Source organism: Streptomyces sp. NTD91, assembly GCF_059510455.1.
Map to the genome: position 1 here is coordinate 56804 of NZ_JCAJZW010000030.1, position 45005 is coordinate 101808.

At 71.0% G+C, this 45005-nt stretch carries 28 protein-coding genes and 2 pseudogenes (1 of these 30 cut by a window edge); 18 read left to right on the plus strand and 12 right to left on the minus strand.

The features are described from left to right. The 4 genes from AC5WRT_RS26780 to AC5WRT_RS26795 all read left to right on the plus strand — a co-directional run. Positions 1-3972 carry the 3' portion of a beta-galactosidase gene (locus tag AC5WRT_RS26780; protein ID WP_496093737.1) on the plus strand. Its footprint begins 201 nt before the window's first position, so the window shows 3972 of its 4173 coding nt (coding positions 202-4173); its start codon lies beyond the left edge, outside the window; its stop codon occupies positions 3970-3972. Between the two features lie 409 nt (positions 3973-4381). Beyond that, positions 4382-5290 carry an NAD-dependent protein deacetylase gene (locus tag AC5WRT_RS26785; RefSeq protein WP_496093736.1) on the plus strand — a complete coding sequence of 303 codons (909 nt, stop codon included), beginning with the start codon at positions 4382-4384 and terminating at the stop codon, positions 5288-5290. A 371-nt stretch (positions 5291-5661) separates the two neighbouring features. After that, positions 5662-6192, plus strand: coding sequence for a DUF488 domain-containing protein (locus AC5WRT_RS26790; RefSeq protein WP_496093735.1), 531 nt, complete (start codon positions 5662-5664; stop codon positions 6190-6192). A 797-nt stretch (positions 6193-6989) separates the two neighbouring features. Further along, on the plus strand, positions 6990-7835 hold the full coding sequence (locus AC5WRT_RS26795) for a DUF1206 domain-containing protein (RefSeq protein WP_496093734.1): 846 nt from the start codon (positions 6990-6992) through the stop codon (positions 7833-7835). A 402-nt stretch (positions 7836-8237) separates the two neighbouring features. Here AC5WRT_RS26795 and AC5WRT_RS26800 read toward each other — a convergent pair whose 3' ends face one another. Further along, a complete protein-coding gene (locus tag AC5WRT_RS26800) occupies positions 8238-9269 on the minus strand; it encodes a medium chain dehydrogenase/reductase family protein (RefSeq protein ID WP_496093733.1) in 1032 nt (343 codons plus the stop codon). Between the two features lie 147 nt (positions 9270-9416). Between AC5WRT_RS26800 and AC5WRT_RS26805 the strand changes: the two genes are divergently transcribed. The 4 genes from AC5WRT_RS26805 to AC5WRT_RS26820 all read left to right on the plus strand — a co-directional run bounded on the left by AC5WRT_RS26805 (position 9417) and on the right by AC5WRT_RS26820 (position 13721). After that, positions 9417-10070: a TetR/AcrR family transcriptional regulator gene (locus AC5WRT_RS26805; protein WP_496093732.1), complete on the plus strand. Its 654-nt coding sequence runs from the start codon at positions 9417-9419 to the stop codon at positions 10068-10070. 1341 nt (positions 10071-11411) lie between these two features. Then, positions 11412-11768 carry a PRC-barrel domain-containing protein gene (locus AC5WRT_RS26810; protein ID WP_496093731.1) on the plus strand — a complete coding sequence of 119 codons (357 nt, stop codon included), beginning with the start codon at positions 11412-11414 and terminating at the stop codon, positions 11766-11768. A 25-nt stretch (positions 11769-11793) separates the two neighbouring features. Further along, complete coding sequence (locus AC5WRT_RS26815; RefSeq protein ID WP_496093730.1) at positions 11794-11961, plus strand: hypothetical protein; 168 nt, start codon at positions 11794-11796, stop codon at positions 11959-11961. A gap of 1484 nt (positions 11962-13445) precedes the next feature. After that, entirely contained in the window at positions 13446-13721 is a 276-nt protein-coding gene (locus tag AC5WRT_RS26820) for a hypothetical protein (protein WP_496093729.1), read from the plus strand. 131 nt (positions 13722-13852) lie between these two features. Here AC5WRT_RS26820 and AC5WRT_RS26825 read toward each other — a convergent pair whose 3' ends face one another. From AC5WRT_RS26825 to AC5WRT_RS26840, 4 genes and pseudogenes are all read right to left on the minus strand, one after another. Next, positions 13853-14332, minus strand: coding sequence for a hypothetical protein (locus AC5WRT_RS26825; RefSeq protein ID WP_496093728.1), 480 nt, complete (start codon positions 14330-14332; stop codon positions 13853-13855). A 402-nt stretch (positions 14333-14734) separates the two neighbouring features. Next, on the minus strand, positions 14735-15079 hold the full coding sequence (locus AC5WRT_RS26830; protein WP_496093727.1) for a MerR family transcriptional regulator: 345 nt from the start codon (positions 15077-15079) through the stop codon (positions 14735-14737). A 524-nt stretch (positions 15080-15603) separates the two neighbouring features. Then, on the minus strand, positions 15604-15819 hold the full coding sequence (locus AC5WRT_RS26835; protein WP_496093794.1) for a hypothetical protein: 216 nt from the start codon (positions 15817-15819) through the stop codon (positions 15604-15606). 31 nt (positions 15820-15850) lie between these two features. Further along, a pseudogene (locus AC5WRT_RS26840) lies at positions 15851-16191 on the minus strand (PHP domain-containing protein); the annotation flags it as partial. 714 nt (positions 16192-16905) lie between these two features. Between AC5WRT_RS26840 and AC5WRT_RS26845 the strand changes: the two are divergent. The 7 genes from AC5WRT_RS26845 (at position 16906) to AC5WRT_RS26875 (ending at position 28984) form a co-directional block, all read left to right on the plus strand. Beyond that, positions 16906-17607, plus strand: a complete 702-nt coding sequence (locus AC5WRT_RS26845) for a glycerophosphodiester phosphodiesterase (RefSeq protein WP_496093726.1) — start codon at positions 16906-16908, stop codon at positions 17605-17607. A 358-nt stretch (positions 17608-17965) separates the two neighbouring features. Then, positions 17966-18736, plus strand: coding sequence for a hypothetical protein (locus AC5WRT_RS26850; protein ID WP_496093725.1), 771 nt, complete (start codon positions 17966-17968; stop codon positions 18734-18736). A gap of 1385 nt (positions 18737-20121) precedes the next feature. Continuing rightward, positions 20122-21738, plus strand: coding sequence for an SDR family oxidoreductase (locus tag AC5WRT_RS26855; protein ID WP_496100668.1), 1617 nt, complete (start codon positions 20122-20124; stop codon positions 21736-21738). 5 nt (positions 21739-21743) lie between these two features. Next, positions 21744-23120 carry a cryptochrome/photolyase family protein gene (locus AC5WRT_RS26860; RefSeq protein ID WP_496093723.1) on the plus strand — a complete coding sequence of 459 codons (1377 nt, stop codon included), beginning with the start codon at positions 21744-21746 and terminating at the stop codon, positions 23118-23120. 482 nt (positions 23121-23602) lie between these two features. Further along, entirely contained in the window at positions 23603-23962 is a 360-nt protein-coding gene (locus AC5WRT_RS26865; protein WP_496093722.1) for an ArsR/SmtB family transcription factor, read from the plus strand. Further along, positions 23955-26639, plus strand: a complete 2685-nt coding sequence (gene mgtA / locus AC5WRT_RS26870) for a magnesium-translocating P-type ATPase (protein WP_496093721.1) — start codon at positions 23955-23957, stop codon at positions 26637-26639. Before AC5WRT_RS26865 ends, mgtA begins: the two co-directional genes overlap by 8 nt. A 2072-nt stretch (positions 26640-28711) precedes the next feature. Further along, entirely contained in the window at positions 28712-28984 is a 273-nt protein-coding gene (locus AC5WRT_RS26875) for a hypothetical protein (RefSeq protein ID WP_496093720.1), read from the plus strand. On the opposite strand, the gene AC5WRT_RS26880 is transcribed toward AC5WRT_RS26875, so the two are convergent. After that, entirely contained in the window at positions 28975-29130 is a 156-nt protein-coding gene (locus tag AC5WRT_RS26880; protein WP_496093719.1) for a DUF6131 family protein, read from the minus strand. The two genes, AC5WRT_RS26875 and AC5WRT_RS26880, sit on opposite strands and share 10 nt — an antisense overlap. Before the next feature lie 1206 nt (positions 29131-30336). On the opposite strand from AC5WRT_RS26880, the gene AC5WRT_RS26885 reads away from it, so the two are divergent. Beyond that, complete coding sequence (locus tag AC5WRT_RS26885; RefSeq protein ID WP_496100669.1) at positions 30337-33369, plus strand: SpoIIE family protein phosphatase; 3033 nt, start codon at positions 30337-30339, stop codon at positions 33367-33369. Between the two features lie 40 nt (positions 33370-33409). On the opposite strand, the gene AC5WRT_RS26890 is transcribed toward AC5WRT_RS26885, so the two are convergent. Continuing rightward, complete coding sequence (locus tag AC5WRT_RS26890; protein ID WP_496093717.1) at positions 33410-34996, minus strand: Na+/H+ antiporter; 1587 nt, start codon at positions 34994-34996, stop codon at positions 33410-33412. A gap of 24 nt (positions 34997-35020) precedes the next feature. Next, positions 35021-35854, minus strand: coding sequence for an SDR family oxidoreductase (locus tag AC5WRT_RS26895; protein WP_496093787.1), 834 nt, complete (start codon positions 35852-35854; stop codon positions 35021-35023). A gap of 717 nt (positions 35855-36571) precedes the next feature. Between AC5WRT_RS26895 and AC5WRT_RS26900 the strand changes: the two genes are divergently transcribed. Further along, the gene (locus AC5WRT_RS26900; RefSeq protein ID WP_496093716.1) at positions 36572-36763 is read left to right on the plus strand and encodes a hypothetical protein; all 192 of its coding nucleotides are present in this window, start codon (positions 36572-36574) and stop codon (positions 36761-36763) included. Positions 36764-36991: 228 nt separating this feature from the next. Here AC5WRT_RS26900 and AC5WRT_RS26905 read toward each other — a convergent pair whose 3' ends face one another. Then, positions 36992-38458, minus strand: coding sequence for an extracellular catalytic domain type 1 short-chain-length polyhydroxyalkanoate depolymerase (locus AC5WRT_RS26905; protein ID WP_496093715.1), 1467 nt, complete (start codon positions 38456-38458; stop codon positions 36992-36994). Positions 38459-38892: 434 nt separating this feature from the next. Between AC5WRT_RS26905 and AC5WRT_RS26910 the strand changes: the two genes are divergently transcribed. Continuing rightward, complete coding sequence (locus AC5WRT_RS26910) at positions 38893-39720, plus strand: 3-hydroxybutyrate dehydrogenase (RefSeq protein ID WP_496093714.1); 828 nt, start codon at positions 38893-38895, stop codon at positions 39718-39720. A gap of 654 nt (positions 39721-40374) precedes the next feature. On the opposite strand, the gene AC5WRT_RS26915 is transcribed toward AC5WRT_RS26910, so the two are convergent. The 3 genes and pseudogenes from AC5WRT_RS26915 to AC5WRT_RS26925 form a co-directional block, all read right to left on the minus strand. After that, positions 40375-43524 (minus strand): FAD-binding and (Fe-S)-binding domain-containing protein, encoded by a 3150-nt coding sequence (locus AC5WRT_RS26915; RefSeq protein ID WP_496093713.1) that lies wholly within the window; start codon positions 43522-43524, stop codon positions 40375-40377. A gap of 28 nt (positions 43525-43552) precedes the next feature. Next, positions 43553-44692, minus strand: a complete 1140-nt coding sequence (locus tag AC5WRT_RS26920; protein ID WP_496093712.1) for an enolase C-terminal domain-like protein — start codon at positions 44690-44692, stop codon at positions 43553-43555. Further along, positions 44689-45005: pseudogene (locus tag AC5WRT_RS26925) on the minus strand (thiamine pyrophosphate-requiring protein); the annotation flags it as partial. The pseudogene AC5WRT_RS26925 and the gene AC5WRT_RS26920, both read right to left, overlap by 4 nt.

Below are 45005 nucleotides of genomic sequence, written 5' to 3' on the forward strand. Positions count from 1 at the left end.
TCGTTCCTCGTCGACGGCAAGCGCACGTACCTGTGGTCCGGCGAGTTCCACTACTTCCGGCTCCCCAGTCCGGACCTGTGGCGCGACATCTTCCAGAAGATGAAGGCCGCCGGGTTCAACGCCACCTCTTTGTACTTCGACTGGGGGTACCACTCGCCGAAGCCGGGCGTGTACGACTTCAGCGGGGTGCGCGATGTCGACAAGCTGCTCGACATGGCTCAGAAGGCCGGACTCTACGTGATCGCGCGCCCGGCGCCGTACATCAACGCGGAGGTCGACAGCGGCGGCCTGCCCGGCTGGCTCACCACCAAGGGCGGGCACAACCGCAGTGACGACCCGCAGTTCCTGACGTACGCGGACGAGTGGCTGACCCGGATCGACCGCGTCATCGCCCGCCATCAGCTGACCAACGGCACCGGGTCGGTCATCGCCTACCAGGTCGAGAACGAGTACTACAACGGCTCTGCCGCCGGCCGCTCCTACATGAAGCACCTGGAGGACAAGGCCCGCGCCGACGGCATCACCGTACCGCTGACCGGCAACAACAACGGCACCTTCAACTCCGGTACCGGCGCCCTGGACGTCGACGGACCGGACTCCTACCCGCAGGGCTTCAACTGCTCGAACCCCTCGAAGTGGAACGGTGTGCCCGACATCGGCTACGACCACCCGGACGGCAGGCCGCTGTACTCGCCGGAGTTCCAGGGCGGCGCCTTCGACCCCTGGGGCGGGCCGGGCTACGACAAGTGCGCCGAGCTCATCAACGACCGGTTCGCCGACGTGTTCTACAAGCAGAACATCGCCGTCGGCGCCACAGCGCAGAGCTTCTACATGACCTACGGCGGCACCAACTGGGGCTGGCTGGGCATGCCGGAGAACTACACCTCCTACGACTACGGGGCCGCGATCCGCGAGAACCGCCAGCTCGACCCGAAGTACTACGAGGACAAGCTGATCGGGTACTTCACGCAGTCGGTCGCCCCACTGACCAAGACCGAGGCGATCAGGGCCACGCCGCCGGACGACTCCTCGGTCGTCGACACCGCCCGGATGAACCCCGACACCAGAACGCAGTTCCACGTCCTGCGGCACGGCAACTCCACGTCCACGGCGGTCGACCGGACCCACATCTCACTCGACTTCGACGCCCAGCCGTCCGCGGACACCACCTACACCTGGGACGACCCCGACTCCGCGCTGCAGTACGCGGGTTCGTGGTCGCACGTGGCCGACCAGAGCTACACCGGCGGCGACTACAAGCACACCGAGTCGTTCTCCAACAAGGCCGGCGACGCGGTGACCGTCCCCTTCGACGGCACCGCGGTCCGCTGGATCGGCTCGAAGACCGACAACCACGGCTACGCCGACGTCTACCTCGACGGCACCAAGGCGGCGACGGTCGACGACTCCGGCGGCGAGAACCAAGCGGTGATCTTCCAGAAGACCGGCCTGACGCCCGGGGCGCACACTCTGAAGATCGTCGTCAAGGGGAACCACAGCTCGGGGTCCACGGACGACTACGTGTCCATCGACGCCATCGACGTTCCGACGGCCGCGACAGCGACGCCGACCTACCCGGTCGTGCCGCAGCAGCCCGGGACCGCGATCACGCTCGACGGGCGCGACTCGCATGTCATCGTGGCCGACTACCGGCTCGGCGACTCGCAGTTGCAGTACTCGACGTCGGAGATCATGACCCGGGCGACCGTCGGCCACCGGGATGTCGCCGTGCTCTACGGCGACTCGGGCAGCGACGGCGAGAGCGTGCTGCGCTACTCCTCCAGACCCACCGTGACCAGCAGCGGCGGCGCGGTGACGACCACGTGGGACGCGGCCACCGGTGACCTTCGGCTGAACTACACGCACAAGGACTTGATCCGCATCGGCATCACCGGCGGCGGATCACGCCCGCTGCTGCTGCTCGTCGGCGACAAGCCGACGGCTCGGACCTTCTGGCGTCAGGACACGGCGACCGGCCCGGTACTCGTGCGCGGCACCCACCTGCTGCGGACGGCGACCAGCCTGGACGGCGGCCACACCGTGGCACTCACCGGTGACAACGCCGATGACAAGAACATCGAGGTGTTCACCTCCGCCGACCACGTCACGTGGAACGGCACGCCATTGGCCACCCAGGCCACCGACACGGGGAGCCTCACCGGGAAGATCCCCGTGGCCGCCCCGGTACACCTGCCGGCGCTGACGAACTGGAAGCATGCCGAGGGGTCCCCCGAAGCGGCCCCCGGTTTCGACGACTCCAGCTGGCAGGTGGCCGACAGGACGACCACCAACAGCGTCTCCGGCGCCAACTCGCTGCCGATCCTCTACGCGGACGACTACGGGTTCCACACCGGCAACACGTGGTACCGGGGCCGCTTCCGCGCCACCGGCAAAGAGAGAGGCATCCACCTGGTCTCGGACTCCGGAGGCAAGGCGCAGGCGTTCTCGGCCTGGCTCAACGGCACATTCCTGGGCAGCTCCACGACGGGCGGCGCCGACTTCACGTTCCCCGCCGGTTCGGTGACGTCCGACGGGGACAACGTCCTCTCCGTGCTCACCGTGAACATGGGGCACGAGGAGGACTACAACTCGACCAACGGCAACAAGACCGCGCGCGGCCTGACCAGTGCCTCCCTCGTAGGGGCGCCGCTGACCACCGTCACGTGGCGGCTGCAGGGCGTACGCGGGGGCGAGGACCCGCAGGACACGGTGCGCGGCCCGCTCTCGACGGGCGGCCTCTACGGCGAACGAGCCGGCTGGTCCCTGCCGGGCTACCCGGACGGCACCTGGAACCGGGTGTCCCTGCCGGCGACCGACACCCGCCCCGGGGTCTCCTGGTACCGCACCGGCGTCAACCTGGACCTGCCGCACGGCCAGGACACCTCGCTCGGGCTGACCTTCACCGACGACCCGTCACGCAAGTACCGTGCCACGCTCTTCGTGAACGGCTGGCAGGTCGGCAACTACGTCAACTACCTCGGCCCGCAGCACACCTTCCCGGTCCCCAACGGCATCCTGGATCCGAACGGCCGGAACACCATCGCCATCGCCGTGTGGAACCTGGACGGCAGCACCGGCGGGCTCGGCAGGGTCTCGCTGACCGACTACGGCAGCTATGCCTCGTCCCTGCACGTCGCGCAGAACGACAGCCCACGCTACGACCACAAGAAGTACGCCATGCCGAAGCGTCCGGGAGCGGATCTCACTCTGGACGTGCCGAACACCGCACAGTCAGGAAAGACCTTCACGGCCGAGGCGACGGTGCGGGTGCCGAAGGACCGACCGTCCGCATCCCTGCTGACGGCCTCGCTCTCCGCGCCCGACGGCTGGAGCACGAGTGCCACGGGCCCGACGTCGGTCAAGCGCCTGCAACCGGGCGCATCGGCCACCTTCACCTGGGTGGTCCATCCGCCTGCCGGGACGCTGCCGTCCGCCTCCGCACTCGCCGCCACGGTGCACTACGTGCAGAACGGACAGCAGTCCGCCGAGGGTGACGAGCGCATCGTCGGCGGGATCCCACCGGCTCCGCCGGCCGGGAAAAGCGCTGTGAGCGACCTACCGTTCCTGTCGTCCACCAACGGGTGGGGTCCGGTGGAGCGCGACACCAGTGTCGGCGAGCAGGCCGCCGGGGACGGGCGCCCGATCAGCATCGCCGGCGTCGGTTACACCAAGGGCCTCGGCACCAACTCGGTCAGCGACGTCGAGTTGTACCTCGCCGGACAGTGCTCGCGGTTGACGGCGGACGTCGGTGTCGACGACGAGACAGGTGGCGCCGGAACGGTGACCTTCTCCGTGATCGCCGACGGCAGGACCTTGGTGACCACGCCGACGATCCGTGGCAAACAGGCCGCGCTGCCGATCGACGTGGACGTCAGCGGCGCCCAGGTGGTCGACCTCGAGGTCGGTGACGCCGGCGACGGTAACGGCAACGACCACGGCGACTGGGCGATGCCAACACTGACGTGCGGTTAGGGTTTCGTCTGGATCAGGTCGAACAGGCCGCGGCGCCCGGTGCGGTGCGTCGCGAGGCGGAGGATCACCTGCGTACCGGCCGTACTCGGGTGGTCAGGCCACGCGGCGAGGTGCCGTGCCGGGCGCCGCGGACCCGGGCTGATCCGAACGAAACCCCCGGACGACGTCGGTGAAGCGGTCGAGGCCGGGCGACCGGCAGCACCCCGGTCTCCGCGTGGAGGCGGCACAGCACGCCGGTGGAGGAGGGGTGGGGCAGCCGGCCCGTCCAGCAGCCCGCCGACCCGCGCGGCGTAGCGCCGCCCCGGCGCGGGGCCGACCGGTGGAGGTCGGCCGGGTGGTCGGCCCGGTACGGTGCGTCATCCGCCGGACGTACGGCGACTGGATTCCGCCTGTTCCGTACCCTGGGCGCATGCGCATGCGCCCCACCTTGAGCTGGACCCCTACGGAGGCTCTGCCGCCGGCCACCACGGACCTGGAGCCGGTCGCCGATGTGCTGAGCACCGGTGGTGTCCTGGTCCTCAGTGGGGCGGGCATCTCCACGGAGTCGGGCATCCCCGACTACCGGGGCGAGGGCGGGAGCCTGGGCCGGCACACCCCGATGACGTACCAGGACTTCACCGCAAGCGCTCAGGCCCGGCGCCGGTACTGGGCGCGCAGCCACCTCGGCTGGCGCACCTTCGGCCGTGCCCGCCCGAACGCCGGGCACCGGGCGGTGGCCGCGTTCGGGGGGCGGGGGCTGCTCTCGGGGCTGATCACCCAGAACGTCGACGGTCTGCACCAGGCCGCCGGCAGTCAGGGTGTCGTGGAGCTCCACGGAGGCCTGGACCGGGTCGTATGCCTCCGTTGCGGCGACTTCAGCCCCCGCCGTGAACTCGCCCGGCGGCTGGAGGAGGCCAATGCGGGCTTCGAACCGGTGGCCGCCGGGATCAACCCGGACGGTGACGCCGACCTCACCGACGAACAGGTCGGGAACTTCCGTGTGGTGCCCTGCACGATCTGTGGCGGCGTCCTCAAACCGGACGTGGTCTTCTTCGGCGAAGCCGTTCCGCCCGAGCGGGTCGAGCACTGCCGCAAGCTCGTCCGTGAAGCGGCGTCGCTGCTGGTCCTGGGTTCCTCACTGACGGTGATGTCCGGGCTCCGGTTCGTCCGCCAGGCGGCCCAGGCCGGCAAGCCGGTGGTGATCGTCAACCGGGACCCGACCCGGGGAGACCGGCATGCCCTCACTCGAGTCGCGCTCCCCCTCGGAACGGCCCTCACGACCGTGGCCGGCCGACTCGGCGTCACTGTCGACCAAGCGGCCAAGAACACCCGACGTTGAACATGAACCGTCGCGGGACCGTCGAGGCTCCGATCGACCACGGGGCGACGGCTTCCTCCACCAGGAGCTGCCGCGGGGGAAGAGTCGCGTGCAGGGCCTCCGGTCTTTCCTGCACCGCCTTGGAAAGTCAGCAGCCCGTCGACCTCGACGAGGTCGGCTCGTCGTGCGTGCGCTGGGGTGGCGACCGGGCTCCGTTCCAGGTCGGCGGGTTCTCGTCCAGGCAGACGAGCGTCTCGCTTGCGGCCAGTGGGCCGAGGCCGCACCGCGACAGCGCCGAACAGGAGCGACATGACCGACCACATCGCCGGGCACAAAAATGGTGCGGTGACGAAACTGTGGAGCAAGGGGCCTGACCTGGACGAGGCAGCAGGATGACGAACCGCGTCTGTACCGTGGGGCATTCGACGCGCGACTTCGACGAGATGCTGGACATGCTGCGGAACAACGGGATCACCTGTCTGGTGGACGTCCGTTCCTTCCCGTCGTCGCGGAACTTCCCGCAGTGGAACCAGGCTGCGATCATCGACGCGCTGCCTCCCGACATCGCATACCGGTGGGTTCCGAGGCTCGGCGGCCGACGGCACACTCCCAAGGGCGTACCGAGCGAGAACGGCGCCTGGCGGGTCAAGGCCTTCCGCGACTACGCCGACTACATGGCCGGTGACGAGTTCGCGCAGGGCCTTGACGAGCTGCTCGAGCTGGCGGAGCGGGAACGGCCCGCGATCATGTGCAGCGAAGCGGTTCCCTGGCGCTGCCATCGCAGGCTGATCACCGATGCGTTGATCGCCGCCGGTGTGGAGGTCGTGCACATCATGTCGCCCACGACAGCGAAGCCCGCGGTCCTGGACAAGCACGCGCGAGTCCGGCACGGGCACCTGACCTACCCACCCGACCCCGCGTAGCCCCATCGACCACCTGGGTTGAAGTCCTGGTCGCTGACGCGTCCGTCCGGGACTCGTGTGATCGCCTCGGTCAGGCGGAGGGCCGCATGGTCGGTGCCGGGGCAGCAGCCGTCGGTGGGACACCCTCGGCCGGTCCTCTCCCCAGATCGGTCACCATCACCCCGTCAGGCCCTGTCGTCCCCGGCCCGGCCTCCCTCGGATCCCCAGGCGGCCGGGTCAGCCCATCGTCCTCGCACGCCCGGCGTCCCGGCTCCGTCTTGTCCAGCTCCCAGAAGTGCCGGCAGTCATCGCATCGGTACTCCGGCTTCCCCGCCCCGATCGTCAGCACGGCCCCGTGCGGGCATCCGCTGCCGTCACCACGGCCCGCACACTCCTGCACCCACGTATCCCCCATGCGTTGACCGTGCGGCCTGCGGGCCGGGTCCGTGGAGAGGGCGTGCAGGGCGCACCGGCGCTCGCCTCCGGCACCACGCCCCAGCACCCGTCCGGAGCCCCAGCAGCTGTCCTGCGCAGGCCGGCGACCGTGTGGCGCGAGCACGGTTCGGCGACATCCCACGGCTGGACCGCTCTGACGACTTTGACGACGTATGGACACCTGATCAGCAGAGCGGAGTCGGGCCGGAGACAACCTGGACGAACGCCGATGCCTGGCGCACCCGGGTGGGACGGGCCGAGCCCGCACGTGACCGAGGTGTCCGCCGAGTCCCCTTCACAGCCTCACCACCGGCCGAACGTGGACGGCAGCGCGGCCGGCGAGCCCGAGGTGTCGGGCTGGAAACCCGGGGCATCGGCGAGGTATGGATGCACAGTCATGGGCGCTCATGGGACGGGGGCGGGCCCGTCGCGCGGCGGACAGTCCTGCGATGGCCGTGGCGGCCCGGGCCGGCTTCGCCGCGCGCGGACTGATCTACCTCCTCGTGGGCGTGATCGCCCTGAAGATCGCCATGGGCCACGACAGCGGCGCGCGACAGGCCGACCGCGGCGGTGCCCTTGAGGAACTGGCCGGAGAGCCCTTCGGGGCGGTGTTGCTGTGGTTCGTAGGGGCCGCGCTCGCCGGCATGGCGCTGTGGCGGCTCTCGGAAGCGGTGTTCGGCGGCGCGGGGGCGAAGGGTGCCGAACCGTCCGAGCGGGCGGCGGCGGCTGGCCGTTGTCTCTTCTACGTCCTCGCGTCCTTCTCCGTGCTGTCCTTCGCGGCCGGGGACCGGGGCAGCGGAAGCGGCTCCTCCGACCGGCGCACACACGATGTCACCGCCGTGGTGTTGCGCTGGCCGGCCGGGCAGTGGCTCGCGGGAGTCGCCGGTGCGGCCGTGGTGGTCGCCGGCCTGTGGATCTCGGTGCGGGCGATGAGGCGCAGGTTCCGCGACGATCTGCGGACGGCCGCGATGTCGCAGCGGGCCCGGCGGACGACCGACCTCTTCGGTGTGGTCGGTGGAGTGGCGCGCGGTGTCGTCTTCGCCGTGGCCGGCGGGTTCACCGTCGTCGCGGCCGTCCGCCATCAGCCCGGCAGGGCGAAGGGTATGGACGACACGCTGCGTTCCTTCCGCGATCTCCCGGCCGGCCCGTGGCTGCTCGGCCTGATCGCACTCGGTCTGACCGCGTTCGGTGTCTTCTCCTGGTGCTGCGCGCGCTGGCGCAGGCTCTGACCGCCGTCGTTCGGCGCGTCGGCTCGGGCCGGTCAGACCGGTTCGGCAGGTCTCCCCTCGCAGTCCCGGAGTCCGGGCAGGGGCGCGTGCCCGGGCGCGGTGAAGCCGCTGCGAAGCGCCGGACGGAGGCACAATGGGACGATCCGCCGGAGAACTCCGCGTCTCAGCGCGCGCTGAGACGGATCCCGGCTTGCCGGGGTGACCGGTTGGGCTGGGCGGGGCGGCAACCGCCGGAGTGGCGAGGACTGTCGCGGTGACGAGGACGTCGGTGAGCGTGCGCCGGACGTGCTCGAGTCTGGGCATGACGGGGTTCGCCCGAACGTCGTCGCGTCGTGACGGCACGGAGGGCGGGGGGACGACGCCGGCGAAGTCCGACGTGTTCGCCGGCTTCCGTGCGGATCGTCAGGCGCGCAGGACGACCTTTCCGGCGACGGTGCCGGACTCGGCCAGCCGCAGCGCCTCGGCGACCCGGGCGAGTGGGAACTCTGCGGCGATCTGGGCGGTGATCTCGCCGCGCCGCAGCGCTTCGAACACCTCGGTGAGGTCGGCGCGCAGCCGGGCCCGGAAGCGGCTGCGACTGAGGGCCCGTCCGGCCCAGACGTTGAAGAAGTACGCGCGACGGCGGTTGGGCAGTGTGTTCCACACCCATACACGGCCGAGCAGCTTGAGCACGGGCCACTGTGTGGAGCCCTGGGCGTCGCGGGTGGAGGCACTGCCGTAGGAGACGAGGGTGCCGCCGGTGGCGAGCAGGCTCCAGGAGTCGACGACGCTGCGGCCACCGACGTGGTCGAAGACGGCGTCCACACCGCACGGGGCCATCTGGCGGACGCGCGCGGGGATGTTCTCCGTGCGGTAGTCGATCGGGCTCACCCCTCGTTCCCGCAGGGCGGCGTGGTGCCGCGCGGAAGCGGTGCCGATCACCTTCGCCCCGGCGGCCTGGGCGAGTTGAACCAGGACCGAGCCGACTCCCCCGTTGGCGCCGTGCACCAGGACGGTCTGTCCGGCGCGGATGCGGGCCTTGCGGTGCAGCATCTGCCACGCCGTGATGCCGTTGATCACCACGGTCTCCGCCTCCGCCGCGCCGATCCCGTCCGGAACCGGCACCAGGTCGGCGGCGTCGACGACCACGTGGCTGGCCCAGCCGCCGACCTTGAGCAGCGCGGCCACCCGGGTGCCGACGAGTCCCCCGGCGACGCCGGCCCCGGCCGCCACAACGGTGCCGACCATGTCGTAACCGGGCACGAACGGGAAGGGCGGCTGGTCGTAGTAGCGGCCACGGCGCATCTGCTGTTCGGCGAAGGAGACACCGGTCGCCTCCATGCGGACGACGACGTGACCCGGGCCGGCGGTCGGGACGGTCCCCTGCCGCATCTCCAGACCCTCCGGCTCGACCTTGCCCGGCAGAACGACCTCGATCATTTCTCCCACGTTCATGACGACCTCCGTTCGATCCTCCGTCAGTTATTGGCTGACGCGTTCGTTAGAGGTTATAACTCACCAACAACGTGACGGTCAAGAACCTTCGTTATAGGCTCTAACGCGGCGGATGCGACCAGGTACGGGGGAAGAAGGGATGAGCACGTGACCGTTGCGGGCAAGGAGACACCACGCGAGCGCTACCGGGCCCAGCTACGGGCCGAGATCAAGCAGCGCGCCTGGGAGCAGATCGCCACCGCCGGGGCGCCAGGGCTGTCCCTGAACGCCATCGCCAAGCAGATGGGCATGAGCGGCCCCGCGCTCTACCGGTACTTCGCCAGTCGCGACGAGCTGATCACCGAGCTGATCCGGGACGCCTACCGCAGTCTCGCCGACAGCGTCCGCGGCGCTGCCGCCTCGGGCGCGGACCTTGCCGGCCTGGGACGCGCACTTCGCACCTGGGCACTGGACGACCCGCAGCGCTACTTCCTCGTCTTCGGCACGCCGGTCCCCGGCTACCACGCACCCGACGACGTCACCGTGACCGCGTCCGAGATCATGACAGCTCTCCTCGACGCCGCCCGGTCGAGCGGTGCCGACACCGGCACCCCGGACCACGCCCGCCTCGAAGCCCACCTGGCCGAGCACCGGCAGTGGGCGGCCGGCCATCCCGCACCCCCGGCTGCCCTGCGTCGCGCCCTGCTCTTCTGGACCCGCCTGCACGGCATCCTCTCCCTTGAGCTGGCAGGCCATTTCACCGGCATGGGGCTCGACCCGGCCGAGCTGTACGAAAGCGAGATGCGACACCTGATCCGGTAGGCGGAGGGGACCGGCGGCCCCGAGACCGCGGTTCCGCCGTGCACGTCGTGCCTGGCTGCACGACGCCACCGCGCCCGGGGTGCACGCCGGGCAACCGTCTCCGGCATCGGCCGGACGTGCCTGAGCCGACAGTGGTTCCCGCCGACGCGGGGATCACCGGGCATGAACCATGGGTGGTGAACGCCCGGCACGGCAACAGGGCGGCCGGGCGCCTCCGCATGACCCTGCTGGTCGGCGTTCCGACTGCCGTGGGCCCGGTCTGACGATTCAGAGACACCTCGTTGGATCGCAAGCCTGCGACGGGCCTTCGGTTCTCCGACGGCCCGACGCCACCTGAGGCAGGTCGGCCTCGTCGAGGTCGGCGGCCCCGGAACGAACTGCCGAAAGATCTCCGACTCACGTCACTGGCGGCTCTGCCCGTGCGGGTGGTCCTGTCCTGGCGGGACTGCGCCATGGTGGTGGGCCGAGGCTCTTGCGACCTGCTTGAGTCCCGAGGCGGTGGCGGGGTCCCCCACTTTGGCGGGCTCCTCGTGCACGTGACCCTCGGCATGCTCGAGGTGGAAGTGGGAAGGGGCCAGCCTGTCGCCGGCTCCGTGGGGATGGTGCACGGCGCCGGTGCGTCCGGCGGAAGCGGGTTCGGCCGTCCCGGGTGCCGTACGGCGCGGCGCCGTTCTACCGAGAGCGTCCGCCGGTGTCGGCACGTGCCTTCCGTGGCCTGGACGCGGCTGGGTCAGCCAGGCGACGGCCGCGCCGGCAAGAGCGACCGGCCATTCCACCACCCCGGTCACACCAAGCACTGCGGCTCCGGTGTACACCGCCATGCGTCGACCTCGGGGAGAGACGGCTCCGATCCGGTCCAGAGCGCCATCGGCGACGTGGCCGACCTGCTCGGCCCCGGGCAAGCGGCGGAGCCCTGAGGCGACGACTCGCAACGGCTGAGTAAGGTCCGACCGGCTCGTCCTGTCCTGGTTCATATCGAATTTCCTCCTCCAGGTTGAAGGGGACGCATTCCGGTTCCCCCATGCCGGGCGGCATATGCACTACGCGGCGGTTGCGCTTTCCTCCGGGGCACTCTGCGATCCTGCCGACGCGGCACGGTGCGCGCGGGCCCATTTTCATGCCGTACGGCGCTGGGATTTCGGTGCCGCGCCACGGGATGCGGCGTACCTTCTCTGCTTTTCCCGGTAGCCGACGCCGGCGCCGGTGACCGGCCGCAATGCCTCTGTGAGCGCATCGCCGGCGTCTGAGAGAACCGTTCCGAAAGCGGTCGCAGTGCCGCACTGCCGCTCGGAGAGACATTGCCGCGCGACCAGGGGGTACTCGCGAGTGCGGAGGTTTATCATGTTCGAGGCAAGCGACATCCGTGAATGGCGTGGCCATGACGTGCTCGATCCCGGTCGCCACAAAATCGGGTCCCTAGAGGCGGTGTACGTGGACACCGCTACAGACAAGCCGATCTTTGCCACGGTCATGACCGGCTTGCCCACTCGCCGTCGACTGGTGTTCGTGCCACTCACGGCAGCGACCGTCGGCCCCGGGTACGTGAAGGTCGCCTACGACAAGGGCGTGGTCAAGAAGGCCCCCGCGATAGACACGGACGGTGAACTCCCGGCCTCGGCCGAGTCAGGTGTCTTCGCCCACTACTCGCTCGATTACGCCCCGGGTGCGGGCGGCGAACGCCGCCTGGCCCGCCGCTGAGCCACCGAGGTCACCGGGAGATTCGATGATCCTTTTTCTGCTTCTGATCATCGCAGCCCTCGTACTGGGCATCATCGGATTCGCCGCACACGGCCTGTTCTATCTGCTGATCATCGGGGCCGTCGTCCTGCTTGCCGACCTGATTTTCGGCGCAATCCTCTTTCGGCACCGGGGTCACCGGATCGCACGCTGAATGTGCCGGATCCACAAACGCTGCGAGAGGGGTGGTCCCTTCTCAAGGGGCCTGTTGCCCCGGCCATTGGCCGTATCCTCCTGTCCTGGAGCCGAAGCGCCGCCTGGCGCCTCGGCTGCCGGTGGGCCGGCGGGGGGCGGCTGGTACGGGAACCTGCCGCAGCGCGTCGTGCCGGACGACAGGGCCGTCGTGGTGGCGGACGGACAGATCTCGTTCGACGCGGCCCGGTCCCGGGCGGCGTCATCGCCGCCGCGGCACGGCCGGCGGAGGAGTGTCCGGCGTCGTTCATCGCGCGGGATGTGCCGACCGGGTCGTCCGGTGATGTGTGGTCGCGGCCGGACGAGTGCAGGCGGCAGGCTCTGCGCGACGTGCTTGGCCGGGCTGCCCTCGCCGTCGGGGATTCAGCCGACACAGGTGACGGACGACCAGGAGGTGGCCCGGGCCCCTGCGACCCGCTCCAGGGCGGGCGGGGAGGGCGCGGTCGCCGAGCACGCGAAGTCGCCGTACGGCGGGCCGTTCGCGGGGTCGTGAAGACCAGGAAAGCGGAGGCGGTGGACGGTGACGTCGTCGGATTCACGGGTCCTCCGCCGCGGCCGAGGACACCGGCGGTCCGGCTGCCCGGCGGACGTACGGCCCTGGGGGTCTCACGGCGGAGGTCCCGGCGGGAGCCACCTCGCCACGCAGTGCCGGCGATGACCCCGGCCCGGCCGACGTTCGAGGCCGGCCTGCGAGGTGTCCGGCTTTCCGGTCGGCCAGGGACCTGCCGGTGCCCTTGAACGGCGGGCGGCGTGCCGGCGACCGGCACAAGCCGGCGGATGATGCCGTACCACTGTGTGGCCGGTGGCCGGTCGTTGGGAGGGGTGCCCCTGTCGTTCGGGGCGTCTTCTTGGACCTCTGACACCTGGTTGGCTCACTGTCTCACACCTTGGCCACGCCCGGAATGCCGGTTGTGCGAGCTCTCGGTACGTTCATCGCAGGTCGGTCGTCCGGCCAACGCAGCTAAGAAAGAGAGAGTGCCCATGCCCTCGCGTGCTTTCGTGGTCGGTGCCGGAATAGGCGCGACCGTCCTTGCAGCCGCCGGCATCACCTATGCCTCGCCCGTCGAGTCCACCCCAGCCTCGCCGCCCCTCCATCGGGCAGCCCAGCCACCGCACCACCCCGCCCTGCCGGCCCACCACGCCACCCAGCCCTTGCAACTCGCCGCATTCGCAGCCTCTGTCTCTTCTGCCACGGTTCCTTCGGGCGCCAAGGCCGGTGATGGAGGCGGAAACTGGGGCGGCGACGGCGGCCGCGGTGGTGGCCGCGACGGCGGAGGCCGCGACGGCGGAGGCCGCGACGGCGGAGGCCGCGACGGCGGAGGCCGCGACGGCGGTGGCCGCTACGGTGACCGCGACGGCGGTGGACGTCACCGCGGTGGTGGACGCGGTCACGGCCGCTGGGGAGGCGGAAGAATCTTCATCAACGAACGTTCGTACCCCGCCTTCGTGGAGGGGTGCATCACCGCGGCCAGCGGACTGGGCGCGCACAGCTTCAACGTCCTCAACGAAAGCAGGAGGACCGTCGAGGTCTTCCGGGGCTTCAATTGCGACGGTGGCCCTCCGATCGCCACCGTGGGACCCCGCAGCGAGAGCTTCGGCGTGGTGCCCCACGGCCACGGCGACGAGGGCGGGGGGTTCGGCTTCGACGGCCATGACGGATTCGGTCGCCACGGCGTCGTGGGCAGCTTCCGGGTGGTCTGCGACCACGGCGAGTGGTGGTGACGGCACCCGTTGCCGCACGAGAGCCCCCGGACCGCCCGGCGGATTCCGGGGGCTCTCCGCCGCACCGCTGACAGCAGCGGAACGCCGCGCCGAGCAGTACGAAGCGCCTTGTTGAGCGGGGTTGGTGACGGTCACTCGATGTCCAGGGGCCCGATGCCCAGGTCCTCACGCATGAGGCGACGCATCTCAGCCATGGCCGTGCGCCGCCGCGCTATCAGGGGCGCCGCCTCGACGGAATCGACTGCCACCCCCCGGGCGTAGGCGTCACGGATCGCCCGCAGGCTGTGGAACGCCTCGTTCCCCGCGGCCACAACCTGCCGCGGACCCACCAGCCACAGGCGCTCACTTGCCGTGTAGATGCCCGTGCCACGAACGGCTTCCCGCACAGCCGCATCACGCGCCGACTCGGACATGTGATCACCCAAGGCGACCGCTCGCATCTCCTCACCCGCGGTTTTGAGCGCAGAGACGAACTCCGTGTACACGCCGCGTCGGACTTCCAGCGCGTGTCTGGCCTCCTCCCGTTTCCACCGGTTGCGATCGGCGATCAGAGTGGCAGCGATACCGATGACGGCACCGGCCAGCGTAGAGAGCAAGGGCATCCAGTCCATGCGCCGAGCTTGTCCGACCCACCGCGTCGGCACCAGTGGCTCCGCCCGCGACGGGCGGCTGTGCCGCGGGACCGGCCGGACCCGCGGCCCGCGCGCCGGAAGCGGACTCCTCGCGGCCTCGCAAGGGCGTCTTGCCGTGGAGCCGTTGCCGTGCCGGACGCGGACGCGGGGCGGGCTGTGCGCGTCCGACAGACGCTCCGGCCGTCGCCCCGGTCGCCGACCGGGCTGCCGTGCTGCCCCGGCACCGGGTCCGCCGCCGCTGCCGTCGCCGAGCGAAGGCTTCCGGCGCCGTCACGGTCAAGAGACGCCCGGCGTGCGGAACTCCGGAGAGCTGGGCTCACGGGGTGGCCGCCGCGGTCCCGGCACACGCCGGCAGCCGGTGATTCTCGGGCCGGCGTCCTGTCAGGCCGATGTCTTCGCCTGCGACTCGCCGCTCTGCGTGCGCAGTTGTTCGTTGATGCGCCTGGCTTCTTCCAGCTGGTCCTCGAGGATGACGATGCGGCAGGCGGCCTCTATCGGAGTGCCCTGGTCGACGAGTTCGCGGGCACGGGCAGCGACGCGCAGCTGATAGCGCGAGTAGCGACGGTGTCCCCCTTCGGAGCGCAGGGGCGTGATCAGGCGGTGTTCGCCCAGGGCGCGGAGAAAGGCGGGAGTGGTGCCGAGCATCTCGGCGGCCCGGCCCATGGTGTAGGCGGGATAGTCCTCGTCGTCGAGATTGTCGACGGCGCGGGAACTGCCAAGGGGCATGGACCTCTTCTTTCAGCGGACGCGTCGGGGGCCCGGGTGCCGTACCGGCACCCGGGCCCCGAGCTTTCAACACCATCTACCGGCGCACGGCGCCGGTCTTCTGTGTCCGCAGGTTCCGCCTGGGAGGGCGGGACTGCGGGGATCGCGGATGCGTGACCGGGGACCACCTTCCAATCCGGGGTCTGCGGTACCCGGGCGGCCTGCTTCCTCGCCCGGGCGATCCTGATGGCGTCTCGCTCCTTACCTTCGGTTACTCGGTTGTACTGCTGGATACCGCGGGTAGTGCTCACGGTCCCGTGGGGCCGTGTCCTGCTTGACTGCCGGCACGGCTGCGCGTGTCTGCCGTGCCCATTTCGACTTCCTGGGTACAACGAAAACGTTAGCCCCGGGACGAGCCAATGTCTACCGTCGCCATGACAGGTTTTCTTCATGATTGATACAGGGACTTCTGACCGCAGGTACGCCTGGGAGAGTGCCCGCAACGGGCCCGCCGAGGCGGTGAGCCCTCGTCGGGACCCAGCGCGTCAACCGCGCGCGGCCGTCGTCGCCTTCAGGAAGACCGGGTTGGTCAGTGCGGCCATGGGGCCGAAGAGCAGCGCGTCCCCCGTCGTGTTGCCCTGTCCCGGACTGCCGTCCGCCATCGGGTGCCGGACCTCGGCGCGTACGTAGGCCGCGAGGGAGGCGGTCGTGCGCCACACCAGCGTGCCGGAGCCGGAGGCGTCCACCGACTCCTGGTGCACCTGGCCCTCGTCGGTGATGAAGCGGACCGTCGGTGTTGTGGTCGGTGGAGACGATGAAGTCGAGTCCGGCGGCCCGGGCGCCGGACGCGACCTCGCTCGGCAGGCGCCTGCCGTCGGAGTAGACGGTGTGCAGGTGGCAGTCGCCGCGGTACCGGTCCCGGCCGCGCCCCTTGGCCCGCAGCGGCGGGGCGCCGTTCACGTCACCTGGACCCGGTAGTTCAGGCCCTGCGGCGCCACCTGGTACGGGCCGAGAACGACGTGCCACGTACCGGGGTTGACCGGCCCGGGCAGGTAACCCGGCGTGGCGTCGCTGTTGCTGATCTCGAACGAGGTGCGCAATCCGCCGGACCAACCGCGAAGGCCACGGCCGCCGCAAGGTCGGGGACAGGTGCACCATGAATGCGCCCGAAGCGTTCCAGACCCTGATCCGGTTTGGTGGACGGCGAATGATCCCGGCCCGAAGGGTGTGCGGCACGTGGGTATCAGCCTGCCGCTGCGGAGCCGACCCGCGTCGTCCTGCCGAACGTCCCCTGGGGGAGGCGTTCTTGGACGGCATCGCCGCCGAGTCGTCGACGGTGTGCGCATGGGCGCGCAGCCGCTGCCCCTGTGAGCACCTCGAGGTGAAAGTGCCGACGATCGCCACCCGTTGGGGACCACGACCGGCGCGGTCGCTCGTAGCGGTCGACGAGTTCGTCGTATCCCGTGGCCATGGGCCCGATGGCGCCTGCGGGGTTGTTCCCGCTCGGCCGCGTGGCGCTCGCGGTGGTCCCAGGCGCTGTGTCACGTTCCCGTGTTCGCCGTCACGTCGTACAGCGGTGGCGGAGGCGTACGGCCGATGGAACGGCCGAGCGATCGCTGGATCCCCTCGCTGCCGCGATGGGTGCTGCCGTCAACGCGATCGCGGTCAGGCGGGCGCGCTGCCGTCCTTGCTCCGGGGCGCACTCCGGCACGGTGCAGGTGGGCAGAGGGCGCGGCCGGACGGGCCCGTTAGGCTTGGGAGCTCCGACGGGCCGTCGCCCGCCGCCCTGCCGGGGTACGGCGTTCGTGCTGCTGCCCCAACCCCTCGTACCCAAGGACGGCAACCGAGTGTCTTTCTTCACCATCGGCCACCGCGGTGTCATGGCCGCCGAGCCGGAGAACACCCTGCGCTCCTTCCTGCGGGCCGAACGCGAGGGCCTGGACGGCATCGAGCTGGACCTGCACCTGAGCAGGGACGGCGAACTGGTCGTCATGCACGACGAGACCCTGGATCGCACGACGAACGGCTCCGGGCCCATCGCCCGACAGGAGTTGCGGCAGCTCAAGAAGCTCGATGCCGGCCTCGGCGAGCGGATCCCCACGTTCGCGGAGGTACTGGACGCCGTCGGGCCGAACCTGCCGATCCAGGCGGAGATCAAGGACGTGGCAGCCGCCCGGTCGCTGGCCAAAGTGCTCGCCGACCGCGACCTGCTGGACCGGGTCTCGGTGCTGTCGTTCCACGACGTGGCCCTGATCGAGATCCACCAATTGCTGCCACAGGCCCGCACCGTTCTGGTGGCAGGCCCCAGCGCGCACCGCGACACCTTCGTCGGCCGCGCCCAGAAGGTGGGTGCCACCCTGGTCAGCGTGGAACTGCGCCAGCTGAACCGGGCCATCGTGGAGAAGTGCCGCACCGCCGGCATCGACGTGATGGCCTGGACCGTCAACGACGGGCGGGACCTGGCGCTGGCCCGGGCGCTCGGCCTGGTGGGCTGCGTCACCGACCAGCCCGGCACGAAGCGGTTGGTCGAGGCCACGGCCGGATCCTGAGGAGTTCGGGACCGTCCGGCCGGCGACGACGCCGCCCGCAGCTCCTCGATTCTGCTCTTCCGCCGGAGGTGGTTTGCGGTGCCGGTCCCGGCCTCCGACCGGTACGGGCCGATCCCCTCGACAGGCTTCTCCCCCGTGCGGGGCGGCACGGCGACACCACTGCGGGGCCGCGCCGTTCGACCCGTGCCGTCGGGGACCGCGCAGGCGGTCCATGGGACTGCTGCGGTTGAGTGACAGGGACTACCACCCACGAGTGTGTTCAGGATGCGGCGAGTTGATCTCTCGTAGCTTCTTGTGAGATTCCGATACGTCCGCGCAGCAGGCAGTCGCCTGTGTCCGGCCTCATGGAGGTCATCGATTGAATCTGCGTCCCTGGGTTGCAGCGCCGCTGGCGGGTGCGGCGATCGCCCTGGTGTCTCCGTCGGTGGGCGTCGCTGCGCAGGCGTCCGCACACGCGGCCGGCTCCCGGTGGCTGCGTGACGGCGACGGTGACCACGGCGACGGTGACCACGACCACCACAGTCCCTGGCGCGACTGCTACAGCCAGCGCCGTGTCGTACTCATCGACTCGGGTCTGAGGGCGATTCTGACGAATGGCCGGCACGGGCCCGAGGCTGTGGTCCTCCAAGGGACTTCGGCCTCCTCGCCCTCGGCGCCGGCGGCCCCGTGGGACAGCTTCAGCGTCTCGACGTATCTGGACGTGAACAATGCCATCGAGAGCATCGACCAGTACGAGTTTGAGATCACTGACTTCTTCCGGGTGCATCCGCTCTTCGTGGTGAAGGCCTTCGACCGCCACGAGCGAGACTTTCCCTTCCCGGCCAGCCACTGCGACAACGACGAGGACGACGGTGACCGCGGGGGCGGCGCTCGTCCGCATGGTGGCACAACCGCCGACGGGAGCGAATCGCCCGGCTCTCCGTCGCCCCGGAAGGGGAACGGACAGGGTGAGCAGGGGACTCCTACGCCCGGGGGTACCGTTCCCCCTGTCCCGGGTGACAGCACGGCTGCCGGCTGGAGCGGCGGTCTTCTGAGCGCGAAGCACATCATGATCGCGGCGGGCGGTTTGCTGATCGTCCTGGGCATGCTGGCCAGGGCTTGGCTTCGCCGGCGTCGTTCTGCCAGGTGACGTCCGGGCGGATGAACCACCAGCACCTTTGGTCCCTGACTTCACGGAGGCCGGCCCCCGGGAAGGCGGCCGGGCCGGCGACGCCGGACGGTGCCGCATCCGTACAGCTCCGTCCGGCGGGCCAGGCGGCCGTGCGGCAGGCGAAGAGGTGGTCCCGTAGTTCTTGTGCGGCTTGTACAGGACTCGCCGTGTAGTCCGCCCGCCTGCCAGGGTCCGGTACCGGTCGGACGACCCCGGTACGGGAGTCGGGAAGAGAGCCGAGGGGGTCTTCCTCCCTCGGCGGCGCCTGCTGTCCGACCGTCACCGGCCGGCGCGCGGCGCCGCTGTGACCGGTCGCCGGACGTCTCTCGGCGGGGCTGGTCCGGGGGAACCGCTGCTTGCGGTGGGGGCCGACGTGTCCGAGGGGACTCGATGTGGCCGTGGGGGTGGGCCTGCGTGAGCGGTGGGGCCTGGCTAAGCGGCTGCGTGTGGCCGTGGAACCGGTGCTTCCGGCGGAGGCCGACGTGTCCGAGGCACTGGACGTGTCCGAGGCGCTGGGCGTGTCCGAGGCGCTGGGCGTGTCCGAGGGCCGGGGATCGTGCGGACACACCCAGTCAGGGCTTTTGAATCCGTAGCTCAGACCCCACTCTCTGTCGCAGCCGCCCCAGTACGTTGCCACCCAGCCGCAGTAGGGGCCGCCGTAGCTGTAGCAGGGGAGCGCAGATCCCGGCGGTCCCGGATGCGCGAAGGGTGGCCGGAGCGATGCGGCCCTGCTCCGCGAGACGCTGGGGGCGCCGACCATGCTGACCTGCGTCGTACCGGAACTCCGGGGCATCCGGTCCGCGAAGAACAGGGGCAGGCCGACGGCCGAGGCGGAAGCCGCCACAGTTGCAGCCGCGAGAGCGCAGCGAATCAGGCGCATGGCTGTTCCTCTCGGCTCTGTGGTCCGTGGCAGGTCCGGGCCCAACCCTGTGCACGGGCGCCGCCGCTGTGAGCGCTGGAGCTGAACGTATGGTCTGGAGATCGCCACGACAACCAGCGAACCGCCGGTCAGGCAGCCTTGCTCCGGTTTTTTCACTCGAAGGGTCTCGCCTCGATCCGCTGCCGTAGGAGACCGACTGCGTGCTTCGCACCGTTCCTGCTCGGCTCCGGACAGAACCGGTGCCTCCGGTACACGTCGCCACACGGCACCGGCGCAGGCCAATGGGCGCGGTTCGCTTCCACGGCGAGGAGGCAATTCCCGCCGCCTCGACGGGCGCGACCGCCGCCGCAGACTCGTGGGACACCGCGCGTCACCCGATCGGCCCGCGCCGGAGCGCATCCGTGAGCACGGTCAGCACCGTAGAAAGCAGTGCCAGGTGCCGCGACGGCGGCCGGCGACGAGCGCGTCCACGGCGGGAGCGACCATGAGTGACGACACCACACCGACGCCTGGGCGCCCGGCGGACGACGGCCTGATGTGCCTGGTGACCGGTGCCACGGGCTACATCGGCGGCCGGTTGGTACCGGAACTGCTCGACGCCGGACATCGGGTGCGCTGTCTGGCCCGCACCCCGGGCAAGCTGCGCGACCATCCCTGGGCCGGACGGGTGGAGATCGTCCGGGGCGACGTCACCGACGCCGCGTCGGTGGCGCGCGCCATGAACGGCGTGGACGTGGCCTACTACCTGGTGCACGCCCTGGGTACCGGGCACGGGTTCGAGGACACCGACCGGGAGGCGGCCCGTATCTTCGGCGAGCAGGCCCGCCGGGCCGGCGTCGGCCGGCTCGTCTACCTGGGTGGCCTGACACCGCGGTCGGTCCCCGAGCGGGAGCTGTCGCCCCACCTGCGCTCCCGCGCCGAGGTCGGCCGCATCCTGCTCGCCTCCGGCGTACCGACGGCCGTGCTCCGCGCCGCCGTGATCATCGGCTCCGGCTCCGCAAGCTTCGAGATGCTGCGCTACCTCACCGAGCGGCTGCCGGTGATGATCACCCCGCGCTGGGTGCGCACCCGGATCCAGCCCATCGCCGTGCGTGACGTGCTCCGCTTCCTGACCGGCTGCGCCCGCCTGCCCCGCGAGGTGAACCGCACCTTCGACATCGGCGGCCCGGACGTGCTGACGTACCTCGACATGATGCGCCGCTACGCCGCCGTGGCCGGCCTGCCCCGACGGCTGATCCTGCCCGTCCCCGTCCTCACCCCCGGCCTGTCCAGCCACTGGGTGGGCCTGGTGACCCCGGTCCCCGCCTCCATCGCCCGGCCCCTGACCGAGTCGCTGCGGCACGAGGTGGTGTGCCGCGAGAACGACATCGAACGATACGTGCCGAGCCCCCCAGGGCATCCGCTCGGCTTCGACGGCGCCGTCCTGCTGGCCCTGCAGCGCATCCGTGACGCCCAGGTGACCACCCGCTGGTCGTCGGCGTCCGTACCCGGCGCGCCCAGCGACCCGCTGCCCACCGACCCGCACTGGGCGGGCGGCAGTCTCTACACCGACGTACGGGAACGCGACGCCCATGTCGCACGGGAGGCACTGTGGGAGGTCATCGAGGGCATCGGCGGGGAGAACGGCTGGTATTCCTTCCCCCTGGCCTGGGCGGTGCGCGGCTGGCTGGACCGGCTCGTCGGCGGCGTGGGCCTGCGCAGGGGCCGCCGTGACGCGCGGCGTCTCAGGGTCGGCGACTCCCTGGACTTCTGGCGGGTCGAGGAGATCGAACACGGCCGGCTGCTGCGGCTGCGCGCCGAGATGCGGCTGCCCGGCCTGGCCTGGCTGGAGATGAGTGTGGACGGTGACGACGGCGGACCCGTCCGTTACCGGCAGCGGGCGCTGTTCCACCCCCGTGGACTGCTAGGACACCTGTACTGGTGGAGCGTCTCGCCCTTCCACGCGGTCGTCTTCGGCGGCATGGCACGTAACATCGTCCGTACCGCGGAACGTGCGGCATCGTCCGGGCGCGGGCGCGGCGGAAGTGCATCCGCCGACGCGGCAGCGGCCGAAGAGCCAGGAGAACGCAGCGTTTCCCGACGCTCCCCCGGAAGAAGCTGACGCCCATGCACGTCTCGGTCGTCCTGTTCACCGCCGACCTGCGCCTGCACGATCACCCACCGCTGCGCGCGGCCCTGGGGACGGCCGATGCCGTCGTCCCGTTGTTCGTGCGGGACCGCGCCATCGAGGCCGCGGGGTTCGCCGCGCCCAACCGTCGCGCGTTCCTCGACGACTGCCTGGCGGACCTGGACGCCTCGCTGCGCGAGCGGGGCGGCCGGCTGGTGGTGCGCTCCGGCGATCCGGTGGAGGAGGTGTTGCGGGTGGTGACCGGGTCGGACGCCGACGAGGTGCACATGTCGGCCGGGTACAGCGGTTTCGCCGCCCGCCGGGAGGAACGGCTGCGGTCCGCCCTGGAGGCGGCCGGCCGTCGGCTGTTCGTGCACGACGCCGTCACCGTGGCCGTGCCGCCGGGCACGGTGACCCCCGCCTCCTGCGACCACTTCGCCGTCTTCACCCCGTACTACCGGCACTGGACACAGGTACCGCTGCGGCCGGCCGCAGGCGCCCCACGCCGGGTGCCCGTCCCCGACGAGGTGGGTGGCGAGCGACCCCTGGTACACGGCGGGACCGGCTCTGCCTCCCCGGCCCTGCCGCCCGGCGGAGAGAGTCTGGCCCGCAAGCAGGTGGCCGCCTACTGGCGCGGCGGTCTGGACGCCTACGACAGCGCCCGCGACGTCCTGGCCGCAGACGCCACCTCCAGGCTCTCCGCCCACCTGCACTTCGGCACCCTGTCCCCGGTGGAGCTCGTGCACCGGGCCCGTCGGCACGGCGGGGCGGGCGCCGAGGCGTTCGTACGACAGCTCGCCTGGCGCGACTTCAACCGCCAACTCCTCGCCGCTCGGCCGGAGAGCGCCCACCGCGACTACCGCACCCGGCACGACCGCTGGCGCACCGAGCGCACCGCCGCCGCCGACATCGACGCCTGGCGCGAGGGCCGCACCGGTTACCCGGTCATCGACGCGGCGATGCGGCAGTTGCTCGCCCAGGGGTGGATGCACAACCGTGCCCGGCTCCTCACCGCCGGATTTCTGACCAAGACCCTCTATGTCGACTGGCGGATCGGCGCCGCCCACTTCCTGCACTGGCTGGTCGACGGCGACCTTGCCAACAACCAGCTCAACTGGCAGTGGATGGCCGGCACCGGAACCGACACCCGCCCCAACCGAGTCCTCAACCCCGTCACACAGGGCAAGAAGTACGACCCGGAAGGCGCCTACGTCCGGCGCTGGCTCCCCGAACTCGACGGTGTCGAGGGACGGTTGGTGCACGAGCCGTGGAAGCTCCCGGACCCGGAGCGGACCGTCCTCGACTACCCCGATCCGATCATCGGCCTCGCCGAGGGGCTGGACCGCTTCCGCCGGGCGCGCGGCACACAGCCGTGAGGCGACGACCTCCCCGGACCGCCCGGTGCGCTGCGGCATCCCGCCGTTCAGCATCCCGCCTTTCAGCGGCTCCGGGCGGGCGGGGTACGGCGCCGTCCGGAACCGCACGGGCCGCTGGGCGTCCGGACCGCCTCTCGGGGCCGCCCAGTACCTGCTGCCCGCCATCCTCGCCCGCCTGTGCCCGATGACTCTCGGGGCGTGCCCGTCAGGGGACTTGCCGAAGCGGACGCGGCAACCGCTGGGCAGCACACGGGAGCCCCGCCCGGGTGCAGGAGTCGAGTGGACGACGACGAGCACCGGCTCATCGGCCCTGTGAGCCGGCCGGGCGTCCTGCCGCACGGGACTGCCGGACGTGTCGTCGATCTCCCGTCGTCCGCCCGAAGGGCAGGCGGAAGTTTGACGCCAGGGCCTGGCGCCCGACGCCTACACTGGGCGGGCGAGTGTGCGTCGACCGCGAAGTACGGGTGGGAGGGCAGAGGACAGTGGCTGAGAATGTCGGCGGCTTCGAGGATCCGTCGGCCGACGTGCTGGCGGCTGCTGCCGGCGCCTTCGGGCTGCTCGCCTCGTCGGTCAGGCTCCACCTGATGTGGGCGCTGTCGCAGGGAGAGAGCGATGTGACGCACCTCGCCGACCGGGTGGGTGGCGCCCTGCCCGCAGTGAGCCAGCACCTGGCGAAGCTGAAGCTCGCCGGGCTCGTGCGCTCTCGCCGTGAGGGCCGACGGCAGGTCTACTACATCGACGACCCGGACGTCGTGACACTCGTGAGAGTGATGATCGGGCAGCTGACGGTACGTTCTCACCAGGGTGCGCCGGTACGACTCCTGCAGGGGACCAGTGGCTGAGACCACCGCGGCCTCGGAGCGGGAAGCCGACCCGCCTGCTCCGGTGGCCCTGTCGGCGGTTGGAGCGGGGCCCGAAGTCCTTGGGGCGCCGGAGCCGGGGTCCTCCGCGCCGACGCTGCTGCAGGTGCTGCGCCGGCTGGACAGCGGTCCGCGCGGCCTGACGGAGGCCGAGGCCGAGGCGCGCTCGGCCCGGTTCGGCGGCAACGCGGTTCCGGCTCGGGGCGCGGCTTCCTGGCCTCGGCTGTTCGTGCGCAGCCTGCGTGATCCCTTCACCTCGGTCCTGCTCTGCCTCGGGCTGGTCTCCGCCACCGTCCTCGCCTGGGGCACCGCCTCGGTGATCCTCCTCCTCGTCGTGGTCAGCTGCGTGCTGCGCGCGACCGGCGAGCACCGGGCCGACCGGTCCACGGCCGCACTGCGGCAGTTGGTCGCCACCACGGTGACCGTCGTGCGGCGCGCCGACGAGCACGCACCGTCCGTCGCCCGCGAGATCGCGGTGGACGACCTCGTCGTCGGCGACGTGATCCGCCTCGGGCCGGGCGACGTCGTGCCCGCGGACGTGCGTCTGCTGCGCGCGAGCGGCCTGACGGTGCACCAGTCCGCGCTGACGGGAGAGTCGGCCCCCGTCGCGAAGCACACCGACGAGACGCCTCCGGGTACGGGTACCGCCGGCGGACTGTTCGAACAGCCGCAGTGGTGTTTCCAGGGCAGCAGCATCGCCTCGGGCAGCGCCACGGCGGTTGTGACCGCGACGGGAGCACAGACCCGGCTCGCTGCCGCGCACGGCCGTACGGCGGGCCGACCGCGACCTGAGCCGAGCGCCTTCGACCGCTCCGTGCGCGGCGTTTCCTGGATCCTGATCCGCTTCATGCTGCTGACGCCTCCGCTCGTGCTGATGGCCAACGCGGCACTGCGCGACCGAGGTCTGGAGACCCTGCCGTTCGCGGTCGCGGTGGCGGTGGGCCTCACCCCGGAAATGCTCCCGGTCCTCGTCACCACCTGTCTGGCCCGCGGAGCCTCCCTGCTGGCCCGCACCCACGGCGTGATCGTCAGGCGGCTGCCCGCTCTGTACGACATCGGTGCCGCCGATGTGCTGTGCCTGGACAAGACCGGCACGCTCACCCAGGACCAGCCGGTTGTGGAGGGCAGCCTCGGCGCGGACGGCCGGGACGACCCCGAGGTCCTGCGTTGGGCCGCCGCCAATGCCTGGTGGACCCTGCAACTCGCCGACCTGCCCGTGCCCGACGCCCTGGACGAGGCCGTCCTGAATGCGGTCGCCGAAAGGGACCTCCACGCCTACGACGGCATCGACGCGATCCCCTTCGACCCGGCCCGCCGTCTCGCCACCGCGGTCGTCCGCTCAGCCGGCCGCCTCGGCATGCACACCCTGGTCGTCAAGGGAGACCCCGAAGCCGTCCTGGCACGCTGCACCCTCTCGGACGAGGAACGCGCGCGCCTGCGCGACCTCGCCGCCCGGCAGGCCGACGACGGGATGCGCGTCCTCGCCGTCGCCACCGCCGAACGCCCGGCCCGTACCGGCGACTACACACAGGCCGACGAACGTGGCCTCGTCTTCCGCGGCCTGATCACCCTGCGGGATGCGCTCGCGCCCACCGCCGCCGAGGCGCTGAAGGCCCTCACCGGCCAGGGAGTGGCCGTCAAGGTGCTTACCGGCGACCACCCCGGTACCGTTGCCAGGGCCTGCCGCGACCTCGGCATCCCGGTCCTCGAGGACGCCGTCCTGACCGCGGACGCCATCGACGCCCTGACCGACGTCGAACTGGCCGCCCTCGCCGCCCGTACCACCGTCTTCGCCCGCTGCACCCCCGGCCACAAGGCCCGCGTCACCCTGGCACTGCGCAGCGCCGGGCACACCGTCGGCTTCCTCGGCGACGGCGTCAACGACCTGCCCGCCCTGCGCTCCGCGGACGTCGGCATCACGCCGCAGGGCGCCGCCGACGTGGCCCGCGAGAACGCGGACGTGGTGCTCGCGGAGAAGGACCTCACCGCGATCACCCATGCCATCGCCGCGGGCCGGCATGCGGGCGGCAACATCGCCACCTACCTGAGGGTCACGCTGTCCTCCAACCTCGGCAACGTGATCGCGATGCTCTCCGCCGGCCTGCTCCTGCCCTTCCTGCCGATGCTGCCCGCCCAGGTCCTCGCGCAGAACCTGTGCTTCGACGCGGCCCAGCTCAGCTTCGCCCGTGACCGTCCGCACCCGTCGGCGCTGCGTCGGCCGACCCTGCTGCGCTCCCGTGAACTCCTGTGCTTCATCACGGGCTTCGGGGTGCTCAACGCCCTGGCCGATCTCGCCACCTTCGCCGTGCTCGGCCTCAGCCTGCACGGCCTTGACACGCGCGACGACCAAGGGATGTTCCACTCCGGCTGGTTCACCGAGAACCTGCTCACCCAGGCCCTGGTGATGGTGTTGCTGCGGGCAGGCCGCCGCGGCGCGCAGAGGCGTAGGCCCGGCCCGGTCGAACGGGCCGCGATCGCCCTGTCCCTCATCGCCCTGGCGCTGCCGCGTTCGCCTCTTGGCCCGCTGGTCGGCCTCACCGCACTGCCGACTGCCTATTACCTCCTGCTCGTCCCGGTCCTGGCCCTGTACGCCGTCGCTCTCGCAGTGGCCGGGAAGCGCCATGAGCGTCCCGACGGCGCCGGGACCACGGAGCCGTGAGAAGCGGGCGGCGCGCCCGGTCGACGAGAGCATGGGTCCGACAGTTGTTGTGGGACCGGCGGGTGGCCGGTGCGTTTCCTCGGCCCGGTGTCGTCTCACGTGGGTCTCGGCTCTTCTGCTGCACAAGGGTGCCGGCCGATGGAGCACGCCTGCGGGGGGACATGTCCGAACCGGAGGCAGGGCCCGACACGGCCGTCGGTGTCGCCGCCATGCACCGCGCCGCCTTCGACGGCGTCAAGAGTGACCGGGATTTCACCGACCGCCACCGGGAGGAACTGCCCGACGATCGCAACCTGGCGATCGAGGCCGAAGCCCGGTGTCTGCACCATCGGGCATACCGACTGCGCGTGCGGTGGCGGGCTTGCCACACCAAGGACGACCTCTGGCGCCCGGGTACAGCGCCGGTGCGGCCACCATGCTCGCCCTCGCCCGCGGCGCCGCCTTGGGCGGTCAGGCTGGTCGTACCTGGACCGGCCTCACCGGAACTGGACGAAGGCGGCAAGGGCCGTCCGCACATCCTGACTTGCCGACTTGCGCAATAATCGCGCTCAGCGGGGGTGGGCAGGCCTCCTCGCTCGGGAGAGGAAGGGCGTCCATGCCGCGCGATGACATTCGGCGATTACGCGATGCGAACCTGCGGTTGGGAGTCGCCCTGGCCGAGGTCGAAGGACTTTATACGGCGTTGTTGAGGGCCGGTTCCTCCGACCGGCGTCGGGAACTGCAGGCGGAACTGGCCCGTGCCGCCGGCCGTCTCGCGACTGTGGCGGCGACGCCGGCGGAGGCTGCGCCCCCACACCTCGCCGGCCGGCGATCGCGCCGAAGACGGCGCCGGGCTCTGGCGGAACGCGGCGCCGCGTGGATCATCGCGAGGTACGGACGGAACGACCACTGAGGTCGGCCGGGCGCAGGGGGGTGCAGAGGGCAGTCCCACCCTCCTGCGCTCCGGCCCGTACGGCGCGGACGCCGTCCCCGTCCGCAGCGACTCGCCCGTCAGGCGCCCTTCCGCGCTGAAGGCACTCGACGACACTCCGGCTCGCCCCCCGAGGGCGAACCGGTCACCAACCCCTCTCAGGCGCGGTGCCGTCACGGATGTCCGGCAGAGGCTCCAGCCCCGTCCCCCCGACGCCTGGCATGATGTGTCGTCACTTTCCGCACAGGCGTACGACGGCGCGTCGCGGTCGACGAGCGTTCGACGTCCGGCGGAGCGGTATGTGGTGCAGTGCGCAGCGGAACATGATGCAGTGATTGCGCAACTGGTGAACTGTCAAACTCACTGCTTCTGACAGCACCCGTCTGGCGGGTTCGCAGGCCGTGCGGCCGAGGACGGCAGCGCGGTTCGAGGGGGGCGGGTGCAGGCGGGGGAATTACCGGAGACAGAACTCCCTTCGATGTCCGAGCGCGCGCTCGAACACGGGTTGCGGTCCCGTCAGGTCACCGCGCCGCTCCATCGCCGCGGGCGGACGCAGGACCGTGACAGCTGCGCAGGCGAGCACTCCGGGCACACGACGCCATCGCCGCTGCTGCGGCGTGTGATCAGCGGGGGTTCTGCGAGAGCCGCGCCCACCTGTTCGCCGGGACCGAAGGCCGCAGCGGGAGCGTGGGGGGGCGTCGGCGGTCGTCGGTGGCGATGCGCGCCGCCGCCCCGGTCTAATGAGGGATCCGACGGAGGCGGCACATGCTCGACACCCGTCGCCCGACGGAGGCGATCGTCACGGCCGTCGTCCTGGAACCGGGTCCGGGCCTCCGGTGACCATCAGCCGGACCCCTTCCGCCGTACGCGGCCGTCCTCCTCGACGAGCGGCACACGCCCATGCCGCGAGGGCGGTGGGGGAGATCTGCCTGGGCGCGCCGGGTCCTGTCCGCGGGTGCGTCGGCCGGCCGGACTGACCTGCCAGGCCGCGGAGGGTCAGCCTCGGCCGGTGGTCGCCGTGGGAGGTCGTCCATCTGCGCCTGCGAGCGCTCGACGTGCTGCCGCTCGCCCTGGGACCGCTACGGAATCCCAGCGGATCTCCGCCGATGGCCGTCTACCTGCCTCCCTTCGACGCCCGGACCGGCCCCCGCACACCGGCGCCATGGGCGTGATCGGCCTGCCGACGCTGCCGCGCGTCGAAACCGGCACGGCGACCGGCTACGAAGCCGTGCCGTGTCCCCGGCAAGATCGCCGACGGCCGGGTCACGGTCACGTCCGCGCCACCCCGGAGGAAGCCCGCGATCAGGCCGGCGCCGTCGCGGACCGGGCGCGCGAGTCCGCCTCGCACATCATCGACCGGAGCCGGCAACAGCGCGTGCTCGTGCCACCGGTCTCCGCGCCGACAGCCGCCTTTCCGAGCAGCCCTCACCAGTAGTGCCGACGGCCGGCGACCGCGTGGCCGACCGAGCCCAAGATCCACAGCACGATACCGATCACGGCGAGGATGATGCCGATGGTCCACAGGATGGACATGCCGGTGACGAAACCAACGACGAGCAAGATGATGCCGAGGACGATCACGGCTGCCTCCCGCTGCAGGTAGTACTACCTTCACTGTGCGCCTTGAGCGGCGATTTGTCCCACTGTGGCGTACCGCGCGCAGGCATTCGCCGCGGGAGAGGGACCCGCTGGGGCGGACGCCCGGGAGTCACGGCCTCATCCCGGACTCCTTCCGGGTCACAGCACTGCATGCCGACGGCCGGCACCTTGGCGGCGAGGACGTTCGCGGTCTCGACGACCGGAGGCTCGGCGAAGTGCCCGGGACAGGTCGCCAACCGTGCGCGGCCTGCCTCCAGGTGAGCCTGGCGAGCGGCTTCGTCGGGGCGGGCGTCGCCGACGGCGCGGGTGGCCGGGCCCGGACGGAGGGCCGTCCACACGACGGTGCCGGGCTCCGCCCCGACCCGCGCCAGGGTGGACTTCAACTCTGCTTCACCGGTGGCCTGGTGGCCGGGCCTCGCCCCATTGCGTGCGAAGAAGCCGATGCCGACCGTGGCCACCACCTCTGTGGTGTGGTGAGGCGCGCCCGTTCGGCACGGGTCCGGATGTGTGTGCGGCAGGGCTTGGACGGTGCTGAGGCGCCGCCATGGCCGCGGCGGCGATCCGCGTCAGGCGTTCGGGTCCGTCGACGGCCCTGGCCGGCCCGAGCGTGCCGATGACGGTGGTCGGCAATCCGCTTGCGGTCTCCTGCGGCTCGCGGCCGGAGTCGGTGGTCGCATTCCGCACATCGGCCCGTCACCGCCTCACATCCTCGGATCCGTGCCGGACAACCCCGTTCGAGGCCGACCCGACCAAGCTCGACCACGATCCTCGCCGCTCTGCGCAGGGGCGGCGGCGCCGCAATCTGACCATGCGGCAGTCGGCACATGGCCTGCTTCCGGGCACCCGTGCCCCGGCGTGCCTCGCCGAGCGGACGGAGCGCAGGCCTGCGGCGAGTTGAGGGCGTGTCAGTCCACGGCCGTCATCCGGCACTCGAAAGAGAAACCGGTCAGCGGCCGATCTGCGGCCGATCTGCGGCCGATCTGCGGCCGATCTGCGGCCGATCTGTGGCCACAGAGAGTGAGCTGACGCCACACATGGTTCACCCATTGCCAAAATCTGCCGAGGTAGATTAAATCGTCTAAATTTCATTCGGATTAGGGTGGATTCAACAGATGCAGATCCCTGCGGTCCCATCCGATCACACCAGCCCAGCGAGTAGCCGAGGAGCGGAGGCGACAGTCGGCCGTGGTGAATACCAAAGGCAGCGATGCGCGCGACATCGGCTCGTCCGTGCCCCGCGCTCCCCGTCCGACGCACCAGCAGCAGGGACTGCGGACCATACAGACCGCGCGGTCCCTGGAGCGGCACCGCATACGGATGCGGCTGCTCGACGCCGTGCACGAGGACCGGCGCGATGTCGAGGTGCTGCTGACCGCGCTCCAGCAGGCGGTTGCCGAGGTGAACGGCCTGGGTGGCATGGTGCATCTCCCGGGCGGCGGCATGAGCGGCGTCCTGTACCTGGTCGCCGACAGCGGCCTGCCGGAGTCGATGACCCGGCCCTGGCTGATCATCCCGGTCCGAGGCACTGCGCCGCCCGGCAGGGCCGCCCGCAACGACACCGTCGCCTGGCAGCCCGATCTGGCCCCGCCCGACCCGGTGCCCGGCCGGGATCCCGCCGCCCTGTGGCCCTCCGGGCTCCCCACGGGCATCGGTCACGTGGCCGTCCCCATTCCGGGCCGTGGCCGGCGGCGCGGCGCGCTCTCCGTCCTCTTCGCCCCAGGCGCCGAGCCCGGCGCGGCCGAGCACGCGTTCCTGAACGAGGTGGCGGCGTGGATGTCCGGAAGGCTCGGGTCGTCCGGACTCCTCACCCCCTCCCCCACTCTGCTGCGCGCCATGGAGAACGGGCCGGAGTCGCAGGACGCCTCCTCGTGGGACGTGGAAGGGGTGCCCTCCATCACATACACCTGGGACCTGCGCACCGGCGAGCTGACCGCCGACGGACCGGTCCAGGAGGTGCTGGCCGGCGTCGATCCGGAAGTGATGCACGGCGGTATCGAGGCGTGGGCAGCGCTGATCCACCCGGACGACCTACCAGGGGCGGTAGCCGGCTTCGACACGGGCATCCAGCTGCGCGGCGGCTTCCAGGACGAGTACCGGATCCGGCGCCAGGACGGCACATACCTGTGGATCGAGGCCCGTGCCCGGACGGTCACGGACGAAGAGGGGACGCCGGTGAAGGTGATCGGCACCCTCCGGGACAGCAGCGAGACTCACGCCGCCGCCGAGTCGGTGGGGCGGGCACTGCGGCACATGAGCGACGGCTTCGTCTCTCTGGACTCGGACTTGCGTATCGGATTTCTCAATCAGGCCGCCGAGCGGCTCCTGGGCGCCGCGGACGATGTCGCCGGAGCCCTGCTCTGGAACGCTCCGGCGCTACGAGCCGTGCCGGGGCTGGAGCAACGGTGCCGGGCCACGGTGGCCGAGGGCCGGCCGACCGGCTTCGACGTACCGGGTCCGGACGGCGCGTCCTGGTACCACCTGCGGCTGGTGCCGGTGCCGGAAGGCCTCACGCTCTACATCACCGACATCACCGAGCGGCATCTGCGTGAGGCCGAGCGGGCGTCCGCGGAGCGGGTGGCCGAGGAGCGGGCGGCCCTGGTGCAGCGCGTCACGCGGGAGCTCGCCGAGGCTGTCACGCCTCAGGATGTGATGGCGGCGGTGGCCGACGGCGTGATGACACCCCTAGGGGCCACCGGACTCATCATGCTCGGAGTGACCGGCGCCCGGCTGACCGTGGTCGGCTCCCGGGGATGTACCGAGCGCTTCACCCGGCTGCTGGACGGGCGCTGGGGGGTGCTGGAGACCGCGAATCCGGTGGGAGACGCCCTGCGCACCCGCACCCCTCTCTTCGTCTCCTCCCCGCAGGAGCTCCTGCGGGGTTACCCGGAGACCGGGACCCTGCTCCGGGAGAGCGACAAGCAGGCGTGGGCCTTTCTGCCGCTGGCGGTGTCGGGGCGCGAGATCGGCGCGGTGGTGATCTCCTTCGGCCGGCCACGGGTACTGGACGATGCCGAACGCACGCTGCTCACCGCGCTCAGCGGCCTGATCGCCCAGGCCCTGGAACGGGCCGGGCTCTACGACGAGGCGACGACCCGGGCCCGGACCCTCCAGCGCAGTCTGCTGCCGCAAGAACTGCCCGGGCTCCCCGAGATCACGACCGCGGCGCGCTACCAGCCGGCCAAACAGGGGGCCGACGTCGGCGGCGACTGGTACGACGTCATCCCGCTCTCAGCGGCCCGGGTGGCACTGGTGATCGGCGACGTCATGGGCCACGGCATGGCCGAGGCCGCCACCATGGGCGGGCTCCGCACGGCCGTCCGCACCCTCTCGGAGCTGGAGCTGCCGCCCGACGAGATCCTCGGCCACCTCAACGACATCGTCGGCGATCTGGGCACCGATGCCTTCGCGACCTGCCTGTACGGCGTCTACGACCCGGTAACCGGGCTCCTGTCGTACGCCAGCGCCGGACAGCCGCCACCGGCGGTCGCCCACCCCGACGGCACCGTCACCTTCCTGCCCATGGCCCCGGACCCGCCCCTGGGGGTGGCCTCCCCGCCCTTCGAAACCCTCGAGGCGCTACTGCCCGCCGGCAGCCTGCTCGCCCTCTACAGCGACGGCCTGGTCGAGAGCAAGGACAGGGACGTCACCACGGGCATGAGCCACCTCGCCCGACTGCTCTCGCAGTCCGTGACCGCGATGCCGACCTCACCGGCGGACGCGTCCGACATGGACGCTCTGTGCGCCGCCCTCACCTCCGCCCTCCTTCCCGCCCATGGGGCACTGAGCGATGACGCCGCCCTGCTGCTGGCCCGCGCCCATCCGCTGGACGCGGAGAACGTCGCCGAGTGGCCGTTGCCCGAGGACCCGGTGGCGGCGGGGCAGGCCCGTGATCTGGTCCGCGCCCAGCTCAACGACTGGAAGCTGGCCGATGAGGATCTGATCATGACCACCGAGCTCCTGGTCAGCGAGCTGGTCGGCAACGTCGTCCGGCACGCCTGCGGCCCCATCCGGCTTCGCATGCTCCGCAGTCGCGCACTGATCTGCGAGGTCTCGGACGCCAGCCTGACCACGCCGCACATCCGTCACACCTCCGCCACCGACGAGGGCGGCCGCGGCCTGCAGCTCATCTCCGCACTCTGCGAACGCTGGGGGACCCGCCACACCCGCACCGGCAAGTCCATCTGGACCGAACAGCCCATCCCGCGTGCCGGAACGGGTTGACCACTCGTGCCGGACCGTGTGGACCCCTGTGGGCCGGCAGTCAGTCGCGAGGGCGGAGGCTGGCCTCTTCGAGGTCGAGTTCGTGCTGGATCCGGCGCCGGGTGGCGTTGCTGATCCTGTTCGCTTCGTAGAGGTGCTGGAGCTCGGCAGCCTCGATGGCAATGAGTGTCCGGCGAATCTCGCGATAGGCGTCGGCAGGGCGGGCGTCGGGGTCGCTGTAGTGGGCGTCTTCCACCTGACGGATGCGTGCTTCCAGATGTCGACGGGCCTGTTTCAGGGCGGCCTGCGCCGCGGCGCCGAGATCGGCGAGCTCGTCCGGATCGCCCACTTGCTCGAGCTCCTCCAGAGCGGCACGGGCAATGTGCCGGCGGGTCCGCGCCTCCTCGCGAGCGGTGTGCTCCGGTTCCAGAGCGATGCCGGAGCGGCGGACGACAGGGGCCAGAGTGAAGCCCTGGAAGACCAGCGTGAGCGCGACTGTCCCGGTGGTGAGCATGAGAATGAGTGCCCGGTGCGGCAGCGGCGCCCCTGTGTGCGTGACCAGGGGGATGGAGAGCGCGGCCGCCAGCGGCATGACGCCTCGGGTGCCCGCCCAGGACAGTACGGCCGGAACGCGCCAGGAGAGGCGGTTGTCGCCCATCCTGTGCCGGCCGTGGATCAGGGCGGACAGCGGGAAGATCCACAGCAGCCGGATCGCCAGCAGGGTGAAGGCGATCACCGGCACCCACAGCGGCCAGCCGTGCTCGTCGCGCGCGAGATGGCGGACGGCCGTGGGGAGTTCGAGGCCGATCAGGGCGAAGACGACGCTCTCCAGCAGGAAGGTCACGGTGTCGTAGACGGCGTGGACCTGGAGGCGGACGGAGGCATTGCTGACCTTGTGGCCGGTGCTGCCGAGGACCACCCCGGACACGATGACGGCGGTCACGCCGGAGGTGTGCGACTGCTCCGCCACGACGTATGAGGCGTACGGAGTGACCAACGCGATGACGGTCTCCAGCATCGGGTCGTCGGTCCGTCTGCGGACCAGGGTCACCAGCGCGGCGATCGCCGCACCCAGGAGGGCTCCTCCACCTGCGAGAATCAGGAACTGCAGGGCGGTCCCGGGCACGCTGATGGCACTGCCGGTAACCGCGGTCGCCACGGCTACCTTGTACAGGACGAGCGACGTGGCGTCGTTGAACAGACTTTCCGCCTGCACCAGAGCCTGCACGCGCGGTGGCAGAGACAGACGTCGGCCGAGCGCGGTGACGGCCACGGGGTCGGTGCTGGCCAGGACGGAGCCGAGGATGAGGGCGGTCGCGGCGGTGAGCGGAGTGATCGCGGCGGCCACGTACCCGACGCCGATGGCCGAGGCGAGGACCAGACCGAAGACCAGTCCGCTCACGGGTCTCCACACGGCGCGCAGGTCGCGGACGGAGATTTCCCCGGCCGCGGCGTGGAGCAGTGCCGGCAGCACCAGCACGTTGATCACCTGAGGGGGCAGGCGCACCTCGGGAACCCAGGGCATCAGCCCCACGACCAGACCGGCGATCACGAGGAGCGACGGGGCCGGCAGGCTCCATCGCCGGGCGCCGGTCGCTACCGCTGTGGCCAGGACCACGAGCAGCAGGACAACGATCAGGCCGGTCATGGAACGTCCCCGGTGGGTCGACGGTCAGTGTTCCTGGGCCGTGGGGCGGACCATCATCTCGTTGACTGCGACATGCGCGGGCTGAGTGATCATGAAGGTGATGGCACGGGCGATGTCTTCGGCTTCCAGCCAGGCGTTCTGCGGCATGCCACGGGCGGCGGCGGCCCCGGGGCCGGTCGCCATCTCCGTCGCCGTCAAACCCGGTTCGATCAGCCCCACCCGGATGCCCCTCCCGGTCACCTCCTGACGCAGGGCCTCGCTGAACGCGCCCACCGCGTGCTTGGTCGCCGAATAGACCCCGTTGTTCCGGCGCGCCACCCGGCCCCCGACCGAGCTGACGTTCACAAGATCCGCAACCCCACGCGGGCCGTCCGCCGCCGCGCGCAGCAGGTGGGGCAACGCCGCCTGCGACAGGTGCAGGACGGCGTTGAAGTTGAGATCGACCATCCGCTCCCACTCTGCGGGGTCTCCCTCCCCGATGCTGCCCATGGCCACGTGACCGGCGTTGTTCACGAGCACGTCCAAGCGCGCGAAGCGATCCACGGCGTCCTCGACGGCCCGACGTGCCTGTGCCGCGTCGGCGAGGTCAGCGGTGAGAACGCTGCACGAGCCACCGCGCTCACGGATCACCGCGGCCAGGTCCTCCAGACGCCCCGTACGGCGGGCGACCACTGCCACGGCGGCGCCCTGCTCCGCCAGCGACAAGGCAGTGGCCGCACCGATGCCGCTGGAGGCCCCCGTCACGAGCACCGCACATCCCGCCAACGGCGCGTCGCCCTCGGTGACACCTGCGCCTGCCGCCGCAACGCCCTGCTCCGCCGTTTCCGCATTCCCGGAGTCGGTATCCCTCACGCTCATGATCACCCTCCCAGGTCGTCCCGCCCGGGGCAGGCCCACCGGCGAGGTGCCGCCCGCTCTTCGAAGCTTGCACCACGGAGTCCAAGACCGCCTCCGCGCAGTGCTCCCACGGGTACCCTCGGCCGGCTCGAACGGATCCTCCGCCACGCGCCCGTCTCTAGGGCGTGTTTCGAAAGTCCCGTCTGGTCCGCGACGCCTGGCACGGCACCTCGCCGCGTTGCCGGGATCGTCCACGTACGCCCGGTACGAGGACGACCCTCCGCCTTGCGATGCACCGCACCGGACGCCGCGGACCCCGCCCTCCGGGCGGACGACGCCACTTTCGAAACACACCCTAGGCACTCAGGCTCGGGGCGCGCGGCGCCCTGGCCGTGCCGAATCCAGCGTGCCCGGCGGCCCGACCACCACCGAAGGCGCGCCCGTCGTCGGCCCTGCCGGCCGACAGGATCGGTCCCCTCACGTCGGCGTCTTCGAGTCGGCGGATCCGACCACGCCGAGACATCGGGGAGCCAGACCCGCGACAGTCCCGGCAGCCGACAGGCCGGCTGTTGCCTCCTGGCCGTCGCGCCGCAGGCGGCCGCGGTCGTCTGGCCCGTCCGGCGCTCCGCACCACTCCGGGCCGCCGCGACGATCTTCTCGTCGGTCTCGGCCCCGGAGCGCGGCCCGGCCCGGAGCAGCCGGGTCCGCCGCGCGTCGGGGCCCGCTACCGTCCAGGACATGACCATCACGCCGGAGCAGGAGCGCTTCGAGGCCAAGCGGGCCCACTCCCACACAGTGGAGATCGACTCCTGTCACGTCTCCCGCATCGCCCGCCCCGACGCCGTCGCCGATCTCATCCTCAAGGCGGCGAAGGCGGCCGGCTCCATCCCGCAGCCGGGGACCAGCGGGAGCGACGGTCGCATCAAGTAGACGCTCAGTGCTGTGTGCCGACAGCCCTCGGCCGAATCCAACTGCCCGGCCGGCGCAGCGAACCCACGTTGCACGCCTCCGGCTCCATCGCGTCGCGGACGCGAGAACCCCGCCCGGCTCCTTCGACGCGGATGGATCGAGATGGCCACCGCGGACCGAGGCACGCAGCGCCGCGGCCGTGCCCGCGCCGGGTTCGTCGCTCCGGCGCGGCCCTGTGTCCCTGCCCGTTCAGCAGTCGGAGTCGGCGATGACGAAGTATCCCGGGGAGGTCTCCTTCAGCGTGTGGGTGACGGCGACGTTGTACAGGCCCATGTTCTGGTCGGAGCCGTTGGCGTAGGTGTAGCCGCCGCTCTGGTGGGCGCGTCCGGCCTGCACCTGGTTGTAGTTGTTGTCGGTGTAGCACTGGGGCGCGGAGCCTGCCGTCGTCGCCGTGACCGACGCGGACGACGCGCCGACGGTGCCGGAGGAGTCGACCGCGGCGACGGTGTAACTGTAGGAGGTTCCGGCGGACAGGCCGCTGTCGGTGTACGTGGTACCCGTCGCGGAGCCGACCTTCGTTCCGTCGCGGTAGACGTTGTACGAGGTGGCCCCGCTGACGGAGTTCCAGGACAGTGAGGCGCCGGTGTCGGTGGTGCCGGTCACCGTGAGGCCGGACGGGGCGGGCAGCGAACCGGTCCCGCCCTGGCTGCCGCTGCCGTCGAGGCCCCAGAACTTCGCGGTGTAGTAGCTGGAGCAGATGTAGTTGAGATAGTAGGTGCCGGTGCTGCCGCACTGGTTCGCGCCGGAACCGGGATTCACGGCAAGGCCGTGCGCCATGCCCGAGACCGAGAACAGGGCGACGGCGGGCTTGCCGGTGCTGTCGTTGTAGATGCTCTCGGTGGTACCGCCGGTCAGGCTCTGGGTGCTTGAGGCCGTCTGGCCGATGCCCCAGACGTCGGTCCACTGATCGCGCAGTTCGGTGCCGTTGACCGGGGCCACGGTCGTGTCTGAGGCGCCCTGCCAGATCGCGACCCGCGGCCACGGGCCCGCGTACCCGGGATCGGAGTTGCGGACCTTGTCACCCCACTGCGTCGGTGTGAGGTTCTGGTTGCTGTACTGGCAACCGGAGGCGGCGGCCTGGGTGGTGGCGCACTGCGCGGGGAGACCGGAGTCGACGGAGCCGCCGGCGAACACGTCCGGGTAGTCGGCGAGGAGGTCCGCGGTCATGCCGCCACCGGCGGACAGCCCGGTGACGAAGATACGGCTGCGGTCCGAGCCGTACTGCGACACGGCGGTGTCCACCATCTGCACGATGGAGGCCGCCTCGCCCTTGCCCCGGGTGTCCTTGGTCGCGTCGAACCAACTGAAGCAGGACAGGCTGTTGTTGGATGAGCTGGTCTGCGGATAGACGACGGCGAAGCCCCACTGGTCCGCGAATTTCTGCCAGCCGGAGTGGGTGTGGTAGTCGCTCGCCGACTGGGTGCACCCGTGCAGTGCCACGACCAGCGGTGCGTCGGCGGGGAGGTTGGTCGGCGCGTATTCGTACATCGCCAGGTTGCCCGGATTCGAGCCGAAGTTGGTGACCTGCTGGAGGGTTCCTGCGGCAGCGGCGGCCGGGGCGAGGGGGGTGACGGCGGTCAGGCCCGTGGTGAACGCGCCCAGTGCGGCTGCCAGTGCGGTGCGCCGGAGGAATCTGCGCCAGGTGGCGTGAAGCATAGGTGCGGCTCCGATGTGTGTGGGGAGACAGCAGAGGCGGGGCGCGGCGCGGCGTCCGGCCGTCCTGCCTCGCCGGCCTGTCCCGTGCCGGTCCCTTCAGCCGGCCGCGACGCGGAGCCGCGCCCGGCCCGTTGGCATGCCGGCTTGCTGGAAGCGGACGGTACGACCGTCCCGCTCGTCGGCGACATGTGAGAGGCAGCCAGGAATGCGGCGGCCGACGTGGCTCGCGCAACCATGGTGTCGTCGGTGCCGCTGTGACATGGGTCGGGCGCCCGGGCCGGCGCACCCGCCTGTCGGGCGCTTCCGGCAGGCAGAGGCTCACGGGAGCGGCTGCCGACTCTCCGGACATGGTGATGAGACCCATTTGGTGTTCACGAAATGTGTAGGCGACCCACGTGTCTCACGCCGGTGGTTCCTACCTACCGTGTTCGGCCATGGACAGCACCAAGAGCTCCCCCGAGGGCTCGCCCCAGCATCCCGGGCCCGGTCACGCCACCGCGTCCGACCTGGCCCGGACCCGATTCCTCAACGGGCGCAAAGCCCTGGTCACCGGTGCGGCCAGTGGGATAGGCCGGGCCTGCGCCGAGGGCTTCGCCGCGGCCGGTGCCGAGGTCTACGTGGTCGACCGGGCCGCCGAGGGCGCCAAGGAGGTGGCCGAGGCGATCGGCGGCATCGCCGTCGTGGCCGACCTCTCCGAGGTCGACGCCGTGGACGCGTTGCCGGACGACGCCGACATCGTGGTCAACAACGCCGGCCTGCAGCACGTCGCACCCGTGCACGAGTTTCCTCCGGAACGTTTCACACTGATCCAGCGGGTCATGGTCGAGGCACCGTTCCGGATCCTGCGCCGCACGCTGCCTCACATGTACGCGCAAGGGTGGGGCAGGGTCGTCAACATCTCCTCGGTGCACGGCCTGAGGGCCAGCGCCTACAAATCTGCGTACGTCGCGGCGAAGCACGCACTGGAGGGGCTGAGCAAGGTGGTCGCCCTGGAGGGCGCCGCGCATGGTGTGACCAGCAACTGCATCAACCCCGGCTACGTCCGCACACCGTTGGTGGAGGAGCAGATCGCCAACCAGGCGCTCGCCCACGGCATCCCGGTGGCGGACGTGATGGACCAGGTGTTCCTGGAACGCACCGCGATCAAGCGTCTGATCGAGCCGGCCGAGGTCGCGGACGCGGCCCTGTGGCTGTGCACCGGGCACAGCAGTTACATCACCGGCAGCTCGATCCCCCTGGACGGCGGCTGGACGGCCCACTGACCGGTCGACCACCCGTCCGTGGGATCGGCGCCCTGTCGGCGCCGCCGGCCTTCTCGGCCCGCCCGTCCGAGGGGGTGTCCTGCGGCTCGTCCGGCTGCTGCCCGGCCGCGGCACGCCGCCACCGCACCTGGGCTTCCCGACCAGCTCCTGGAGGCTCGGCTGCTTGGCAGGCCAGGCACCCTGAGGGACACCCCCGCCGGGGAAGGGCGAAACACAGTTCGTCTCCGTGACGGGGCGCCGGTCGGGGGTACTCGGAGCACGGAACCTGCTGTTTCCGCTGGTCGGAGCGGCAGAACGGCGTTCCGGAGGAAGGCGATCCCAGTGAACATCGTAGGCGGAGGGAATCTTTGCACAGCGGCCGGAGTGGAAGAACTCTTCCCGTGGTTCGCCATCATGTTCGGGATCCTGGTTGTGGCCCTGGTGGTCATGTTGCTGAAGACCAGGCACCGTTGACCTGACAGGCCGGGAGGAGCCGTTGCCCTGGTACTCCCGGGCGCGCGCTCCGGCCGTGGTCGGTCACGTCGTCCCGGGCCAGGGCAACGGAGGTGGCGGCGAGGCTCGGGCACGGTCCCGCGAGGTGTGTCCGGGCCGGGCCTCCCTGCCCCCTGTGCGGTGGCCGTCGTACCTCTCCCGCCTCATCGCCGTACGCTCGCCTCATCGCCGTACGCTGCGGGCAACCGCCGCGGTCGCCGCTGCCCCGAAGGCGGTCGCGGCGGCGGCCGTGAGGATCCGCTTGCGCAGAGGAGGCTTGGGCAGGGACGCGGCGCTCCGCTCCGGGAATCGGGTCACCGCCTGCCTGCCCTTGTCGCGGGCAAGCTTCATCACCTCGGCGACGTGCAGGGCCCGCCGTCCGGTGCCGGCGTCCTCGATCTGGGTCTTGCAGGAGAAGCCGTCCGCCACCACCAGACAGTCCTGGGCGGCATCGCGCACAGCGGGCAGGAGGGCCTGTTCGCCGCAGTCCATGGAGATCTCGTACTTGCCGGACTCGAATCCCCAGGAGCCGGCGAGACCGCAGCAGCCGCCCTGGAGGTTCTGCACCTCAAGGCCCATCTTCTCCAGCAGCTCCTGCTCGGGGCTCATGCCGCCGGTGGCGCGGTGGTGGCAGTGGCCCCACAACAGGGCCGTGCCGTCGAGCCGGGGCGGGTCGATGTCGAAGGTCCGGAAGAACTCGGGGAAGTGGTAGGCGTTCCTGGTCAGCCGTGCGGCGTCGTCGTCGTGCGGGAGCAGTTTGGGTAGTTCGTCCTTGAAGACGGCCAGGCAGCTGGGTTCCATGCCGACGATGGGTGTGTCGGCCCGCAGGTGCGGGCGCAGGATGCCGAGGACGCGGTGGAGATAGCGTTCGGCGGCGTCCAGGAAGCCGTAGTCGTACAGCGGCCGGCCGCAGCAGATGTGCTGCTCCGGCATGATCACCTGCCAGCCCGCGGCCTCGATCGCCTCCACGCAGGCCACCCCCACGTCGGTGTGGAAGTGGTTGTTGAAGGTGTCCGGGAACAGCACGACCGGGCGGCCGTTGGGGTTGGCGGTGCCGCCGCGGCGGGCGAACCACTCCTGAAGGCTCATGGGTGCGAAGCGGGGCAGCGGGCGGCGCCGGTCGATGCCCGCCACGAGCTTGGCGACGCGCGCGAGTCCGGGTGTGTGGGTGACGAGATTGGCGACCTCGGGAATGCGGGAGGCGATCCTGGCCGCCTGGTCGATGAAGCCGAAGGCGTAGGCGTAGCGGGGGCGCCGACGCTTCGGTGACTTGAAATGGTGGTAGAGGAACTCGGCCTTGTAGGTGGGCATGTCGACGTTGACCGGGCAGTCGTTGGTACAGCCCTTGCAGGCCAGGCACAGGTCGAGGGCGTCGTACACCTCCTTGGACTGCCAGCCGTCGGTGATCACGTCCCCCCTGAGCATCTCGTAGAGCAGGCGGGCACGGCCGCGGGTGGTGTGCTTCTCCTCGCGGGTGACCTGGTAGCTGGGGCACATGGTCGTTTCGGCCTGCGGGACACGGCACTTGCCGATGCCGACGCAGCGCAGGGTGGCGTGGGCGAAGTCGCCGCCGTCCTGTTCGTAGGCGAACTTCAGCGGGTGGCGCGGCGGGTTGTAGTCGGTGCCGAGTTTGAGGTTCTCGTCCAGACGGTAGGCATCGACCACTTTGCCCGGGTTCATCTTCCACTGCGGGTCCCAGATGGCCTTGAACTCCCGCATGGCCTGGAGGAGTTCGGGTCCGAACTGCTTCTCCAGCAGTTCGGCGCGCTGCTGTCCGTCGCCGTGTTCCCCGGAGACCGAGCCGCCCATGGACACGCACAGGTCGGCGGCGTCCTCCATGAACGCCCGGTAGGTGGCGATCCCGTCGGCGGTGCGCAGGTCGAAGCTGAGGCGGCAGTGGATGCAGCCCTGGCCGAAATGGCCGTACATGGCACCGCTGATGCCGTGCCGTTCCATCACCTTGCGCAGGCCGCGGACGTACTCGCCGATCCGGTCCGGGGGTACCGCGGAGTCCTCCCAGCCGGGCCAGTGGTCCTTGCCGTCGGGCGGGAAGGCGGTCGAGCCGAGGCCGCTCTCCCGGATCGCCCAGAGGTGTTCGCTGGTGCCGCGCTCCTGCTTGCTCTTGGCGATCCGGATCCGGTCCCGGTCGTATCCCTTGACGCCGGTGAGCCAGTCCGCGAAGGCGTGCGCCGTGGCGACGGACTCCTCGGCCGTGTCCGCGCCGAACTGGACGACGAGCCAGGCCCCGCCGCCCGGATGCGGCAGCTCCTGGATGTCCTCCACGTTCATGTGCTGCAGCTGCTGGTCGCGGATGAGTTCGTCGTCCAGCGCCTCCAGACCGATGGGCCTGAAGCGCTCGACGATCTCCGCGCAGTGCTCCGCGGCGTCGGCGAGGTCCTGGTACTCCACGACGACGGTCGTGCGTTGCAACAGGGCGGGGGTGAGCATGAGAACCGCCTGCAGAGCGGTGGCGCAGGTGCTCTCGGTGCCGACCAGGGCGCGTGCGACGTTGAAGCCGCGTTCGGGCAGGAGTTCGTCCAGGTTGTAGCCGGAGACCCGGCGCGGCACCTGCTCGGCCGGCCGGAAGCCGGCCCTGATGGCATCGGCGTACTTGTCGCGCAGGTCCCGCAGGGCGGCGTAGATCTCGCCCTTGCGGCCGCCCTCGGCGATGATCGCGTCGAGGTTCTTCTCCTCGTCGACGCCGACCCAGAAGCGGGCGCCGTCGTAGGTGACGATCTCCAGAGCGTGCACGTTGTCGCTGGTGCGCGGGCCCGGCCCGTACAGCTGCGACTGCACCGAGTGGATGCCGCAGGAGTTGTTGCCGATGTTGCCGCCGATCAGGCACCGGGAGTGGGTGGAGGGGTCGGGACCGAAGACAAGGTCGTACTCGCCCGTGTGGCGGTTCAGTTCTTCGTTGATCACGCCCGGTTCGCAGGTGACCAGACGGCGGCCGGCGTCCATCTTCCCGATCCGGGTGAGGTACTTGGAGTGGTCGATCACCACCGCCTCGTTCACGGTCTCACCGGACAGACTCGTCCCACCGCCCCGGTTGAGGATGGGGGCACCGAACTCGTGACAGACCCTGTGCACGGCGACGACGTCGTCGAGGGTGCGCGGGACGACGACGCCGATGGGCACCTGGCGGAAATTGGACGCGTCCTGGGCGTACAGCGCCAACGAGGCGCGGTCGAAGCGCACCTCACCCCGGACGGCCCTGCGCAGCGCCCGCTCCAGCCCGCCGACGTCGAGCGTCTCGCGGGCCCGTGGTGCTCCGGGGATCTGCGGGTGGGTCTTGGCCGGGATCTCGCGTGTCCGGCGGTTCGGCTTCGCCATCGGTCTCAACTCTCCTTCGCGGGCCTGGTCAGGCGGTCCGTGGTCCGTACACGCGGTATCGCTCGACGTCTGCCCACTTGACCTCCAGGCCGAGGCCCGGCCGGCCGGTGTCGGGGCGCAGAGCGCCACCGTCGGGCGACAGCGTGCCGTCGAACAGCAGCCGCTCGAGCCGCACATGGTCGTGGAAGTACTCCAGGTGCCGCAGCCGGCGCACGGCGCAGAACGCATGGGCCGAGACCGCCGGCGCGCAGTGGGCGGACAGGTCCAGATGGTGGGCCGACGCCAGACCGGCCACCTCCAGTACGCCGGTGATGCCTCCGCATCGGGTGACGTCGGCCTGGAGGCAGTCCACGGCGGGGCCCTCGACGAGATTGACGAAGTCCCGGGTGGTGTACGCGTACTCGCCCGCCGTGATCTCCAGCCGCTCGGGACCCCGCTCGCGCAGCAGGCGCAGGCCCTCGAGGTCGGCGGAGCTGACGGGCTCCTCGAACCACCGCACGTCCCAGTCGTCATGGAACCGACGTGCCCAGTACAGCGCCTGCTTGCGGCCCAGGGCGCCGTTGGCGTCGGTGAAGATCTCCGGCTCGTCGCCGATCGCCTTGCGAACGGCCGCAAGGCGCTGCGGGTCCCGTTCGGGATCCCGGGAGGTCTTGAGCTTGACGCGCGGAATGCCCTGCTCCACCCATCCGGCGAGCTGGTCGGTGAGGCGCTCGAGCGGGTAGTTCGTGAATCCGCCGCTGCCGTAGACCGGGACATGGTCGTGCCAGGCGGGGAGCAGGTGGATCAGCGGCAGTTCGAGCAGCCGCGCCTTGAGGTCCCACAGCGCCACGTCCACCGCGGAGACGGCCATGGCGCCGACGCCGGGCCGGCCGGCGTTGCGGATCTGGCGCCCCATCAGGTGTGTGAGGGCGGGCGGCGAGGTGATCGGCAGGCCCTTCACGGTGCTCGCGAGTTTGGACTCGACGAACGAGGCTGCCGACACGTCTCCGTAGGTGTATCCGAAGCCGGTGCGGCCGCCGGCGTGGACCTGGACCAGGACCATGGTGGTGGAGTCCCACTCCAGGGTGCCGTCCTGCTCGTTTCCATCGGGTCCGTCGGTGGGCACCTCGAAGGCGTGCACGTCGACGGCGTCGATCGTGCACGCGTCCAGGTTCGTCGCCGTGGTCATGAGTGCCGTCCGGGAAGGTGCTCGGCCACTTCGGTGAGCTTCTGCCGCATGCCCTTGGCCGCGATGCCGGCCCGCTCCGGGTCCCGTACGGCGGCCTTGGCGGCCTTCTTGCCCTGCGCCAGCATGATGTGCGGCGGGATCGGCGCGATCTCCTGGTCCACCTTGAACTCCAGGACGACCGGCCGCTCGGAGGCGAGCGCCTCGTCCCACGCCTTGCCGACCTTCTTCGGCTTGTCGCAGAAAATGCCCTTCAGGCCCAGCATGTCGGCGTACTTCGCGTAGGGGACGTCGGGGACGTACTGCGAGCCCGGGA

Bases quoted from the DNA above. Each gene is read 5' to 3' on its own strand.
- AC5WRT_RS26800 (WP_496093733.1), bottom strand. From the start codon at position 9,269: ATGAACGTGGGAGAAATGATCGAGGTCGTTCTGCCGGGCAAGGTCGAG.
- AC5WRT_RS26785 (WP_496093736.1), top strand. From the start codon at position 4,382: ATGCGCATGCGCCCCACCTTGAGCTGGACCCCTACGGAGGCTCTGCCG.
- AC5WRT_RS26910 (WP_496093714.1), top strand. From the start codon at position 38,893: ATGGACAGCACCAAGAGCTCCCCCGAGGGCTCGCCCCAGCATCCCGGG.
- AC5WRT_RS26810 (WP_496093731.1), top strand. From the start codon at position 11,412: ATGTTCGAGGCAAGCGACATCCGTGAATGGCGTGGCCATGACGTGCTC.
- AC5WRT_RS26825 (WP_496093728.1), bottom strand. From the start codon at position 14,332: ATGGACTGGATGCCCTTGCTCTCTACGCTGGCCGGTGCCGTCATCGGT.
- AC5WRT_RS26790 (WP_496093735.1), top strand. From the start codon at position 5,662: ATGACGAACCGCGTCTGTACCGTGGGGCATTCGACGCGCGACTTCGAC.
- AC5WRT_RS26815 (WP_496093730.1), top strand. From the start codon at position 11,794: ATGATCCTTTTTCTGCTTCTGATCATCGCAGCCCTCGTACTGGGCATC.
- AC5WRT_RS26855 (WP_496100668.1), top strand. From the start codon at position 20,122: ATGAGTGACGACACCACACCGACGCCTGGGCGCCCGGCGGACGACGGC.
- AC5WRT_RS26875 (WP_496093720.1), top strand. From the start codon at position 28,712: ATGGGCGTGATCGGCCTGCCGACGCTGCCGCGCGTCGAAACCGGCACG.
- AC5WRT_RS26900 (WP_496093716.1), top strand. From the start codon at position 36,572: ATGACCATCACGCCGGAGCAGGAGCGCTTCGAGGCCAAGCGGGCCCAC.
- AC5WRT_RS26890 (WP_496093717.1), bottom strand. From the start codon at position 34,996: ATGACCGGCCTGATCGTTGTCCTGCTGCTCGTGGTCCTGGCCACAGCG.
- AC5WRT_RS26830 (WP_496093727.1), bottom strand. From the start codon at position 15,079: ATGCCCCTTGGCAGTTCCCGCGCCGTCGACAATCTCGACGACGAGGAC.
- AC5WRT_RS26915 (WP_496093713.1), bottom strand. From the start codon at position 43,524: ATGGCGAAGCCGAACCGCCGGACACGCGAGATCCCGGCCAAGACCCAC.
- AC5WRT_RS26795 (WP_496093734.1), top strand. From the start codon at position 6,990: ATGGATGCACAGTCATGGGCGCTCATGGGACGGGGGCGGGCCCGTCGC.
- AC5WRT_RS26920 (WP_496093712.1), bottom strand. From the start codon at position 44,692: ATGACCACGGCGACGAACCTGGACGCGTGCACGATCGACGCCGTCGAC.
- AC5WRT_RS26895 (WP_496093787.1), bottom strand. From the start codon at position 35,854: ATGAGCGTGAGGGATACCGACTCCGGGAATGCGGAAACGGCGGAGCAG.
- AC5WRT_RS26860 (WP_496093723.1), top strand. From the start codon at position 21,744: ATGCACGTCTCGGTCGTCCTGTTCACCGCCGACCTGCGCCTGCACGAT.
- AC5WRT_RS26905 (WP_496093715.1), bottom strand. From the start codon at position 38,458: ATGCTTCACGCCACCTGGCGCAGATTCCTCCGGCGCACCGCACTGGCA.